General features: G+C 54.1%; 61 protein-coding genes (1 of these 61 running past the window's edge). 10 read left to right on the forward strand and 51 right to left on the reverse strand.

Annotated features, from left to right (window positions below):
• Positions 1–315: 315 nt before the first annotated feature.
• The 5 genes from DPV68_RS05780 to DPV68_RS05800 form a co-directional block, all read right to left on the reverse strand.
• Positions 316–498, reverse strand: a complete 183-nt coding sequence (locus DPV68_RS05780) for a hypothetical protein (protein ID WP_114165845.1) — start codon at positions 496–498, stop codon at positions 316–318.
• A gap of 208 nt (positions 499–706) precedes the next feature.
• Positions 707–1,060 (reverse strand): flagellar protein FliT, encoded by a 354-nt coding sequence (locus DPV68_RS05785; RefSeq protein ID WP_114165846.1) that lies wholly within the window; start codon positions 1,058–1,060, stop codon positions 707–709.
• A complete protein-coding gene (gene fliS / locus DPV68_RS05790; protein WP_114165847.1) occupies positions 1,057–1,431 on the reverse strand; it encodes a flagellar export chaperone FliS in 375 nt (124 codons plus the stop codon). The genes DPV68_RS05785 and fliS overlap by 4 nt, the downstream gene beginning before the upstream one ends.
• A 14-nt stretch (positions 1,432–1,445) precedes the next feature.
• On the reverse strand, positions 1,446–3,155 hold the full coding sequence (fliD, locus tag DPV68_RS05795; protein WP_114165848.1) for a flagellar filament capping protein FliD: 1,710 nt from the start codon (positions 3,153–3,155) through the stop codon (positions 1,446–1,448).
• A 12-nt stretch (positions 3,156–3,167) separates the two neighbouring features.
• On the reverse strand, positions 3,168–3,524 hold the full coding sequence (locus DPV68_RS05800) for a flagellar protein FlaG (protein ID WP_114165849.1): 357 nt from the start codon (positions 3,522–3,524) through the stop codon (positions 3,168–3,170).
• 421 nt (positions 3,525–3,945) lie between these two features.
• Here DPV68_RS05800 and DPV68_RS05810 point away from each other — a divergent pair, with 421 nt between their 5' ends.
• Positions 3,946–4,782 (forward strand): endonuclease, encoded by an 837-nt coding sequence (locus DPV68_RS05810; RefSeq protein WP_114165851.1) that lies wholly within the window; start codon positions 3,946–3,948, stop codon positions 4,780–4,782.
• Positions 4,783–5,222: 440 nt separating this feature from the next.
• Here DPV68_RS05810 and DPV68_RS05815 read toward each other — a convergent pair whose 3' ends face one another.
• The 13 genes from DPV68_RS05815 to DPV68_RS05875 all read right to left on the reverse strand — a co-directional run bounded on the left by DPV68_RS05815 (position 5,223) and on the right by DPV68_RS05875 (position 20,171).
• Positions 5,223–6,521: a flagellin N-terminal helical domain-containing protein gene (locus tag DPV68_RS05815; protein WP_114165852.1), complete on the reverse strand. Its 1,299-nt coding sequence runs from the start codon at positions 6,519–6,521 to the stop codon at positions 5,223–5,225.
• Between the two features lie 233 nt (positions 6,522–6,754).
• Positions 6,755–7,693 carry a carbamate kinase gene (arcC, locus tag DPV68_RS05820; protein WP_114165853.1) on the reverse strand — a complete coding sequence of 313 codons (939 nt, stop codon included), beginning with the start codon at positions 7,691–7,693 and terminating at the stop codon, positions 6,755–6,757.
• Positions 7,686–9,089 carry a YlbE family protein gene (locus DPV68_RS05825; protein WP_114165854.1) on the reverse strand — a complete coding sequence of 468 codons (1,404 nt, stop codon included), beginning with the start codon at positions 9,087–9,089 and terminating at the stop codon, positions 7,686–7,688. Before DPV68_RS05825 ends, arcC begins: the two co-directional genes overlap by 8 nt.
• A complete protein-coding gene (gene fdrA, locus DPV68_RS05830; protein WP_114165855.1) occupies positions 9,082–10,635 on the reverse strand; it encodes an acyl-CoA synthetase FdrA in 1,554 nt (517 codons plus the stop codon). Before fdrA ends, DPV68_RS05825 begins: the two co-directional genes overlap by 8 nt.
• Positions 10,595–11,440, reverse strand: coding sequence for an oxamate carbamoyltransferase subunit AllH family protein (locus DPV68_RS05835; RefSeq protein ID WP_114165856.1), 846 nt, complete (start codon positions 11,438–11,440; stop codon positions 10,595–10,597). The genes fdrA and DPV68_RS05835 overlap by 41 nt, the downstream gene beginning before the upstream one ends.
• Positions 11,440–12,984, reverse strand: coding sequence for a SulP family inorganic anion transporter (locus DPV68_RS05840; RefSeq protein ID WP_114165857.1), 1,545 nt, complete (start codon positions 12,982–12,984; stop codon positions 11,440–11,442). The genes DPV68_RS05835 and DPV68_RS05840 overlap by 1 nt, the downstream gene beginning before the upstream one ends.
• Entirely contained in the window at positions 12,977–13,672 is a 696-nt protein-coding gene (locus DPV68_RS05845) for a cysteine hydrolase family protein (protein ID WP_114165858.1), read from the reverse strand. The genes DPV68_RS05840 and DPV68_RS05845 overlap by 8 nt, the downstream gene beginning before the upstream one ends.
• Positions 13,638–15,200, reverse strand: a complete 1,563-nt coding sequence (locus DPV68_RS05850; protein WP_198662250.1) for a xanthine permease — start codon at positions 15,198–15,200, stop codon at positions 13,638–13,640. Before DPV68_RS05850 ends, DPV68_RS05845 begins: the two co-directional genes overlap by 35 nt.
• A gap of 253 nt (positions 15,201–15,453) precedes the next feature.
• Entirely contained in the window at positions 15,454–16,983 is a 1,530-nt protein-coding gene (locus DPV68_RS05855; protein ID WP_232819522.1) for a PucR family transcriptional regulator, read from the reverse strand.
• Between the two features lie 67 nt (positions 16,984–17,050).
• Positions 17,051–18,343 carry a methyl-accepting chemotaxis protein gene (locus tag DPV68_RS05860; RefSeq protein WP_114165860.1) on the reverse strand — a complete coding sequence of 431 codons (1,293 nt, stop codon included), beginning with the start codon at positions 18,341–18,343 and terminating at the stop codon, positions 17,051–17,053.
• A 123-nt stretch (positions 18,344–18,466) separates the two neighbouring features.
• Positions 18,467–18,790, reverse strand: a complete 324-nt coding sequence (locus tag DPV68_RS05865) for a hypothetical protein (protein ID WP_198662252.1) — start codon at positions 18,788–18,790, stop codon at positions 18,467–18,469.
• A 10-nt stretch (positions 18,791–18,800) separates the two neighbouring features.
• A complete protein-coding gene (locus DPV68_RS05870) occupies positions 18,801–19,628 on the reverse strand; it encodes a GNAT family N-acetyltransferase (RefSeq protein ID WP_114165862.1) in 828 nt (275 codons plus the stop codon).
• Between the two features lie 57 nt (positions 19,629–19,685).
• Complete coding sequence (locus DPV68_RS05875) at positions 19,686–20,171, reverse strand: hypothetical protein (protein ID WP_114165863.1); 486 nt, start codon at positions 20,169–20,171, stop codon at positions 19,686–19,688.
• Positions 20,172–20,327: 156 nt separating this feature from the next.
• Here DPV68_RS05875 and DPV68_RS05880 point away from each other — a divergent pair, with 156 nt between their 5' ends.
• Together DPV68_RS05880 and DPV68_RS05885 are read left to right on the forward strand one after the other, a co-directional pair.
• Positions 20,328–20,825 (forward strand): hypothetical protein, encoded by a 498-nt coding sequence (locus DPV68_RS05880; RefSeq protein WP_114165864.1) that lies wholly within the window; start codon positions 20,328–20,330, stop codon positions 20,823–20,825.
• Positions 20,826–21,085: 260 nt separating this feature from the next.
• Positions 21,086–22,000: a YitT family protein gene (locus tag DPV68_RS05885; protein ID WP_198662253.1), complete on the forward strand. Its 915-nt coding sequence runs from the start codon at positions 21,086–21,088 to the stop codon at positions 21,998–22,000.
• Between the two features lie 30 nt (positions 22,001–22,030).
• On the opposite strand, the gene DPV68_RS05890 is transcribed toward DPV68_RS05885, so the two are convergent.
• From DPV68_RS05890 to DPV68_RS05970, 17 genes are all read right to left on the reverse strand, one after another.
• Positions 22,031–23,089, reverse strand: a complete 1,059-nt coding sequence (locus tag DPV68_RS05890; protein WP_232819519.1) for a GGDEF domain-containing protein — start codon at positions 23,087–23,089, stop codon at positions 22,031–22,033.
• Between the two features lie 100 nt (positions 23,090–23,189).
• Positions 23,190–23,417, reverse strand: a complete 228-nt coding sequence (gene csrA, locus DPV68_RS05895) for a carbon storage regulator CsrA (protein WP_114165866.1) — start codon at positions 23,415–23,417, stop codon at positions 23,190–23,192.
• The gene (fliW, locus tag DPV68_RS05900; RefSeq protein WP_114165867.1) at positions 23,417–23,854 is read right to left on the reverse strand and encodes a flagellar assembly protein FliW; all 438 of its coding nucleotides are present in this window, start codon (positions 23,852–23,854) and stop codon (positions 23,417–23,419) included. The genes csrA and fliW overlap by 1 nt, the downstream gene beginning before the upstream one ends.
• Before the next feature lie 15 nt (positions 23,855–23,869).
• Positions 23,870–24,424, reverse strand: coding sequence for a DUF6470 family protein (locus DPV68_RS05905; protein ID WP_232819520.1), 555 nt, complete (start codon positions 24,422–24,424; stop codon positions 23,870–23,872).
• A gap of 27 nt (positions 24,425–24,451) precedes the next feature.
• A complete protein-coding gene (gene flgL, locus DPV68_RS05910) occupies positions 24,452–25,381 on the reverse strand; it encodes a flagellar hook-associated protein FlgL (RefSeq protein ID WP_114165869.1) in 930 nt (309 codons plus the stop codon).
• 6 nt (positions 25,382–25,387) lie between these two features.
• Positions 25,388–26,914: a flagellar hook-associated protein FlgK gene (gene flgK, locus DPV68_RS05915; RefSeq protein WP_198662254.1), complete on the reverse strand. Its 1,527-nt coding sequence runs from the start codon at positions 26,912–26,914 to the stop codon at positions 25,388–25,390.
• A gap of 12 nt (positions 26,915–26,926) precedes the next feature.
• Complete coding sequence (flgN, locus tag DPV68_RS05920; protein WP_114165870.1) at positions 26,927–27,283, reverse strand: flagellar export chaperone FlgN; 357 nt, start codon at positions 27,281–27,283, stop codon at positions 26,927–26,929.
• Positions 27,284–27,395: 112 nt separating this feature from the next.
• The gene (locus DPV68_RS05925) at positions 27,396–27,647 is read right to left on the reverse strand and encodes a flagellar biosynthesis anti-sigma factor FlgM (RefSeq protein WP_114165871.1); all 252 of its coding nucleotides are present in this window, start codon (positions 27,645–27,647) and stop codon (positions 27,396–27,398) included.
• Between the two features lie 24 nt (positions 27,648–27,671).
• Entirely contained in the window at positions 27,672–28,016 is a 345-nt protein-coding gene (locus DPV68_RS05930) for a flagellar protein (protein WP_114165872.1), read from the reverse strand.
• A 58-nt stretch (positions 28,017–28,074) separates the two neighbouring features.
• Positions 28,075–28,743 (reverse strand): ComFC family protein, encoded by a 669-nt coding sequence (locus DPV68_RS05935; RefSeq protein WP_114165873.1) that lies wholly within the window; start codon positions 28,741–28,743, stop codon positions 28,075–28,077.
• On the reverse strand, positions 28,740–29,891 hold the full coding sequence (locus DPV68_RS05940) for a DEAD/DEAH box helicase family protein (protein ID WP_114165874.1): 1,152 nt from the start codon (positions 29,889–29,891) through the stop codon (positions 28,740–28,742). The genes DPV68_RS05935 and DPV68_RS05940 overlap by 4 nt, the downstream gene beginning before the upstream one ends.
• A 141-nt stretch (positions 29,892–30,032) precedes the next feature.
• Positions 30,033–31,667, reverse strand: a complete 1,635-nt coding sequence (gene treC / locus DPV68_RS05945; RefSeq protein WP_114165875.1) for an alpha,alpha-phosphotrehalase — start codon at positions 31,665–31,667, stop codon at positions 30,033–30,035.
• Positions 31,668–31,750: 83 nt separating this feature from the next.
• Positions 31,751–33,199, reverse strand: coding sequence for a PTS system trehalose-specific EIIBC component (gene treP / locus DPV68_RS05950; RefSeq protein ID WP_114165876.1), 1,449 nt, complete (start codon positions 33,197–33,199; stop codon positions 31,751–31,753).
• Between the two features lie 202 nt (positions 33,200–33,401).
• The gene (gene treR / locus DPV68_RS05955) at positions 33,402–34,067 is read right to left on the reverse strand and encodes a trehalose operon repressor (RefSeq protein WP_232819523.1); all 666 of its coding nucleotides are present in this window, start codon (positions 34,065–34,067) and stop codon (positions 33,402–33,404) included.
• A 91-nt stretch (positions 34,068–34,158) separates the two neighbouring features.
• Positions 34,159–35,007, reverse strand: coding sequence for a DegV family protein (locus tag DPV68_RS05960; RefSeq protein WP_114165878.1), 849 nt, complete (start codon positions 35,005–35,007; stop codon positions 34,159–34,161).
• A gap of 94 nt (positions 35,008–35,101) precedes the next feature.
• Positions 35,102–35,794, reverse strand: a complete 693-nt coding sequence (locus DPV68_RS05965) for a response regulator transcription factor (RefSeq protein ID WP_114165879.1) — start codon at positions 35,792–35,794, stop codon at positions 35,102–35,104.
• 25 nt (positions 35,795–35,819) lie between these two features.
• Positions 35,820–36,944 (reverse strand): sensor histidine kinase, encoded by a 1,125-nt coding sequence (locus DPV68_RS05970; protein ID WP_198662255.1) that lies wholly within the window; start codon positions 36,942–36,944, stop codon positions 35,820–35,822.
• A 174-nt stretch (positions 36,945–37,118) separates the two neighbouring features.
• Between DPV68_RS05970 and DPV68_RS05975 the strand changes: the two genes are divergently transcribed.
• Positions 37,119–37,760 carry a YigZ family protein gene (locus tag DPV68_RS05975; RefSeq protein ID WP_114165881.1) on the forward strand — a complete coding sequence of 214 codons (642 nt, stop codon included), beginning with the start codon at positions 37,119–37,121 and terminating at the stop codon, positions 37,758–37,760.
• 41 nt (positions 37,761–37,801) lie between these two features.
• Positions 37,802–38,824 (forward strand): LCP family protein, encoded by a 1,023-nt coding sequence (locus tag DPV68_RS05980; protein WP_114165882.1) that lies wholly within the window; start codon positions 37,802–37,804, stop codon positions 38,822–38,824.
• Positions 38,825–38,877: 53 nt separating this feature from the next.
• Here the strand turns inward: DPV68_RS05980 and DPV68_RS05985 are convergent, their stop codons facing one another.
• From DPV68_RS05985 to DPV68_RS06010, 6 genes are all read right to left on the reverse strand, one after another.
• Positions 38,878–39,930: a glycosyltransferase family 4 protein gene (locus tag DPV68_RS05985; protein WP_114165883.1), complete on the reverse strand. Its 1,053-nt coding sequence runs from the start codon at positions 39,928–39,930 to the stop codon at positions 38,878–38,880.
• A gap of 123 nt (positions 39,931–40,053) precedes the next feature.
• Entirely contained in the window at positions 40,054–40,467 is a 414-nt protein-coding gene (locus DPV68_RS05990; RefSeq protein ID WP_114165884.1) for a Rok-like winged helix domain-containing protein, read from the reverse strand.
• Positions 40,468–40,682: 215 nt separating this feature from the next.
• Positions 40,683–41,348 (reverse strand): beta-phosphoglucomutase, encoded by a 666-nt coding sequence (gene pgmB, locus DPV68_RS05995; protein WP_114165885.1) that lies wholly within the window; start codon positions 41,346–41,348, stop codon positions 40,683–40,685.
• A 200-nt stretch (positions 41,349–41,548) separates the two neighbouring features.
• Positions 41,549–41,884, reverse strand: a complete 336-nt coding sequence (locus tag DPV68_RS06000; protein WP_114165886.1) for an Asp23/Gls24 family envelope stress response protein — start codon at positions 41,882–41,884, stop codon at positions 41,549–41,551.
• A 73-nt stretch (positions 41,885–41,957) separates the two neighbouring features.
• Entirely contained in the window at positions 41,958–43,013 is a 1,056-nt protein-coding gene (locus DPV68_RS06005; protein ID WP_114165887.1) for an acyltransferase family protein, read from the reverse strand.
• Between the two features lie 37 nt (positions 43,014–43,050).
• Complete coding sequence (locus DPV68_RS06010) at positions 43,051–43,602, reverse strand: hypothetical protein (protein ID WP_198662256.1); 552 nt, start codon at positions 43,600–43,602, stop codon at positions 43,051–43,053.
• 250 nt (positions 43,603–43,852) lie between these two features.
• Here DPV68_RS06010 and DPV68_RS06015 point away from each other — a divergent pair, with 250 nt between their 5' ends.
• Entirely contained in the window at positions 43,853–44,341 is a 489-nt protein-coding gene (locus DPV68_RS06015) for a hypothetical protein (RefSeq protein ID WP_114165889.1), read from the forward strand.
• Here DPV68_RS06015 and DPV68_RS06020 read toward each other — a convergent pair.
• Entirely contained in the window at positions 44,338–44,937 is a 600-nt protein-coding gene (locus tag DPV68_RS06020; protein ID WP_114165890.1) for an alpha/beta hydrolase, read from the reverse strand. The genes DPV68_RS06015 and DPV68_RS06020 overlap by 4 nt on opposite strands.
• The gene (locus tag DPV68_RS06025; RefSeq protein WP_114165891.1) at positions 44,934–45,878 is read right to left on the reverse strand and encodes a VOC family protein; all 945 of its coding nucleotides are present in this window, start codon (positions 45,876–45,878) and stop codon (positions 44,934–44,936) included. The genes DPV68_RS06020 and DPV68_RS06025 overlap by 4 nt, the downstream gene beginning before the upstream one ends.
• 115 nt (positions 45,879–45,993) lie before the next feature.
• Here DPV68_RS06025 and DPV68_RS06030 point away from each other — a divergent pair, with 115 nt between their 5' ends.
• The 3 genes from DPV68_RS06030 to DPV68_RS06040 all read left to right on the forward strand — a co-directional run bounded on the left by DPV68_RS06030 (position 45,994) and on the right by DPV68_RS06040 (position 48,556).
• A complete protein-coding gene (locus DPV68_RS06030; RefSeq protein ID WP_114165892.1) occupies positions 45,994–46,884 on the forward strand; it encodes an ABC transporter ATP-binding protein in 891 nt (296 codons plus the stop codon).
• Positions 46,874–48,067: an ABC transporter permease gene (locus tag DPV68_RS06035; RefSeq protein ID WP_114165893.1), complete on the forward strand. Its 1,194-nt coding sequence runs from the start codon at positions 46,874–46,876 to the stop codon at positions 48,065–48,067. Before DPV68_RS06030 ends, DPV68_RS06035 begins: the two co-directional genes overlap by 11 nt.
• A 63-nt stretch (positions 48,068–48,130) precedes the next feature.
• Positions 48,131–48,556, forward strand: a complete 426-nt coding sequence (locus DPV68_RS06040; protein ID WP_114165894.1) for a hypothetical protein — start codon at positions 48,131–48,133, stop codon at positions 48,554–48,556.
• A 39-nt stretch (positions 48,557–48,595) separates the two neighbouring features.
• Here the strand turns inward: DPV68_RS06040 and DPV68_RS06045 are convergent, their stop codons facing one another.
• The 3 genes from DPV68_RS06045 to DPV68_RS06055 all read right to left on the reverse strand — a co-directional run bounded on the left by DPV68_RS06045 (position 48,596) and on the right by DPV68_RS06055 (position 50,323).
• Entirely contained in the window at positions 48,596–49,087 is a 492-nt protein-coding gene (locus DPV68_RS06045; protein WP_114165895.1) for an SMI1/KNR4 family protein, read from the reverse strand.
• A gap of 49 nt (positions 49,088–49,136) precedes the next feature.
• Positions 49,137–49,736, reverse strand: coding sequence for a helix-turn-helix domain-containing protein (locus DPV68_RS06050; RefSeq protein ID WP_114165896.1), 600 nt, complete (start codon positions 49,734–49,736; stop codon positions 49,137–49,139).
• Positions 49,737–49,822: 86 nt separating this feature from the next.
• Positions 49,823–50,323 (reverse strand): PTS sugar transporter subunit IIA, encoded by a 501-nt coding sequence (locus DPV68_RS06055; RefSeq protein ID WP_029594982.1) that lies wholly within the window; start codon positions 50,321–50,323, stop codon positions 49,823–49,825.
• Between the two features lie 207 nt (positions 50,324–50,530).
• On the opposite strand from DPV68_RS06055, the gene DPV68_RS06060 reads away from it, so the two are divergent.
• Complete coding sequence (locus tag DPV68_RS06060; RefSeq protein WP_114165897.1) at positions 50,531–52,225, forward strand: M3 family oligoendopeptidase; 1,695 nt, start codon at positions 50,531–50,533, stop codon at positions 52,223–52,225.
• Between the two features lie 99 nt (positions 52,226–52,324).
• On the opposite strand, the gene DPV68_RS06065 is transcribed toward DPV68_RS06060, so the two are convergent.
• The 5 genes from DPV68_RS06065 to DPV68_RS06085 all read right to left on the reverse strand — a co-directional run.
• Positions 52,325–53,215, reverse strand: a complete 891-nt coding sequence (locus tag DPV68_RS06065) for an aldo/keto reductase (protein WP_304529350.1) — start codon at positions 53,213–53,215, stop codon at positions 52,325–52,327.
• The gene (locus DPV68_RS06070; RefSeq protein ID WP_114165899.1) at positions 53,212–53,715 is read right to left on the reverse strand and encodes a hypothetical protein; all 504 of its coding nucleotides are present in this window, start codon (positions 53,713–53,715) and stop codon (positions 53,212–53,214) included. The genes DPV68_RS06065 and DPV68_RS06070 overlap by 4 nt, the downstream gene beginning before the upstream one ends.
• A 147-nt stretch (positions 53,716–53,862) precedes the next feature.
• A complete protein-coding gene (locus DPV68_RS06075; protein WP_198662257.1) occupies positions 53,863–54,969 on the reverse strand; it encodes a hypothetical protein in 1,107 nt (368 codons plus the stop codon).
• A gap of 88 nt (positions 54,970–55,057) precedes the next feature.
• Positions 55,058–55,486 (reverse strand): CBS domain-containing protein, encoded by a 429-nt coding sequence (locus tag DPV68_RS06080; RefSeq protein ID WP_021066516.1) that lies wholly within the window; start codon positions 55,484–55,486, stop codon positions 55,058–55,060.
• A 368-nt stretch (positions 55,487–55,854) separates the two neighbouring features.
• Positions 55,855–56,687, reverse strand: the 3' portion of a protein-coding gene (locus DPV68_RS06085) for a M14 family metallopeptidase (protein ID WP_114165901.1). The gene runs 280 nt beyond the window's last position; only the last 833 of its 1,113 coding nucleotides appear in the window; its start codon lies beyond the right edge, outside the window — the gene reads right to left on this strand; the stop codon is at positions 55,855–55,857.

Raw genomic sequence — 56,687 nt, forward strand, 5'->3', positions numbered from 1 at the left:
TTATAAAAACTTATCTTCATAATTCTCTTAAGGTATTTTCAATTCACAACTTTTTTCTTTATTAATCGTTCGACCGTTACATAGTTTCCCCTTCACCACAAACTTCAACAACGAGTACTTAAAATCGCGAAATACATAAGAATCCGTATCGTTTCATGTTCATGGGTAGTCTCTCCTTTTTATGTGACGAGTGGTGGTTGATACGACGAGCATAACGGATTTACTCACCTTACCTTGGTAATAAAAAGTATCAGGTGCACACCCCAACAAAATAAAAAACAAGGCTCGCGATTGAGCCTTGTTCGGTCTTGACATTTATCCTCTGGCTTTCAAGTCTTCTTCTTCGTACGGGTCGGGATTGTCCTCGATTGGCGCTTCTTCCTCGACGTACGCCTCGAGTTTCGGGTCCCGTTCCACGTATTCATCATACGCCCCTTCTGGACCGTAGACGAAGTAACGACGATCTTTCGCGTTCAGTTTCACTTTTTTCTCACTCATCTCGTTTCCCTCCCCTTTTCAGAACAGAAGCAACGGTATAGTGGTATTTACCCGATTTTATACGAAAACAGGCGTCTTTGCATCCCTGCCAAAAAAGTGAAGCATCTGATTTTATTGAGAAAAGGAATGGCAACGCGGAGTCGTTCTCTTTACCTTGTTAAAACATTGTGAACGCAGAAACGCCCGAGAGCGCGTGCCCTCGAGCGTTTCATGTCTGTTGGTCAAATAACCCTGAGAAGTTCGAATCGACGTCTTCATACGGGTCGACGTACGACTTGACCGTCTTCCGTTCCTGACGAGTCGTCCCGAGCGTCATGCCGAGCCGTTGATGCTCGGCCTCGATTAAGCGGGCGATCTGTTGACTGTCGTCGACGAGCTGACGGATGACGGTCTGATCGGCCGCTGCTAAATCGGGACCATGTGCCGACAGCAATTGCTCACGGTCGTCGAGCAATTCGTGGATTTGGTCCATCCACGTATCGTATGTCGGCTCTTCCGGTACTTGCGCCAACAAATCCTTCAGCCGTTGTGTTTTGAGAATGATCTCATCGATCGATCTCATCCTTGTTTCGCGAGCTTCATCGCTTCCTTCCACGTGTCGCGGAGCTCCGTCGTGAAGTCGAGCACCTCATCGAGGATGGTCGTATCGTTCTTGACGTTCGCATCGACGAGACGGCGCCACAAGTACTCGTAGAGCGAGTCTAAGTTTGCCGAGATGGCGATGTCTTTATTGAGCGTCAGACGAAGCTCTTGGAAGATCGCTTGTGTCTTTTGGATGTTCGTGTTCTTTAAATCAGGATTTCCTTGCTCGAGCGCGAGTTTGGCGAGACGCGTGAACTTGAGCGCTCCGTCATACAACATGAGCGTGAGTTCCTGTGGATTCGCGGTCGTGACCGCGTTGTTTTGATATGCTGCATATGGATTTGCTACCATGTAAATTCCTCCTCTTACATCCCGCCGCCCATGAACTGTTGCAGTGAGGCGGCTTGTGAATTTGCCTGGTTCATCGCCGTCTCCATCGCCGCGAAGCGACGGTAGTAGGCGTTCTCTTTATCGACGAGTAAGTCGTTCAGTCGTTGGATCCGTGTATCGATTTGCGTCATCTCACGACCCATCGTGTACGTCGGTGCCCCGGCCCCATCAGCACCGGCAATCCGAGTGATGGATGTCCGTGAACTCGTCGCCGCGTCACGGATTTGTGGCAATAGCCCTGTCTTTTCATCAGTGAACAGTTTATATACTTGTTCCGGGTCTTTCTCGATGGCGGCCTTCAGCTTCTCTTCGTTCAGCTCGATTTTACCGCCGTTCGTGAAGTCAGAACCGGTCGAAAGACCGATTTGGAACAGCTGTTGCATCTCTTTATCGTTTGTCGAAGACGTCGCGCCTGACCATTTGCTGCGAAGCGTGTCCATCGTCCCGCGAAGGATCGTGTCGCCGCGGAGCATCCCGCTCATCGCTTTCTCTTCCCACTTCTTGATTTCGTCTTCAGATAATTCATCACGCTGAGCTTTCGTCAGCGGTGCAAACGTACGGAATTTCTCTTCCCGCACTTTCTTGTTCATCAAGTCGATCGTCTCATTATATTTATCGACAAAACCTTTGATGTTATCGAAGATTTTTTGTGTGTCGGTGGCAGCGGAGAGTGTGACTGCACCTTCAGTAGCTGTGAAATCTGACTTTAGGGTGATGGTCATATTGTCAAATGTGACTGTATTTGTTTGACGATTTACCTTGATTCCATTGACAGTAAAAGATGCATTGGTGGCTAATTTATGTTCACCAGTTGCGAAATTTAGTGCCGTCTTCAATTCATCGTCAAACTGAATGACTGAATCAGTTCCTGTATTTTTAGTCGAAATAGAAATTTGTCCAGTCGACGGCTCCAAAAATGCAGATAGCCCACTATCCTTACCATTCAATTGGCTCATCAAATCTTGAACGGTGGCATCAGCAGCAAGTTCAATTTTCTTATAGTTTCCTGATTCTGAAGATTTATACTGCATCTCATAACCAGTACCTTGTGAATACTGTGCAACGACCCCGGCAGGAATCTTTCCGTCTTTAAAATACAAATCGGTAGTAACCTCTTGTTTGACAGTTAGTTTTCCGGTAGCCGCATCATAATTAAAGTCATTGATTTCAATTGGGTCCCCGTTTTCAAATTCCAGTTTGATACTTAATGGGTCCAAGTTTTTCCCGACAATGATTTCAGTTGCTTCTTTTTCGACATGAACACGCTTTTGTCCAGCGACGAGTCCATTTAAATCCGATAGCTTTGTCGCAGCGGAAATTTGTTGGTTACTTACAGTCAGTGGTTTGACAACTGCAGATGCCGATGTCGCCAATTGTTCAACAGAATCGATGCGGATGGCTGTATTCCCGCTTGAAGGTCCAGCGACCACCGCTACGCGTGAAGTGTCCGACGAACTGGCTGTCTTCGCATAAAAGTTCCGGCTAAACGTCAAATCGACAGCGCTATTACGAAGCGTCATGAGCGAGCGGTTAATTTCACGATATGCATCACGTTTCCATTCGGTCGTCTGTTTTTTTTGCTCGAGCTTGTCGACCGGCGCACGCTCTGCCTGCATCAATTGCTTGATGATTGTATCAGTATCAATTCCACTGGCGAGTCCGCCGAATCGGATTGGTGTCGTCATAATATACCTCCTTTATACACGTTCATCGAAGAGCTGATTGAACTCCATGAACGCGGCGAAGAAGTCAAGTGACTTCTTGCTTGGAATTTCGCGGATGACTTCGTTGTTCGTATCCACGATTTGAATATAGTAGTCATTTAATTTCTCATGTTTCATAAACTTTAATCCAGTACGTTGTTGTTCGAGTACTTGATTCGCCTTCTCGACGGCCGCCTCTAACTTGGTGACGTGTTGAGGCGTCGGAAGAATGACGATGCCTTCGTCGGCGAGCTTCGCTTGATTCGCTTCGACGAACACGTTTTTCGTTTGTTCATACGGCAAAACGGAAGAAGGTAGGTGAAGCCGGACTTCTGAAATGGTCGGGTTCATATGTGTCTACTCCTCTAATGATTGTTCTCATGGACTATATCGGTAAAAGTTAGGCTAGTTTATAGTACTTTGATGAAATGGTTCTCGTTTCTCTGTTTCTAAATAGGTAAGTTGAGTCTGTAATTCGTGAAATTGTACAGCTAGCTGCACTCGCCTCTCGTCACTACATGTCGTCGCTTCGATTGCGACGGATCGCATCGTCTGCAATACATCCTCAACTTCAGCTAATCGTTTTTGTTCGGCATAAACCGTTTCTAATTCAGCAATCAGGTCCTCAATCATTATGACACCTTCTCTCATTCTATATATCGACTTGTCAATCAAAAACTTGATATGAGCTAATGAATTATTGAATCAGGTCGTTCAAATAAATCGGGAATACTTCATGTGAGGAAACTAATCTACAAAGGAGAGAATCAGAATGGATTGGGAAGGATTATTCGACGAACATGTAGCGATTCTAGTGGCTAGTATTTTAGGAGATGGAGAAATCACGAAGTGCTATCCATATGATCGACGGGTGAACAACAGTTACCGGGAGCATTTCGGGATGGGACAGTTAAGTTATCGCCAATGGAAACAACAAAAGCTATCTGATTTATTGTACTTACGAGGGAATAATCTCGTGTCGCGCTCCATTCCTCTGATGACGAAACTCTTCCCGCTTTTTTATCCGAATAATAAGAAACAGATTCCGTTTGATTTGCTTGAAGATATCCATCATCCTTCATTTCTGCTCACACTCTACTTGGATGACGGCTCCCTTCTCCTCAGTAAGCGTTTCAATCATAATAAGAAAGAAATTCAATTCACTCCTCATATCGCTTTCTACTTACAAGCCTTTTCAAGACAGCAGTTGGAACAGTTAGCTATTTGGATGAAAGCACGCTATGACATTAACGTTCGAACATCAGGCACGCCGAGCGGCACCGGCTACTATTTGAAAACGACAAAAGTGACTGACACGTTCGACATCTTAAATTTATTCGAGCCTTACATTGCCGAACTACCTGACTTCATATATAAACTGTCATGGGAAACACGTCTACAGACCGAAGTAGAGACGTATAAACAAACACATCCAGACTACAAAATTCGCGTCTCCGTCCCCGCTAGACCGTATAGTGACGAAGAGATCGCTTTACTCATCAATTGGAAACAACAAGGAGTCATGGACAAAGAGATTGCCCGTCGATTGAATCGAACATACTGGTCGGTCGTTTATAAATGGCAAGACTTAAAAAACCGTGAAGCATAAGCTCCACGGTTTTTTAATATAACGTTTAGATAGTCAATTGCTATATTAACGGAGCAATTGAAGCACAGCTTGCGGCTGCTGATTTGCTTGCAGATGCCCATATTTTTCAATATGGTCCAGACTATATCTTCACCCTTTTACAATACTAATATAGTATAAATTATTATTGTAAGATAGGGGCTGGGCACTTCCCTCGCCGTTTACGAGGTACGGATCTCATAACCATGGACGTTATGTCGGTAGGTCGTTCATCCTAGTCGTTGAACCTTCATCACAGTTTCCTGACAGATGCTTGGCTGCTGATTGTCCAATCCCTTCCTTTTTTCAAAACGTTCACGCTCACCGTTTCCAGTCACGTTGTCGTAAGGAGGGCTCTAAGGAGTCCCAGCAATTCACCCAGTTGTACTCTTATCCGTTACCAGATAAGACGCCCGTAAATCTTACCGAAGAAGTTGAAGAACCGCTTCTGGTTGAGATTTAGATTGAGCCAACATTGCTTGTGATGCTTGGTTGAGGATGTTGTTCTTCGTGAAGTTCATCATCTCTTTCGCCATATCTACGTCACGAATGCGTGATTCGGCAGCTTGAAGATTTTCTCCAGCGTTACCTAAGTTAGAAATCGTGTGCTCTAGACGGTTCTGAAAAGCACCTAATTGTGAACGTTCAGCAGAAACTCTTTCGATTGCTTGGTTAATTACTTCAACAGCTGCAGTAGCATTTTCGTGAGTAGACACGTCTAGTGCCGCCTCAGAATTCGCGTTAGTAGTACCATTTGTGACATTGACCGTTGCACCGAAAGTAGCATTAGCATTAGTTGCACCAACACCGTTAGCTGCAGCACTAGCAGTGCCTGAAAGGCCTAACGCTTGTGCACGCATATCCGCTACTGTAATAGTCATCGATTGACCTTGGTTCGCACCAATTTGGAAATTAGCAGTGAATTCATTACCCTCTCCACGAACTTCAGACACATCTGAGAAACCTAAAGCGTCAGTAACAGCTGCAGTAGATCCTGTCAAATCAACTTTTGCATCCACACCCGTATTAACTGAAGTAATAATAAGTTTTGTGTCTGCAGTATTTTTGGTTATTGTGAATTGTTGACCTCCGTGTGCAGAACCATCGAATACTGCATCTAAATCACTTTGTAAAGCAGTTGCTACTGCATCAATATCAGCTGTAGCATCTAATGCTGATAAATTATCTAGTCCTACCGCTTGACCGTTCAATACAATACCTGCGTTAGCGATTGAAGAGAAATCCGTAGCCGTGAAATTATCAGCTGCAGTTTTTTCAGCCGCTAAAGCTCCTGTACCACTTTGGCCGCCATTGAGGAGTTTTTGTGTGTTAAATTCAGTAGTATTACCGACGCGATTGATTTCAGATGTCAATGTATTCATTTCTTTTTGGATTTCATTACGGTCAACGCCGACATTCGTATCGTTAGCTGCCTGTGTAGCAAGTTCACGCATGCGTTGAAGAATCGAGTGAGTTTCGTTCAATGCACCCTCAGCGGTTTGAATCAATGAAATTCCATCTTGTGCGTTGCGTGACGCTTGATCCAAGCCACGAATTTGTCCACGCATTTTTTCAGAGATTGCAAGACCAGCTGCATCGTCGCCCGCACGGTTGATACGAAGACCTGAAGATAATTTCTCCATCGATTTACCTGTTTGAGTTGAATTAAACGTCATGTTCCGATGAGCGTTCATCGCATTTAAGTTGTTGTTAATAATCATTGTAATTTCCCTCCATAGGTTTAAGTTTTTTCCACTCTTCCAAATCCATTTGTCCGAGCATACAAGGTTTAGGCCGGCCCCTCACCTTGTATTAGTTGGAACGTTTTATCGTTTCCATACTCTATATCGGAGTCATACTCAATCTGTTTAGCGTTTTTCAAAAAAAGTTACACGTTTTGACTACTTGTATTCAATCCGCATAGAAAAACGACCCATCACTGGGCCGCTCCTCCTCACTTTACAGCTGTTCTCGCTTCATCCACAAACTTCGTTCCCGTCTTCCCTTCAATCGCCTCACCGGCTCGCTCAAGCGACGTGATGATTGCTTCACGCCCGAAACGAGATGTCACGAAAGCGAGTGCCGACTCGACTTTCGGCAACATACTGCCGGCTGGGAATTGTCCGTCCTCGATATACCTCTGGGCTTCTGCGACCGATATCCGTTCCAGACCTCTCTGCGTCGGTTTCCCAAAATCGACCGCAACTCGATCAACCGCCGTCAAGATGAACAACACGTCGACATCAAGTTCACGCGCGAGCAGTTCGCTCGCCCGATCCTTGTCGATGACCGCATCAACCCCAACCAGACGCCCAGCTTCATTGATGACCGGTATTCCTCCACCGCCACCGGCAATGACGACGTGACCTGCCGCTACAAGTGAACGAATCACGTCCACTTCAATGATCTCAATCGGTTCCGGCGACGGGATGACGCGACGATAGCCACGTCCACTGTCTTCCACAAACATCATGCCTTTCTTCTCGAACCGACCGGCCTCATCTTTCGTATAAAACTGTCCAATCGGTTTAGTCGGATGCCGGAACGCCGGGTCGTCTTTCGCGACAAGCGTCTGCGTCACGACCGAGGCTACCGCTCTCTCGATCCCACGCCGACCCAACTCTTCCCGGAGCGCTTGCTGCAAGTGATAGCCGATATAGCCTTGGCTCATCGCGACGGCCTCCGCCATCGGGACGTCCGGTTGCGCATCTGTCTCGTCGAACACTTGATGAATCATGCCGACTTGCGGCCCGTTCCCGTGCGATAAAATGACGGCGTGGCCGGCCTCGATCAAGTCAACGATCGAGCGCGACGCTTCCCGGACAAGTTCGAGCTGTTCTGTCGGACTGTTGCCGAGGGCATTCCCGCCGAGGGCGATGAGTAACTTAGACATGGCTGACCTCCTCTGAATACGCTTTTAACGCTTTCGTGAAACAGTCGAGCGGTGGATGGACGATCCCGGCCCCGACTTGACCGACACCGGCCTCGCGGTGCGCCATCCCGGTATTGATGACCGGCAGGATACCCGTCTCGATCACTTTACGGATATCGATGCCGAGCGGTGTACCGCGGAAGTCGAGCGTCGGGATCGAGTACGTGTTGTTCTCGTCTTCTGTGATTGTATACATCGATCGTGAATAGTCGAGCGCGTCCTCGACCGCTCCCCCGACGAATTGCACAATCGCCGGCGCTCCGCCCATGGCGAAGCCGCCGATACCGAGCGTCTCCGTGATGGCGCTGTCGCCGAGGTCCGGTGCCGCGTCTGTCGGCTCGAATCCTGGGAACAACAACCCCTCGACAAAATTCGCCGGTGCCGTGAACCATCCATCAAGACCGCTCACCCGGATCCCGAAGTCGACACCGTTCCGAGCCATCGTCGTGACGATCGTTGAACCGTTCACGCCGTGCCCGGCGTCGAGCGACGCCTTCGCCGCTGGCATCGACAAGTTGAGGAAGTAATGCTCGTTCTTTTGGATGAAGGCGAGCGCCTGCTTCCGGACGTCCTCGTCGAGATCCGCTTCTAGGAACGCCGGCATCATGTCCCGGAGGAACAGGCTCGTCGCCGCCTTGTTGCGGTTGTGACACTCGTCGCCCATATGGAGCGCCTGGGCGATCAATGTACGCAAGTCGACCGGGCCCGACACCTCGAGCGCTTTTTGAAGCGCCGGCATGTACACGTTCTCGATCCATCGTAAACGATCGAGCACTTCACTTGAGAACGCCCCGAAGCGGAGCACTTTCCCGAGCCCTTCGTTGACCGTGCAGTACGCCCGGTTCCCGTCCGTCACGTTCTCGATGATATGGACCGGCATCGACGGCGAGATGACGCCGGCCATCGGCCCGACGGCGTCGTGCTCGTGGCATGGGGCGAACTCGATGTCACCGGACGCCGCAAGTTCACGCGCCTCGGCCTCCGTCGTCGCGAGTCCTTCATAGAGAAGTGCCCCGATGACCGCGCCTTGCATCGGCCCGCACATGTCCGCCCATTCGACCGGAGGACCGGCGTGCAAGATGAGTTGCGCGTGCATCCCAGGAATCTCATAGCGGGCGTGATTGATGCCGATGAGCATCGGATGGGCAGCTTTGATCTTTGCCACCGCTTCCGCGTTCCGCTCGTCCGTCTCAGCCGTATTCAACCGGTCGAGCGCCTCGAGCAAGGCGATATCCCCGCCCGCCGGAGGCGACCAATCGTATTGGACGACGTCCGTGCCTTGTCGCTCGATATCTTTCGAGAACGTCGACGCCCCGATATTGATGGCGTGTAACGTTGAATTGAACCAGTTAGCCATGAATCTCCACTCCTTTTTTGACGATGGTGCAGGCGATTTCGACCGCCTCGGCATTACTGTGGGCAACGTACGCCCCGATCTGCTCGAGCCGACGTTTCTGGTCGGCATACCCTTGTTTGTCAGTCTCGGTGCCGCAGATGTACGTCACAATCGGTAAGATGCGTCCTTCCTGCTTGGCAATCGCTTGGGCTTGCTTCAACGTCTCGATCGTTTCCCCGACCGGGTCATCGTGCGAACCGTAACCGAGTTCGAAGTCGAGAAGGAGCACGCCGCACGTCGGGTCGGCCGCTTCTTTTAAAATTCGCTCGTTACGGAGCGCCGGCTCGATCATCGGATGGGGCTTGCCGACCGTGAACGCGTCATCGCCGAGGTCGACGAGCGTATGGCCTGTGCTCGTGAAGACGTCGGTCATTTTCTCATCTTTCCGTTTTGCGACGTTGCTCGTGAGCGGGCTGACCCGCCCTCGCAAAATCGACAGCGCCTCGGCCGTGAGGGTGCCCCCGCAGAACAAGCCGCGGATAAACCGCTCCGTCCCTTGCGTCCGGTGCACGACGTTGCTCCACGTTTTCGCCTCGTCCGAGACGAGCTCAACGCTCAAGTTCGGCTCGTACGTCCGGACCGCGGCGAGCGCCGCCTCGAACAATGTCGTCGTGAACGTCACGTGTGGTGGCAAGTCATCAGGCGCTTTCCCGTCAAGAAGACAGAGGACGATTGGTTTGTCGGCACGCATCACACGTTCTAGAATCATCTGTTCGACTTCTTTGGCCGGTGGTTTCGAGATGAGGACGAGCACGTCTGTCGTCTCGTCCGCGAGCAACGCGTCGATTCCTTGGCGCATCATGATGCCACCGATGTCACTCGACAAGTCGCGTCCCCCTGTCCCGATCGCTTGGGAGACACCATAGCCGAGCCGGTCGACTTGGACCATCACTTCTTGAAGGCCTGTCCCAGAAGCGGCGACCATGCCGATGCCGCCCCGTTTCACATCGTTGGCGAAACAAAGGCCGGTCCCGTTAATCATCGCCGTGCCGCAGTCCGGTCCCATGACGAACAGTCCGTTCTCGGCGGCGTATGTCTTCAAGTTACGCTCGTCCTCGACGGAGACGTTGTCACTGAACAGCATGACGTGGAGTCCGTTCTCAAGCGCCCGGCGCGCCTCACGCGCCGCGAACTCGCCCGGTACCGAGATGACGGCGAGGTTCGCTTCGGGGCTAATCTCGAGCGCGGCGTCGAACGTTTTCACACTCGTCTTCTCGCCTCGCTTCGCGCCCGCTTTCTTCGCACCGAGTGCAGCCTCGACTTCTTCCAAGATACGCGGAAGCACCGTCTCCTCAGCGCGGCAGGCGATCAATAGGTCGGCATCGGTCGCCTCGCGCGCCTCGTCCGTCATGAGCCCGACGTTCTCAAGCAACTCTTTGTTCATCGGGGTCGCCATCGAGACGATGACTTCCTCGACACCGTCTTGTTTTTTCAACTTCCCGGCGAGCGACATGAGCGTCACCGAGTCATGATACGTCTTCTTCTTCACGATCGTTTGATGAATCACGATTCCCACTCCTTTGTGCGATAATGCCGGCGTGGACGCCGACTAAAAAATCTGTCCCTGATGTCGAGCCGATGGCGAGCACACGTTTCAGCGCATCGATGTCGGTCAACGTATGAAACAAGTCGAGCACCGCCTCGTTCGTCCGTCCGTGGTACGCATGGCGGAGCATATGGTAACTGACGCGTGTCGTCTTGTCGCGGCTGAGCCGGATGACGTCGATCGGCACCTCGAGCGGACGCCCAAGCAGATGACAAGCGAGCAATCGGCCGGTCACATAATCATCACCAGCTGGCGTCAGCCCGGGTCCAAGGCCGATCAACCGGGCCAGCTCTCCTTCTTTCATCACTTGGTCGATAAACCGTTCCTCTGTGTTCCAACGGCCGCTACTCACCGCCTCGATTCGTTTCCGGTAAGGCCGAAGCATCCCGCCTTCTTTCCCGTGTACGACGAGAAACGTATACAGCGCCTCGATTGCGGCGGCGTCAAAGACGCGCGTCTTGACGCGAAGGTCGACCGGTGCCGCATCAAGCGACACCGTCAACCCGTTCTCGAACGTAAAATCTTCCCCGATGACGACGCGCGTCCCGATATCCGGGGCGACGGACCGAAAGTCGAGCGTCTCCTTCAGTCGAACCATGTCGGGCGCGAGCGGACGCCGGGGCGTGGAGACGGTGATTAAACGATCCTGTTCGATCAACTCGATGTTCAAGACGTTTTGAAAGACGCTGTGCACGTAACCGATCTGTCCGTTCAACAAGCCGACATCGAGCGTCGCATCCCGCCGTACTCCCTCGAGCCGAAACATTATGACACCTTCTCCCGTTCCGTCACGGCGTCTTCTTTCGCCCGGTACAAGCTGAGCGCGATCAAACCGGTCGCGGCGACAACGTAACCGATGGCGACGTCTAGGCCGACACCGATCCCAATCTCGGCGCTGTGGATGATGCCGAAGAAGGAGAGCAGTGCGGCGATCCCGGCATAAATGGCGGCGAGCCGGAACTTCTTATCGATGATATAGATGACGATCGTCGCGAGGAGCATCGACACCAAGATATCCGCCGATCCAAGCGTCCGCCAACCGAGATACGGGATCCCATTCGCCGCAAGCGTCGCATAGCCGACTTCTTGTGCCGACGTCCCGAGCGCACCGAGGGCGTTGTTGATTTGTGTGACGATATAACTCGCCACGAATGGCATGAGCGCGATGATGAGCGCCGGGATATGCCGTTTCTCCGTCTCCCCGAATGCCTGTGCTCCGATGACCATTGCGATATACACAAGAATCGGCAGCAAGGCGACGAGCGGAATGACCGACAAGACGAGCGGAAGTAACCCGAGGAAGGCGAGGAAGATGACCCCGACCCCTGTCGCGAGCGAGTAACCGACACGAGCTCCTGCCTTCTTCCAACCTGGGTGCCCGATGTAAATGATCATCGGGTAGACGCTACCGAGGAACGCACCGACAAGCGTGAGCAGACCTGGTACGAGCATCGTCACAGTCGTCGGATAGTGGTCCCCGTCCGCAGACGCACTCTCGATGTTGTCAAGACTTTCTAAGAAGTCATAAATCGCCAGCGGGATCGCGGCCGGCAAGAACGGTCCAAGCAACGCGAATCCTTCCGCGAGCAAGTCAAATCCGAAAATCGATGGGAACGCGACCGAGAAACCAGCTGCGGCCGTGCGTACTTCATTGAAGTCCATGTAGCCCGTCGCCCAAGCGAGCACCATCCCGACGGCGATCGCCATGAGGCCAGCAGGCATATTTCCCGGGAGGCGTTTATGGGCGAGCCAACCGGCAAGCACGATGACGAGCGTGAGCAGTCCGATGTAAGGTGTCGTATACACCTGTCCGAGCGGGTTCATCGCGATATACGTCAGCGCGATTCCTGCGAGTGAGGCGAGCATCGCCGAACGAGGGATATATTTTTGGATGAACGGTCCGATGAACGCACCGATCGTCATGATGAGACCTTGGACGATGTTCCAGGCGACACCGACCGCCCAGGCGATCATCCAGTCGTTCGTCTGGACGTACACCGGGAGCATGACGGCGAACGCGACGACGAAGTAGTGCGGGACACTGATCCCGTACGGCATCGCCGTGACGTTGTCGCGACCTTCACGCTGCGACAAGCGGCGGGCCTGGATGGCGAGAATGATCCCGCCGAGCCCGACCGCGACCGCCGTCGCCGGGACGATTTTCCCGTAGACGATGTCGCCCGGCATATTGATGGCGAAGACGAGCAGTCCGATCGCCGCCAACAAATTGGTGAGCACGTTACTGAATAAGCCGAAGAATCCGTTCAAATCCCCTTTGACGAACCATGGGGTGACGTGTCGGTCATTCATGGTCTTCTCCTCCAATCGCGTTCAAGAACTCGCTAGACGGTGCCGTCCAGCCGAAGATGCCTCCTTGTTGATGGATCATGCGAATCGAGTCCTCGTGGTCTTTCGGGTCGAACGCCGCTGAGCAGTCTTCGAGCAAGAGGCAGTCGTAGCCACGGTCGTTCGCTTCTCGGATCGTCGTCTGGACGCAGACGTGCGTCGTCACACCGCCGACGAGAAGATGCGTGATGCCATTTTGCTTCAACACTTCGTCAAGGTTCGTGTTGTAGAATGCCCCTTTCCCCGGCTTATCGATAATCGTCTCTCCTTCAAGCGGTTTCAACTCATCGACGATGTCATGGCCGTACTCACCGCGGACGAGGATGCGTCCCATCGGCCCTTCGTCACCGATCCCGGCGCCTTGCTTCTTGCCACGGTTCAACTTGCTCGGCGGGCAATCCGACAAATCCGGCAGATGTCCTTCTCGCGTGTGGATGACCGTCATCCCAGCGGCTCTTGCCGCTTCGAGGACACGTTGCGTCTGCGGGATGATCGAGCGGGTGAGTGTGATATCGTTCCCGAGCTTCTCACCAAATCCACCCGGTGCGCAGAAGTCGCGCTGCATATCGATCAAGACGAGCGCCGTCGATTCAGGGCGGAACGTGAATGCATATGGTTTAGCTTGCATGGTCATTTCGGTTGTCGTGTTCATGGTTAAGTCCTCCTAGTTGATGGGTTGATTTATGTTTTCCGACGAGATAAAACAAGATGCCGATGAGGAGATAGCTGAGGGCCATGCCGTTGTTGACGGCAAAGCCGACCGCCTCCTCATGGATGATACCGAAGAAAGCGAGTGCCCCTGCGATGAGGCTTGTGAACGAGGCTTTCGTAAAATCACGGTCGATGATGAAGACAAGAATACTCGCCCATAGGACGCTGACGAGGATCGCGCCCGTCCCTAGCGCGGACAGCCCTTCATAGTTGAGACCGGCCGCGAGGATCGAACCGTAGCCGACGCTCGCCGCATCCGTTTCGGCCGCGTTCAATGCCGTATTGACGATATTGTGCCCCCAGTTCGCGACCCACGGGATGATGGCCAAGATAATGGCGGGAGCATAGCGCGGGTTCGTTTCCTGGAACGCCTGGGCACCGATGACGAGACCGATATAAATCAAAATCGGCAAGATGGCGACGACCGGGATGATGGCGTATAACACGGAGATGATGCCGAACCAGGTCAAGACGAGGATCGTCACGCCAGTCATCCACGAGTAACCGATTCGAGCCCCCGCTTCTTTCCACCCGGCATGGCCGATATAGACCGCAATCGGGAACGGGCTGCCGAACGAGCTCGCCACGAGCGTCGACGTGGCGTCGAACACGAGCGCTTGTCGCGTCGGATACTTGTCGCCGGCGACTTCCGCACTCTCTAGATTGTCGATCGTCTCCATGAAGTTATAAATGCCGAGCGGCACGGCCGATGCGAGGAACGGTAAGGCGACTGCCCAACCGTCGATGAGCCGTGTGATCGAGAACGTCGGGGCCGATAAATCGACGGCAGCGAGCGAGGCGCTCACTTCGCGCACATCCATCACCCCGCTCACCCACCCGATCAACGTCCCGATGACGATCGCGACGAGGCCGACCGGGAGGCGGAACGGCATATTCACTTTCCCGAACCAGCCGAGAAGAATGATGCTAAGCGAGACGAGACCGATATACGGGACGTCCCATGTGTCCATCGCCGGTGCCATGGCGATAAAGGTGAGTGATACCCCCGTCAGTGTTCCGAGCATCGCCGGGCGTGGTAGCCATTCTCTGATTTTTGGACCGATGAGCGAACCGCTCATCGCGATCAACCCGTTGACGAAGCACCAGACGAGCCCGGTCGTCCAAGCGAGATACGGGTCTTGCGTCTTCCAATACACAGGACCCATGATCAAGAAGACGATGAGGAACATGTGCGGGACGCTGACCCCGGTCGGAAGCGCCGTGACATCCGTCCTTTGTTCCGCTTTCGACAAACGGATTGCCATGTACGTGTAGAACAGACTGCTGACGAAAATCGATAAACCGACGGCCGGCAAGATCTTGCCGTAGACGAGCGTCACCGGCAGACCGATGGCGAGATGTAATAGCCCCGCCATGACAAGTAAATTCGTTAAGTTGTTGGTGAAAAGTCCGAAATAACCGTCCACATCTCCCCTTGTCCAATACTTGATTCGAAATGGTGAGTCCATAGGCGTGACCTCATTTCTAAAGGATGACTGCAAATTCGCGAATATTTGGTACACCCATAAGATAACACCGACTCTTTTATCAATCATTGTCAATAGAATACGAATGAAGCGCTTTCAATTTAGCATTTGTTGATAAATACTCCACAAACGGCTCAACCACGCTCTTTTCAAGTCGAGTCGTCTATAAGTTGTCACATATTGTACACACAAAAAAGACGAATGGCGGCCAAAATATGGCCAATCATTCGCCTCATCAGCGGCTTTTCAATAAGTGATGGGCATGATAGGCCACATAGTATTCACTCATTTTTTCACCGTCATGCAGTTGTAACCCTAAATCTTTCAATCGCTCGATCCGGTAACGCAGCGTATTGTAATGAATAAACAGCCGTTCTGACGCTTTTTGGACGTTCATTTGACAACGGATCAGCATGAGCAACGTCCGCAACAATTCGTCTTCCCCGAGCACTTGACCGATTCGGCTCTCCACGAACTCATGCAAGGATGTCTCGTCTTGCAGCTCAAATAGAATCGAATAGACGCCGAGCGCGTCGTATGACTGCACTGGAGTGGTCTCGATTGAACGCATGATCCGTAGCGCCTGACGCAATCGTTCATACTCGGTCGCCACGTCCCGTAATTGTTCGACCCATCGAGAATAGGTGACGATCACGTCGTAACCGGCCCGTCCGGCCTGTTCATGGAGATAGTGCCCGATTTCATCCAGTGTTTGCTGTGTCGGCTTGTTCACGAAACAAATCAAGCTGTCCTCATAGTACATGACTTTATGTACAAGCTCATGGTCCGCAAACCGGCCCGACAGCCAGCGTTCGAACCGCTCGATCGTCTCGTTCTCCGTGAACACGAACGGGTCCTTCCGCTCGACGGCGATGATGCCGAGAGGTAGTGTCAACTCCCAATGGAACGTGTTGGCGCGCCGCACGACTTCTTCCTCGCTCCGGAACCTACCGTTCAAGATGTCACGTAAAAAAGCATCCAAATAATTGCGTTCTTGCTGCACGATGGCGCGCTCCCGTTGAAAATCGAGCGCGAGCAAAATCGAGGCCTGCTCCATCGCGACATGAATGTTCGTATTCCGTTTTCCGGCGACGTCTAGGGCAAGCAGCTCCCCGAGCTGTTCCTCACCGACCTGAATCGGTTGCCGGATGACTTCATCGAGACGAAACGTCCGCTCCCCGAGCGTCACTGCGGCCCCGTCCCGTTCAAACGGTTCGTCTGAGACCGATTGGGCGAGCAACTCCCCATGTCCTGAGAATAAAAAGACAGGCATTTGGATCATCCCGGATAGGACGGTGACAAACGTGTTGATGTGGGCACCGTTCAACAACAAGCGCATGAGCTGTTGGTGAATCTCATCCCGAAACTTTAATATCGAGTTTTGCTTTTCGAGCAAGACTTCAAGGACGGCATTGCTCAGTTCCGACAGATTCGCATCTTCGGTCAAGACGATGAGCGGAAAGTCGTTTCGGTCAGCCGCCTCAATCATCACGTCGGGAATCGTCGTGACGTATCGTCCGACTTTAACCGCAAGACCGGCCAGTCCTTTTTCAGCCAAACGCGGCACCAATTGCCGCATCGCCTCTTCGTTCCCAGCGATCGGATAAAACGTCGTCAACAATAGATTTCCTTTAGACACGTACGGTAAAATATCCGGCACTTCCATGAACGAGACGTTGTTCACGTCTCGGCCCATTCCGTTCCGACCGGCGATGACCGTTGCTCCAGCGTACGCCGGCAGTCCCAACACTGCTTCCACATCCATTTTCACGAGACATCCCTCCATCCACAGTGTAGCAAAAAAGCGCATGCTCTCGCATACGCTTTCATGATTACACTTCCACCTTCACTTGCTCCGTCTCATTCTGCAAACTCTCCGCGGCACGGACGAGCTCCGTCATCGCGCCGTTCACTTCACCGAGACTCGCCGCTTGTTGGCTCGCCGCTGACGTGACTTCTGTCGCGTAGCGAGACGCCTCTTCGACCATGCCGACGATGCCGGCCGAGTTCGTGACGACCGAATCGATCTGTCCACGCGATTCATCCAAGAGCGTATCAACCGAATGGACGTGGCTGTACACTTCGTTCGCCGAGTTGTGGATCGACGCGAACGCACCGCCCGCCTTCTCGACGAGACCGACGCCCGTCTCGACTTCCGCTTTCACGTTCGCCATCGATGACGATGTGTCACCGACCAAGCGTTTGACGTCGACAATCAAATCCGTGATCTCTTGCGTCGAGTTCGCCGTCTGTTCGGCGAGCTTCTTGACTTCCGCTGCGACGACTGCAAATCCGCGTCCGTGTTCCCCCGCACGGGCCGCTTCAATCGACGCGTTCAAGGCAAGCAAGTTCGTCTGCGCCGAGATGTCGCTGATGACGTCCGTGATGCGTGAAATCTCGCCCGTCATCTCTGTCAACTTGCTGTTGAGGGTCGATGACTGCTCGACCTTACCGGCGATCGCATGCATCGCATCGACCGACGACGAGGCGAGCCCTTTGCCGCTCTCCGCTTCTTGTTGCATCTCGTTCGCCGATTCGAGTGCCGAGCCCATCTCTTGACGAATGTTCTCCATCGTCCGGGCGACAGCACCGAGCAGGTCCATCGAACTGTACGTCGCATTGACGTTGTCTTCGAGCATTTTGTTCAAGGCGTTCATCGCCGAGCGAATGTTCTCGCCGGCCGTATTCCCTTCATGCACCGCTGCCGCGATCTCTTGCGCCGAACCGGTGAGCTGGTCCGCCGTGTAACGCATATTTGTCCCTTGTTCCCGCAGGTGTTCGACCATATTGTCCATCGACAGAAGCAGACGACCCATCTCTGAACGGTCTGTCGTCGTCTCGTCCGCGAACACGACCGTCAAATCACCGTTCCCGACTTCGACCGCCTTGTCTGACGCCAACTCGATCGCCTTCAGCGGTCGACGGGCGATCAAATAGATGACGACTCCGCCGAGCACCGAGATGAGCAAAGCCACTGCCGTCCCGACGAGCATGACCTGTCCCTTCGCCATCTCAAGCTCCGTGAGCAGCAAGAGCGTAATCAAGCCGACCGCTCCGCCCGTGATAAAGGATGTGACTAAAATCCAAGCGAGCAGTTGGGTCGTAAAGTCTTTAAATACTTTCACTATAAGTTCCTCCTTTGTGTAACTCATCACCTACTATATCGTCTACTTGGAACGATTTGTATAGCGTTTCCAGTTGAAGATTTGGTCAATGAAAAAACGCCCTCGTCATCGAGAGCGTGCAGATTAAAAACGGTCGTCTTCTTTTGTCATGTGCACCTGTTCGCGCGGGGTCATGAGCGCATCAATCGCGAGCGCAATCGCCGCCATCCAGTGCAACATCATACCGAGGAACGGGATGAACCCGAGCACCGACGCCATGATGCCGACAATCGGCCCGACCGAAATCCGTTTCAGCCGCGTCATTGACAAGACGAGCACCACGCTATGGAACACGAGCATGAACCCCAGCGGCGCATAGCCCATACTGATGATGAACAGCCCACCGAGTGCCGGGATCCCGAGCAGCGCCTCGAAGGCGGCACCCATCCATTTCAAATTCCGAACCATTTGTCTCACCTCACAGTTCTAGTAAGTAAAACTCATAGCCACCATTCTCCGCGAACCCGGCCCGCTTGTAAATCTCGAGCGCGGCCTTGTTTTCCGTCTCGACGTCGAGTTCGAGTTTTGTCCGGCCCATGCGGAACAGTTGCTGGACCATCTGCTTCAACATCTTCGTGCCGTAGCCTTGGCCTTGCTCACTCGCGCGCACGCCGAACGCGTGGATGCTGCCGGCATCGTCTCCCGAAAGGAGCGCACGGATGACCCCGACCGGACGGCCTTCGACTTCACCGATGTATGTCACGCGGTCCGGCGTGTCGATCTGTTCATAGATGTTCTCGGTCACGTCGAGCGGGTCCCCGAACGCCTCACTGAGCGTCTCGATGATGAGCGCACGGTCGGCGTCCGTCGCCTCGCGGAGCGACACCTCGTCTGGCTTCAAGAACAACTCGGCTTTTTTCAGCACCAAGTTGTACTCCGAGAACTGGTACGCCGCACCGAGATGGTCGATGACCGCCTTGCCCGACGTCGACTTGCGGTCGATGACGAACGTGAACGCCTCGCAACCGTTCTGTTTCGCGTCCTGCTTCGCCGCATCCAAAAGCGCCGTGAAGACGCCTTGCTTCCGGTAGTCCGGATGCACGAGCGCGTTCACCTCGTACTCGTTCGGAAGATACGGGAAAAGCACCATATAGCCGACGAGCGTATCATTGTCATAGACGGCGTAGTCGTTCTGACCGATTGATACGTGTCCGATTTTCACATCGATGTTGTCATGCGTATTGACCGCCGTCTCAAGCGTTTCTACCTGCTCTGCCTGTCTCACTTCTTCTACTGTCCAATTCATGTGATCACCTCAACTGTATTGTAGCATAATCGAAAAAGCCCGCCGTGGCGGGCGAACTTATAACGTGCGGAACTCGAGCTCCGGAAGCGTCTGAAGCAGTTCCGCGATCTCGTCCGTATGTGCCTCGGCACCCGGGACGGCCTCGGTCGGTTCGACCCAGAAGAACGTCTTATCGCTCGCACCGAGGTAATTGCCGTAGCCGACTTCTTCTGCGAACGCCTCTTCCGACAGTTCACGGTCAACCAAGTCCAAATGGAACAACAGCTGGTCGTCGCCCCCTTCTAGATTGTAATACAGGTCGAACGTGCCGTAGCTGTTCTTGTCGCCGACATCGACGACGTCCTCTGCCTTCTCGATATAGACGTCCCCGCGCTCAATCGCCTCGACGATCTTCGACGGGAGAATGATCTCGTAACCGAGGGCACGGTCCCGAATCGTCTGCGTCGTGTCCTCGGTCCGTCCACGTGACGAGACGACGCCGACCGTTGCGACGAGGGCACCGGTCACACCGAGCGCGACCGCCCATTTCACCGTTTTATTCATCTGAATCCTCTCCTCTTTCGTCTGACTATGAGACGATTATCGCACAAATCGACACCAAATCATTAAATATTCTGAAAAAATGTTTTCCGATGCGTTGACGCACGTTCCGCAATCCCATACGATAAAAGTATCGCATTAGAGAAAAGAGGAACCGACATGTCAAACGAATCCCAATTGACACGCGCACAGCTCGACGCGCTCTTAAAAAACGTCTTCGCCCTTCAAATCCCGGTCATCGAGAAGTTCATGACCGACCTGTTCAAAAAATATGTCTCGACGGCGTCCACGTTCAAACAGGACATGGACACGATGAAAGCGACAGACTGGCACAAACAGTTCTTCGGCCAGAAAGTGATGCCACACCTCTTCATCGAGAACCTCGGCTACGGCGCCTCGTTCCGTCATCAGGAGCAAGACAAAGTCGTCAAGATCCCCGACAACATGACGGTCGTGAAACCGGACTCAGACGACCAAATCGAAGAGATTCTGCAAAACCTCGACAAGACGCTCGCGTCGATGGAGGGCATCAAAAACAAAGGGCTCGTCAAAAAGTTTTACAAAGAAACGCTCGAACTCATCTGCCAGCTCGGTAGCCGTACCGGGATGATGGACGATTTTTATGAGAAAGTCAAAGGGAGCCTGACGAAAGCTTGACCCACGATCCACGTCCTCGGACGTGGATTTTTAGTTTTCACTTTTCGGCTCGAACACGGCCAAGCGCTCGATGTCGGCCAAAATCGGCCTTGCCCGACCAATCAACGTCTGCGTCGTCTCGAGCGACAACGACTGTTGATGTGCCTCCATACTTTCCCACACCTCGCATCTCGCGCCATAATTTGTGTCGGATTTCCTGACTCGACCGTAACATCCACTGTGAGGTTTGCTATACTAAAAAGAAAAAAGGAGTGACCCCGATGCAGCGTCCACCGATGCCTTCCCCGTCACCGGAGGAAGTACTCCGTTTGAAACGCGAACACAATCCGATCAAACCGACCGAACTTCTCTCCAAGGGGCTACTTCTCTTAATCGGTTCGTTCATCTTCGCCATCGGGCTCGAGGCGTTCCTCGTCCCGAACCAAATCATCGATGGCGGCATCGTCGGCGTCTCGATCATCACGTCCTATTTGACCGAGACGAAACTCGCCATCTGGCTCGTCTTGTTCAACTTGCCGTTCATCTTCTTCGGGTATCGTCAAATCGGGAAGACGTTCGCCGTCGTCACACTCGTCGCCATCATGCTCATGTCCGGCTTCACGGTCCTGCTCCACACGATCGAGCCGTTCACCGATGACCTGCTGTTGTCGACCGTCTTCGGCGGTTTCCTGCTCGGGGCCGGCATCGGCCTCGTCATCCGGGCCGGCGGGTCGCTCGACGGGACCGAGATTTTGGCCGTGTCGTTCACGGACCGCCTCCCGTTCTCCGTCGGGGAGATCGTCATGTTCTTCAACATCTTCATCCTCGGGACGGCGGGTTTCGTCTTCAGCTGGGACCGGGCCATGTATTCGCTCATCACGTACTTCGTCGCTTTCAAGACGATCGATATCGTGCTCGAGGGACTCGACCAGTCGAAGGCGGCGTGGATCATCACGACATCACCCGATGATATCGGCCAAGCCATCATGGACCGGCTCGGCCGCGGCGTGACCTACTTGCACGGGGAAGGGGCCTATACGGGCGACGGCAAGAAAGTCGTCTTCACCGTCATCAGCCGACTCGAAGAGACGAAATTGAAAGACATCCTCGACGATTATGACGAGAAGGCGTTCCTCGCCATCGGCAACATCCATGACGTCCGGGGCGGCCAGTTCAAAAAGAAAAACATCCACTAAAAAAGTCGGCCCCGGGGCCGACTTTTTGCGTTATCCGAATCGGGCTTGGTCGCGCCCGCTCGTCTTGGCGTGATACAGGGCGGCGTCAGCCCGCTCGAACACGACCGACCCGAGTTCGGCACTCGCGAGCGAGGCCCCGATCGAGACCGTCATCGAAATGGCTTCCCCTTCAAATAGGAACGGCGTCTCACGGACGACAGCGACGACCGCCTCGGCGAGTGCCACGACGTCATCGCCCACCTCTTCGATCACCATCAAGAACTCCTCGCCGCCGTACCGCCCGACGAAACCGTCGGCCGGGCAGTTGTCGCGCAACGTCTCCCCGATGTGACGCAACGCCTCGTCACCGGCCCGGTGGCCATATGTGTCATTCAATTGTTTGAAATGGTCGACGTCGATGACGAACAGCGCCCACGGTCGACCCGACAGTTCGACCTCGCTCAAGCGCTCGAGCGTCATGTAGCGGTTCGGAAGACCCGTCAACTCGTCGACCGTCGCCCGGTGGGTGTGCAGGCGGAACATCCAAAGATGTGACTCCAACTTCTTCGCCCCCCAATAGCACATCCAGGCCCCGATGGACGTCATCAAAAAATAAGGGATGAATACATGGATGAACGTATCGGGCGAGACGTGACCGACGACGCGGACGAGAACGAGCGTCATCCCGAGCGCGATATATCCCGCGTACAAATGGCCTCGCCGTATGTGTTGACGGCCGAGACCGATGGCGATCGTCCAAAAGATGCCGATCATGACGAGTGCGCTCATGATGATCGAGCTGAAGCCCTCGGTCATCAGTCTGGCCGCGACGGATATGATGATGGCGACGCTTACCCCGACCGGTCCGGCAAACGCCGCCGCGAGCGCGAACGGAATGATGCGCAGGTCGATCCGAGCCCCGTCCACCATGATGGCATTGGTCGTCAACAACATGGCGATCACACCGGTCGAGAGCCCGAACCCGATGCGGACCGAGACAGGGGACGACGCTTGAATCGGCAGCACGTCACGCAGCACGTAAAATGTCAGCGAGATCAGTAAATAGATGATGCTGATGTTGATGAAGAAAATATTCAATACTTGTCCCAATCCAACCCGTCCTTTCCCCCACTTCGCTCGGTCCATCCGATCTCCATTCGAACGAACCTGTCATCCATGTCACATGTCGTCGCATGGAAAAGCCGGAAGCTCACGCCTCCGACTTGTTTTGTATCATCTGTTTCATCAAATTGGCGCTGTCGCGGGCCGACTCGTTCTCGGTCTGCATCTGGACGTATACTTCATGACGATGGATGTCGATATGGCGCGGCGCGTCGATGCCGAGCTTCACTTGGTCGCCTTCGATGGCGAGCACGGTGAGCGTCACGTCGTCCCCGACATGGATCGCCTCGCCTTGCTTTCGTTTCAATACGAGCATCAGCGCACCTCTTCTTTCTGGCCGCCGAGCGGGAAGCGGGCCGGATAGGCGTCATCTAAGATGATTTGTTTGCCGCGGCGTTCTTTCGTCTCGATGACGATCGGTGCCTTCAAGTTGAGCGTCGAGGCGTCGAACGGATTGCGAAGCGTCACGATGGCATACACCGAGACGTGCTCCGCCTCATCGATGCCGAGCTGGTCTTTCGCCCCGTCCGTCAATTCGAACGCGTAATCGTCCTTATGCCAGAACGGGTTCGTGACGACGAAGGCGCAGGCCGGGTCCTCGATCGACTGGAGTGACCAGAACGGGAGCTCGTCGCCGTACGGGATCAGGGCGAACGTCTTTGACTCCGGGAATCCAGGAATCTCGCTCACGAACGAGATCGTCTCGTCTTCTTTCACTTCAATCTTGCCAAAATAGTCTGTCTCAATGAACATGGATTGTCCTCACTTTCAACGCGTCTCGTCATACATGCCCCCGACCGCCCACATCTCGAGTGACGCCTGTTGACGGAGCGAGATGTCCGTCGTCCATGGCGTGAACGAGATGTCGGCCGGGGTGAGTGATACATCAATCTGGGCCGGCGTCAGGTTCCACTCGATTTTGACATCCGCCGGCGTATACGTCAACTTCACGCGGTCAATCGACTTCGGCATATAGCCCATCTCGACGATCGGGTACGGGTCGTTCACTTTGCTCGCTGCGATGCTCGGGATCGGATTGCCGTTCTCGATGCGCATGAGTTGGTCGCCTTCTTGCGCCGCCTGGCTCGTCGCCTCGCGTACGCCTTGTTCGCCGAGCTGACCGAAATAGCGGCCGAGTTCGAGCGCGCCTTTCAAATTGCTTTCACTGCGCGCGACCGACGAGTCGACCTCGAGCGTCCCTGGTGTCGTCTGTTGTGTCATCACGGCTTTGCCTTGCGTCATCGATACGTCGGCCCGGCCTTGCCACATCTCGAGCACAGGCCGGTTCGATGTCATCTGGATGGCGGCGGTGGTCTGCCGCATCTCAAGTCTCGCGAGATTCATCCGCGCTTACCGCAGGAAGTCGAGGAGCGTCGGCTGGATGATACGGGCTCCGGCCGATAACGCGGCCCGATGCACCGTCTCGTGCGACTTGAGCTCCATGATGACTTTCTCGATGTCGATGTCTTCGTTATCAGACATGATCGTCTTCGCGATAATCTCATGGTCTTGCAGGCGGTTGTCGACGAGTTCGAGTCGGTTGGCACGGGCACCGAGTTCGGCCCGCTTCGTGATCAAGTTCTGGCCGAGCGTGTCGAGTGTCGCGAGCTCGGCGGATAGATCGGCCCCGGTCGTCGTCGGAGTGTTGAGCATGCTGCTCAACTTCTGGAGACCCTTGAATAGCTCTGCCCCGAACACTTTCTCCGGCTGCATGTTCACTTGGACCTTGATCCCTTTTGACACTTCAAACTCGATTTTCCCGCTCGTGGCAGGTGCCCCATTCGGGTAGATGCTGTTGACATCCCCGCTCGGGTCGGCAAGGAACGCCTTCAAAGCGTCCATATTGATGAGCGGCTCATCCGTCTTCGTCCCGTTGTAGATATATTTCTCGCCGGCTTTCGAGTTCGCGAGCGAACCGATATGTTCGACGAGCTGGTCGATCTCGCTCTTGATGATTTGGCGTTGCGACGACTCGTACGTGTCGTTCGCCGCTTGCGTCGTCAACTCGCGAATCCGTTTGACGGCTTCTGTCACTTCGTTCAGCGTCGAGTCGGTCAAGTCCATCCAGCTCGTCGCTTCGCTGACGTTGCGGCGAAACTGGTCGACTTCACGCACTTCGGTCCGGTAGCGCATCCCTTGCATCGCGACGACCGGGTCCTCGGACGCCTTTTGAATCCGCTTCCCGCTGATGAGTTGTTCTTGGACACGGGCGAGCGTATTATAGCTGCTGGATAAGTGTTTCAAGTTCGTCTGTGTGAGCATCGTCTGTGTGACACGCATTACTCATTACCTCCCTACGACACCCATGCCGTTAATGATTTTGTCGAGCATCTCGTCGACGGCCGTGATGTTTCGCGCCGCCGCGTTATAGGCATGTTGGTACTGAATCATCATCGTCATCTCTTCGTCGAGCGAGACCGCGCTCACCGATTGCCGGCGTTGATCCGAGCTCGCCATGAGGGCGAGCGTGCTCTTCGCGAGACTGCCGCTCTGGCTCGCTTTGACCGCCATGTTGCCGATGACGTTCTGATAATACTTGCCGATCGACGTCGTCGTCGTGACCGAACCGTCAAACGCGAGTCCGGTTTCTTTCATGTGCGCCAAAGCGAGCGCCCCGCTGCCGTCCCCGATGTTGCCGTCACTTGATGCGGCGATCAGGTTCAACTCTTGCATGAAGTCGTCATGCACTTTGATCGTGGCGGCACTGATGTTCGACGGATCCGACGCGTCCGTGAAGAAGTCGGTTCTTCCATTGTTCCCGTCCGCATCCTTGTTCTTGCCGTGGGCGATATTGAACGCCGTGGCGAACACGTTCGCCATCTCGTTTAAATCGTTCAGCATGCCCGTGAATTCTCCGTCGATGCCTTCGCTCGCGTTTTCTCCATACATCTCGACGAGCGCTTTCAGTTTTCCGTTCGGCATATCGGCATACGTCATCGGAAGCATCGGGTCCGCCTCAGGCGCCCCAGCCGCTTTATAACTCGACGCCCCAATCGAGCCAACCTTTCCGTTAGCCGCATCGACCAACGTCACTGGTGTTTTTGGCGATGTCTTACCTAAGTTGATGACGATATCGATTCGCCCCTCGGCCATCCGCTGCGAGTTGCCGCGCGTCTCGCCGTTCAAGTAATCGATCGGTTTACGCTCGAACTCGATATACTGAGCAAGTTCGTCCATGTAGCGGTCGCGCTCATCGTACAGCTCGTTCGGGAGTACGCCGAGCGGTTCCGCGTCTCCGATTTGACGGTTGACGTTGTTGATTTTCGTCAACAGGTCGTTCACTTTTTTGACGACGACGTCGGCCTCTGCCTTCAAGTCGCCTTGGACTTTCGTGAGCGAGGACGACATATAGTTGAACGTGTCCGTGAGCGTCATCGCCCGCTGCCGGACGACACTTCGGGCGCCGGTATCATCCGGGTTGACCGACAAGTCTTGGAGCGAGGCCCAAAACAAGTCGAGCGATTTGGCGAGCCCGTTCTCCGACGGCTCGTTGATGATATCTTCCATTCGTCCGAACGCCGCCTCTTTCGTGGCGTAGTAGGCGTTCTTCACCGACTCGTCGCGGTACTGTTGGTCGATCATCAAGTCGCGGATCCGAGCGAGCGTCTCGCCGCGAACACCTGTGCCGAACTGTCCGGCCTTCGTCCCGCCGAAATTGACGCTGAGCTGTTCGGTCATGCCGAGCGACAAGCGCTGGCGCGAGTAGCCCGGGTTCGAGGCGTTGGCGACGTTGTTCCCCGTCGCCTGGAGCGCCCATTGATGCGTGGAAAGACTCCGTCGCGCCGTCTCTAATCCCATAAATGTTGAGCCCATTACACTTCCTCCTTATACATCCCGGCTGAACGAGCGTGTCTCGAGCGCCTGTTGACCGTACGTGAAATCATCTGCTTCTGGCATGAGCATGTCCAAATGCCATTCGATATACCGGAGCGACTGTTCGAGCAGGACGGCGTTCAGTTCATTCTGCCGTTTCAGCTCATAGACGACCGGTCGTAACGCTTCCTTCTCTTCATCGTCCAAAACAAGCGTTCCTTGAAGTCGTTCCGTTTCTTTTTGTTTAATTTGTCTGAGAATCGTCGCCTCTTCCTTGACGAGCGCGCTGAACGCGGGCATGTCCCCATTGACGAGCAGTCGTTCCTTGTCATAAGCGAGTTCGAGCAAACGTGTATGGTATGTGAGCATAAGTCTCTCCTTTTTCCAAAAAAAGAGCCGACTAAAGAAAGGGTGTCCCTTGTTTAGTCAGCTTCCGTGCCATCATATGTGTGCGAAGGTCTCCCTCGGACCTCGCTTTCATTCATCCTTGTAGAAAGCGTTTGGCGATCTCGCGCGCGTCCCGTGTGTACGTCCCGGCGTTGATTTCCGCCTTCAAGGCGTTGATCTTCTCCAGGCGCTCCGGATGTTTCACCGGCTCTTCAAACCGGGCGCGGGCTTCGGCCGATATCGATAGTTGGTCCGTTTGGCGTTTCAGCTCGGGCTTCGTCTCAGGTTGCGTTTTCTTCTCATAAGTGTTCGGTAAGTGTACCCACTTTGCAGAATCGATGCGCATACGTGTCCCCCCTCTTCTTAGTTGTTAGTCCAAACGATAAGCGCGAACGCTTTGTTTCGTGACGGTGGCTTCGAGCCCTCTCAGTTCTTGCTGCATGTCGGTCTGACAGTCCGCGCATACCTTTCCTTGGTTCGTCGGATTGCCGCAACGCACGCAGGCGATGCTCAGTGACGGGTTGTCCTTGATGATCAGGCGTCCTTCATGGATGTATCGCGTGATATCAAGTTCGGAGACGCCTGTCGCTTCGACAAGGGCCCCGATCGTCGTCTGTTTGTTGGCCGGTTCGCGGATGAAGTCCCGGACTTTCAAAAAGTTTTGGAAATCGACTTCCGCGCAGGATGGGCAGTAAGGCGAGCGGCTTTGTTTCATGAAGAGCCGTCCGCATGTTTGACAAGTTGTTGCTTCCACAGTCATTCACCTCTGCCTTTTATATCGGACGCATTTTTGATTTGTTTAGCGTCCGGAACAGGCAAACGGCAGAAACTTCTTCATAGCCGGCTTTCTTGAGCGTGAACGCCGCCTGATGGAGCGTCGTCCCGGTCGTATAGACGTCATCGACGAGAACGATTTTCTCACACCGAGACGCTTTATGTATAGCGAACGGGTTTGGACGGTGCCGCCTTTCTTCTTTCCCAAGTTCACGCTGACTTGAAACCTCGGATTTCACGAGTACCCGTTCCGTCGGCCCGATCATCCGGGCGAGCAGGTCCGCCTGATTGAAACGCCGGGTCCGTAACCGCTCCTCACTGAGCGGGATCGGGACGTAGACGACGCCACGTTCCCGTAACGATCGAAGAATCGGCCGCATCTGATTCACGAGGACGACGTCGCCGCCGAACTTATAACGATGGAGCCAGTTGGTGCCCGCCTCGTCGTAGGCGTAAAGCGAGCGGACCGTCAAATCGAGGCCGAGCGCGAGCCAACGGACACAGTCGTCACACGTCACCCCGTCAGCACCCGGATGACCGCAGCGCGGACAGCCCGAGATGAGCGGCGTCAATAACCCCGCACAGTCCGGGCACACCCAGTCCCGTTTCAAGAGCGTCGCCGGGCTCCAGGGGATGGCGAACGGTTTTCGGCAGACGAGACAGTTCATCGTCGGTTCGCCTCCTCGATCTCCCGGATGGCCCGGTCTTGCCGGAACGTGCGCTCGTGATAGAAGAAGACGACGTCCCCGGTCGGCGCGGTCGGTTTACGCCCGGCCCGCCCTGCCATCTGGACGAGGGCGCGGGACGAAAACAAGGCGTGGCTGCTGTCGAGGACGGCGACGTCGACCCCGCGCACGGTCATGCCCCGCTCCCAAATCGACGTCGCGAGCACGATTCCGTTCGTCGCCTCGAGCCATTCGAGCGTATCTGTCCGCTCGTCCGTGTCGGCCGAGACGGCCCGATAGGTGAATCCGTTCGCGTGAAGCAATTCTCCGTAGCGGACGAGGTCGGCCTTCGTCGGCACGAACAAGAGCCGCGGTGTCTTGCGTCGGCAAAATGCGACGATCGCCTCGTCCGTCTGTTTCACAAGCGTCGGCACGGGCAAGTCGTGCCCGTGATAGCGGCGGGACAAGTGCGCCGTCGGGAATTGGCGCTGCCAGACGGTCGGCGTCGCCGTCACGAATAAAAAGATGCCTTTCCCCACGCGTCGGATCGTCCACCAGAGCGCCATATCGAAGGCGAACGGGAACGCGTCCGACTCATCGACGAGCACGTAGTCGAAAACATGTTTTAAGTTCAAGAGGAGCGGTGCCGTCGCGACGGTGATCATGCCGATCGTGTCTTTCTCCCCGCCACCGTAGCGCCGCGTGACCGGGACAGAGAAGGCGCACTCCAATCGTTCGGCCCATTCGATGGCGACGTCACGCCGCGGCGAGACGATGAGCACACGCTTCCCAACGTTTACGACACGTTCGATGACCGGGAACGCCATTTCCGTCTTGCCGGACCCGCAGACGGCGTGGACGAGCCCGGTCTTCTTTTGATCCCACCAGGTGAGCAACTGCTCGCTCACATGGCGTTGGCCGTCGCTCAGTTCGAACGGCATGACGAGCTCGGTCGGCTCGACAGGTGTCGTGATGTCTTCTTCCCCAAGACGGTCGCACCGACAGATGCGCCCGAGATGCAGACAGTTGCGGCAATAGCTGCACGCGCCATGATGACAAGTGAAGGCGCGGACATCGGTACTCAGACAGCGTTGACAGATGCCAAAGCGAATGGCCGGTCTCCCGGTCGGTCGGACGACGAGTTGTCCCATAGCGATTCCTCCGTTTTTCCTCTGACGCTATCATCGCGCACGTCCTCGCGCAAACCGGCTTGTTGTTCATAGGCGGGGGCGTTCCGACAAAAAAGGACGAAACAGTCTTCAAAGACCGTCCCGTCCGCTTCATCCTGCCCATCATTTACGCTTGTAGAACATGATCGCCTCATACGCCCGGAGCGACAACGTCGTCCCGTCGAGTTGCGGCACGTCATAGTTGTGGCTGACAACATCGGCGTGCGAGAAACCTGCCGGGATCTCATACGTCGTCTCCGGTCCGTAGAAGTTCGCGACGACGAGCACCTCCTCGTGTTCCGTCTTCCGCGTGTACGCCCAGACGTCGAGCGCGTCCGGCGTGAGGAGCGTGTAGTCCCCGTCCGTCAACACGTCGAGTTCTTTCCGGAGCGAGATCAAGTTCTTGTAGTGGTAGAACACCGAGTTCGGGTCGTCGAGTGCCGCCTCGACGTTCACGTCACGATAGTTCGGCGCCACGTTGATCCATGGCGTTCCGCTCGTGAATCCGGCGTGTTTCGACGCATCCCACTGCATCGGCGTCCGTGAGTTATCGCGCGACTTCTGTTTGATGGCGGCCATCATGTCCTCGTGCGACACGCCTTGTTCACGCTTCAATTTGTAGATGTTGAGCGTCTCGATATCGCGGTACTCGTCGAGCGAGTCGAAGCCCGGGTTCGTCATGCCGATTTCCTCGCCCTGATAGATGTATGGCGTCCCTTGGAGACCGTGGAGCACGGTCGCGAGCATCTTCGCACTCTCGACGCGGTGATCGGTGTCGTTCCCGAAGCGGCTGACGACGCGGGGCTGGTCGTGGTTGCACCAGAAGATGGCGTTCCACCCCTTGCCGTGCATCCCTTCCTGCCACGTCGACATGATGTCTTTCAGTTGCAGAAAATCGAACGGGGCGGCGACGAACTTCTCGCCGTTCGGATAGTCGACTTTCAAGTGATGGAAGCTGAACGTCATGCTGAGCTCGTGCTCGTCCGGGCTCGAGTAGCGGACACAGTGGTCGAGCGTCGTCGACGACATCTCACCGACCGTGATGACGTCGTGCCCGTCGAACACCTCGCGGTTCATCTCTTTCAAGTATTCGTGGATGCGCGGCCCGTCCGTGTAGAACTTGCGGCCGTCCGAGTCGTCTTCCGGGAAGTCCTGCCGTTTCGAGATCAAGTTGATGACGTCGAGACGGAACCCTTTGATGCCTTTGTCGCGCCAGAAGCGCATCATCTCATAGACGTCCTCGCGCATCTGCTCGTTCTCCCAATTCAAGTCGGCCTGGGTCACGTCGAACAAGTGGAGATAATATTGTCCGCTCTTCTCGTCGTACTCCCAGGCGTTACCGCCAAACTTCGACTCCCAGTTCGTCGGTTCGTCGCGCCAGATGTAGTAGTCGCGGTACCGCTCGTCGCCGGCGAGCGACTTCTGGAACCATTCATGCTCGGTCGACGAGTGGTTGACGACAATGTCCATCATGAGCCCGATGCCACGCTCCTCGGCCTCGCGGACGAGCTCATCGAGGTCGTCCATCGTCCCGTACGACGGGTCGATCGCGTAGTAATCGCTGACGTCATAGCCGTTATCGTGTTGTGGTGACTTGTACACCGGGGTCATCCAAATGTATTCGATGCCGAGCTCGGCCAAGTAGTCGAGCTTCGCGGTCACCCCTTTAATCGAGCCGGTGGCGTTGCCTTCCGGGCTATAGAAGCTTTTCGGATAGATTTGATAGACGACGGATTGGCGCCAGTTTGATGGTGTCATGTGTGTAGTCTCCTTTTGTAAGAGTTTTCATTTGTATAGGAAAAGGGGAAGAACCTCCGTCCCTCCCCTTGTTCTTTCCCGTATTATGCGACTTTGTTTTTCTCAATCTCGCCTTTTTTCATGTAACGTCGCGACATTGCGAGCGTCAACACGAATGGAATGATGAGGGCGATGACCATGCCGATGATGAAGATGAAGATCTTATCGGTGAAAATCGACAGGAATCCAGGAAGGCCCCCGACTCCGACAGCGAACGCTTGAACGTCGTTCAACGTGATGAACACCGCCGCGACGGCCGAACCGATCATGGCCGAGTAGAACGGGAACTTGTTCGGCAAGTTCACCCCGAACATAGCCGGCTCGGTAATTCCGAAGAAAGCCGAGATGGATGACGTCGACGCCATGCTCTTTTGTTTCGCGTCATGTTTGAACACGAGGAACATCGCGAGTGCGGCTGCACCTTGTGCGATATTTGACAAGGCAAGCATCGGCCAGAGGAACGTCCCGTTCGTCTCAGCGATGAGCTGTAAGTCGATCGCGAGGAACAAGTGGTGCATCCCTGTGACGACGAGCGGTGCGTAAAGTAAGCCGAACAGGAGTGCCCCGACGACCGGCACTGCTTCGAACACGTTGACGATTCCCGTCGCAATCAAGTTACCGAGGCCACGTGTGAGCGGTCCGACGATCGAGAGAGCGAGGAAACCGGTGATGACGATCGTCATGATTGGCACGACGAGCAGTTGAATCGCGTTCGGGACGTGTTTTTTCAAGAACATTTCAATATGGCTCAAGATGAAGGCCGCGGCCAAAATCGGAAGAATCTGACCTTGGTAGCCGACTTTTTCGATCTCGAACAAGCCGAGGATGTTGAACGTCGGGACGTCACCTTCAAGCGCTGCTTGCCCGTAACCCCATGCGTTCAAGAGATCCGGGTGGACGAGCAAGAGACCCATGACGATCCCGAGCACTTCGCTGCCGCCGAACCGCTTCGTCGCCGACCAACCGACGAGTGCCGGCAGGAAGACGAACGCCGTGTTCGCCATCATGTTGATGAGGTCCCATAAGCCTTGCAGGTTCGGGTACGCCTCGATGAGCGTGGCGTCGTCGACGAACAGCCCTTCTGAGGCGAGTAAGTTGTTGATCCCCATCAAGAGACCGGCGACGATGATGGCCGGGATGATCGGCATGAACACGTCCGAGAACACTTTGACGAGTTTTTGGAGCGGGTTCATCTTCTTGCCGCCGGCCGATTTGACCTCGGCGACGGTTGCTGATTCAAGTCCCGCGAGTTTGATGAACTCGGCGTAGACGCGTTCGACGTCACCGGCCCCGATGACGACTTGATACACACCCGAGTTTTCGAATGCGCCTTTGACGAGGTCCGCTTCTTTTACTTTCGCTTCATTGACGAGCGACTGGTCTTTCAACGAAAGACGGAGCCGCGTGACACAGTGTGCCGCTTTATCGACGTTATCCTTGCCGCCGATGGCTTCAAGGATATCCGCGGCGATTTGGCGATAATCTGCCTTCATACATGTTACCTCCTTTGTTTGAAAACGCTTGTTGAAAGCGGTTACTTATGAGTACAAACAAAGTGTAACTTATATAGACGAGTCCTGTCAATAACTTATCTATATAAGTTGCGTGTGACAAATTCGTGCCAGGCGTTCACTATTTTTGTTCCCTCTTGCCTTGATTCAAAACGAAAAAAAGACCCCTTTCGAAAAAGGAGTCCTACCGACGCGCCACGTCACTGAATTGAAACTTGTCGAGCCGGTGGCGGGATTCGGTATATTCGAACTGTCTGCCCTCATAAAGGAACGTGTCGTTCGTGATGACGATGACGTACTCGTAATCGTACAGGTCAAGCCGCGAACGGTCGAGCTCGGTCACGTCCTCCGCCGCAATTTTCCGTTTGGCGTAACTGATTTGGAGCCCGAGCTCATGCTCGATATAGGCGTAAATCGAGCGGGCGGCAATCTCTTGCGTCAGCCCCGGGACGAGGTCTTTGACGAAATAATTCACGTCTAAAATGACGTTCTCCCCGTCGAAGTTTCGGACACGTTCGATTCGATACATCCGCGTCCCTGGCTCGAGGTCCATCCGGTCGACGAGCCAGTGCGGCGCCTCGATGTCCTCAAACGAGACGACCGATGTTTGAATCGAGCGGCCGAGCAAGGACGCATACACTTCCGAGAAGCTGACGATCCCGTTGAACTGGAACTCGATTTGGTCGCGCCGGAGCACGAAGACGCCTTTCCCGTGATGCTTCCGGACGTACCCGTGCTCTTGAAGCAGGTCGAGCGCTTTCCGGACCGTCCCCCGGCTCGCCCCATACTCGTGCATGAGCTCGGTCTCAGACGGCAGTTTCGATTCCGCCGCATATTCACCGGTCTTCATCCGCTCGGCGAGACGCTCATAGATTTGACGATATTTGGTCACAGGCTCACTCCTCTCTATCGAAAAAGACGACCCGACGGCCGTCTTTCCTTTACCATTCGCGGCGATACCACGTGATGCCGATCGCACCAGGTCCAAGGTGTGTCCCGATGACCGGTCCAAAATAAGCACCCGTGACATGGGCCTGTGGGAACTTTTGTTTCATCGATGCGATCTCCTCGGCCTGGCGATCCGGGCAATTGGCGTGGATGATGCCGATGCAGTACCCTGCCCCATCGCCGTCGATTGACTGTTCCATCATCTCTTCGATGCGACGGACCGCTTTCTTGTACGTCCGGATTTTCTCGAACGGGACGATCAACCGGTCTTGGAAATGGAGCACCGGTTTGATTTGAAGAAATGAGCCGACGAGCGCCTGCGCCGCGCTGAGCCGCCCGCCCCGTTGGAGATGGTCGAGGTCATCGACGACGAAGTAGGCCTGAATCGACTCGCGCATCTTTTCAAGGTGAGCGATGATCTCCTGCGCCGACGCGCCCGCGTCACGCATATGGATCGCCTCTTCGACGAGAAAGGCTTGGGGCATACATGAGATTTCCGAGTCGAACGCATGGACGTTGACGTCGACCATGTCGTTCAAGGCGATCATCGACTGGTACGTGCCGCTGATCCCGCTCGAGAGCGTGATGGCGATGACGTCGGTCACCTCGTCCGGCAGGCGTTCAATCAGTTCGATCGTCTCCCCGATGCTCGGCTGGGATGTCGTCGGCAAGTTCCCTGCCTCGATCCGGTCATAAAATGCCTCGGTCGTGATGTCGACGGCTTCGCGGAACGACTCCCCGTCAAAGATCACGCTGAGCGGGGCGACGTGGACGTCGTGACGCTCACAAAATTCGGCCGGCAAATAGGCGGTACTGTCGGTCAAAATGGCTATGTTTCCCATGCTATATCCTCACTTTACATCGTTTCATTTTTCAGTTGAATGTGGATTCCATCCCATATTGTAGCATAAAAACGATGTATTGCATCGGTCGAGGTCAAATCTCGACCCATCCGCGGCGGATGGCATCGACGACGGCTTGCGTGCGGTCGTTCACATCCATTTTGCGAAGGACAGACGAGACGTGGTTCTTGACCGTCTTCTCGCTGATGAACAGCATATCGCTGATGTCGCGGTTCGAGCGGCCCTCGGCGAGCAGATGCAACACTTCGACCTCTCGGCGCGACAACAATTGGTAGACGGGATCGTCGGTCCGGTTCTCGACGTTACGGACCGCCTGCTCGCCTTTGAATTGAAGCAGACGCCGATATTCTTTCAGAACGTTCGTCGTCACTTTCGGGTGTAAGTACGCCCCGTCTTTTGCCATCGAACGTACCGCCGAGATGAGTTCGGTCGATGCGACTTCTTTCAATAAGAAGCCCGATGCGCCGGCCTCGAGCGCGTGCGTGATGTACGACTCGTCGTCGTGAATCGACAGGATGAGGACGCGTGTGTCTGGTGACAGCACCGACAACTGCTTCGTCGCCTCGATCCCGTTCAATTCAGGCATGTTGATGTCAAGAATCAAGATTTCCGGCTTATGGTCCGCGGCGATCTGAATCGCCTCGGTGCCGGTCCGCCCTTCGGCGACGACCGTGAATTCATCCTCTAAATCGAAAATCCGTTTCAAGCCTTCTCGAAACAGCTCATGGTCATCCACGATCGCGATGCGTGTATGTAATTGTTCCATCTAGATACTCCCCCTTGTTCTTCTGTTACGTGATCGGAATCGACATTCGGACGACCGTCCCTTTACCGACTTCCGAATCAATGGTCATGCTCCCGTTCACGAGCTCGATCCGCTCCCTCATCCCGACGATCCCGAACGAGCCTTCGCCAATCGAGGCTGGCACGAATCCGACGCCATGGTCTCTCACATAAATATGAATCGCATCATGCGCTTGTTCGACATTGACGACGATTTCTGCCGTCTTCGAATGTTTGATCGCATTTTGGACGGCCTCTTGAACGAGCCGGAACACGTTAATCTCTAATTTCTCAGGCAGTCTAACGCGTGACCCCCGGTAGTTAAGCCGGGTCTTGATGGCCGTGTACTCCTCGGTCTGATGCAGATACCGTTCGAGCGTCGGCAAGAAGCCGAGGTCGTCAAGCGACATCGGACGGAGGTCGTAAATGAGCCGTCGGACGTCGACGAGCGCACCGCGAATCAGCCGCTTCAACTCGTGTAGTTCGGCGAACGCCTCGTCTTTCCCACGCTTGTCGAACGTCTTCTCAATCAAATCAGCTCGAATCAAAATATGAGCAAGCGATTGCGCCGGTCCGTCGTGCATCTCACGGGCAAGGTGGCGCCGCTCACGTTCGGCCGCCTCGAAGACGCTGATGGCCATTTCTTGCTTCTTCATCATGTCGGAATACTCTTGCTGCAAATCGTCGCGCAGGAAGTTCAACACGACGGTGACACGGCTGACGAGCCTGTCCGCCCGCTCCATCGTGTCCTCGAGGACGAGCAGACGGCGTTCAAGGTCGTTGCGCCGCTGTTGGCCGGCCATCTCCTCTTTTTGGATGAGGAACCGCTCGAGTTGCATCTGGTTGGCACGTTCGTATGCCTCCCGAATTTCTTGCTCACTATGTATATGAAACTTTTTGCTCACTTGGACGAGCTTGTTCTTCGCCGCTTTCACGAGCACGTCGAGCCGCTCCGACTCCTCGATATAAAACTCGATCTTTTGCGTCAACTCTTTCAACTCGTTTTGAATCACTGAATATTCGTTGGCCGAACTCTCGGTAATCCGGACGATTTCCTCTTTACTTTCCGTCACCGTCTCAATCATATTTGTTATGATATGTTCTAAAGCTGTACGATCGGTAATATGATTCACGATGCCATCCCCTAATAATTCGGTAGTAAGTCCCCATCTATTCCTATTATCGTCTGTGGAACGTTCGCTTACAGTAAAACATGGAGGCTCTCCTTCCCATTCGTCGCACCAAGTGTTGACGCCTACTTGAATTCTAAAAAAAATAGTGAAAAATAGAAAGGAGAATTTTCAGAAATGTCTGCTGTACAAAATTATACTATAAAACAAGACGGAGAATACGAGGTCATCATCCAAAAGTCAAAATTTATCGCCCACTTCAAACGGGTCACCTCCGAGGAAGAGGCGCAGACGTTCATTCAAGCGATCAAGAAGGCGCATTGGAACGCCAATCATAACTGTTCGGCCTATATCATCGGCGAGCGCAGTGAGTTCCAAAAAGCGAATGACGACGGGGAACCGAGCGGCACGGCCGGCCTTCCGATGCTCGAGGTGCTCCGAAAACGTGCGTTGAAAGACACGGTCGTCGTCGTCACCCGCTACTTCGGTGGCATCAAGCTCGGCGGCGGCGGACTGATCCGCGCTTATGGCGGCACGGTGAGCGAAGGACTCGACGCCATCGGCATCGTCGAGCGCATCGTGATGCAACGGTTGACGCTCACGGTCGATTACGGCTGGATCGGCAAGGTCGAGAACGAGCTCCGTCAATCGTCGTATCTTCTCGATGACATCGTCTATGCCGACCGCGTCACGTTCCACGTCTCGGTACCGGTCGAAGCGACTGAGACTGCGATAGCCTGGCTCGTCGATTTGACGAACGGACAAGGGGAACTTGAGGCCCGGGGCGAGCACATCATCGAACGTGATTTTGTGCGGTAGGTCACGTATACTAAAAGAAATGAATGAAATGAGGAGACGACATGGAACAAGACTCCAGAAAAAAACGTCGTGTTTGGAAAATCGTCCTGCTCGTGCTCGGCCTCGTCTTACTGATTGGCGGGTCGGCCTTCGGCTACTTCGTCTTCAAGGCGAACGAGACGGCGGAGAACACGAACAGCGAGCTGAAACGCGGCGACAAGTCGGATCGTCGGGAAGACACCGTCGACTTGACGAAAGATCATTTCTCCGTCCTACTCGCTGGTGTCGATGGCGGCGAATCGCTCGAAGAAGGACGGACCGACTCGCTCATGGTGGCGACGTTCAACAAGGAATCGCGTCAAGTGACGCTCGTCAGCATCCCGCGTGACGCATACGTCGATATCGTGTCGAACGAGGGGGAGTTTAAAGACAAAATCAATCACGCTTACGCCTATGGCGGCATCGACACGACGATTGCGACGGTCGAGAAGCTGTTCGACATCCCGATCGACTACTATGCGACGATCAACTTTGACGGCATCGAGGACCTCGTCGATGCGGTCGGCGGCGTCGAGGTTGATGTGCTCATCCCCATCTCCGGACGGGCGACCGGCAACGTCGAGCTCGAACCCGGCGTCCAGATGTTGAACGGGAAAGAAGCGCTCGCCTATGCCCGCATGCGCAAGGACGACCCTGAGGGCGATATCGGACGGGCGAAACGTCAACAGCAAGTGCTCGAGGCCATCATCAACGAGGCGACGACGATCAACTCGTTCACAAAGCTCAACCGGATCATGAATGCGGTCGGCAATAACATCCGAACGAATATGTCTCTCTCCGAGGCGTCACAGCTCCAGCCGTACACGAAGTCGCTCCGCTCGTTCAACCAAGAGACGCTCGCAGGCGGCGATTTGACGCTCGGCGGTGTATACTATTATGAACTCGACCCGGCTGACTTGAGCGAGAAACGTACGCTCTTGAAGACCGAGCTCGGGCTACCGGTGACGGCGGAGGACTCCGAGACAGAGACGGATGACGGCTTGACCGGCACCGACGACGGGTTCAGCGAGACGACGACATACTGACGACCAAAAAACGACCGAGGACACGCGTCCCCGGTCGTTTTTATATGTTCTGATCATGTCTTGGGCCGGCCGAGCAGACGCCGTGACGTCTGGATGATCGGCTTATAATTCGGATGAATCAACTCGGTCGACTCGACGATCAGCTCGATGACGATGAGCACGATGACGAACGTAATGACCGCCCCGAGCATCGTCGTCTTCGCGAACAGGATCGAGGCGATGCCGAAGAAGAACGTCATCCCATACATGAGCAACACGGCTTGCCGCGTCGTGAAGCCCATGTCGATCAACTGGTGATGCATGTGCGACTTATCGGGCGACATCGGCGGCCTTCCTTGAACGAGCCGACGGACGATCGCAAAAATCGTGTCCGAGATCGGCAGACCGAGCAAGAGCACCGGCACGACGAGCGAGAACAACGTCACGTTCTTGAACCCGATGAGCGAGAACACGGCGAGCATATAGCCGAGGAAGAGCGCCCCGGTGTCGCCCATGAAGATTTTCGCCGGATAGAAGTTATGGACGAGAAACCCGAGCGTGCTCGCGAGAAGCAACAAAGCCATCATCGTCAAATAGACGTTTCCCTGGATGATGGCGAGCAGGGAGATCGTCCCGAGGGCGATGCTTGAGACGCCGGCGGCGAGACCGTCGAGACCGTCAATCAGATTGATCGCATTCGTGATTCCAATCAACCAGAGCACCGTCACCGGGATACTCCATGAACCGAGATAGAGCTGTTGGTCGAACGGGAGGTTAATCAATTCGATGCGCATACCGGAGTTCAAGACGACGACGGTCGCAATCATCTGCCCCATCAGCTTGACGCGGGCCGTCAACTGGAACCGGTCATCGATGAATCCGGTCAAAATGATGACGACGGCCCCGATCAAGATGGCGTCGTTATATCGACTCGTCGGCAATAGCAGGGCGTAGCCGATAAAAAAGGCGATGAAGATGGCGAGGCCGCCAATCCGTGGCATCGTCCGTAAATGTACTTTTCGGGCGTTCGGGTGATCGACCGCTCCGATCAGAAAAGCAAACCGGCGAACGAGCGGCGTGATCAAGATGGCCATCACAAAACTGACCAACATGGCAATCCATAGCATGGGCCAACGTTCCTCTCTCATAAAAATAGACTCTGGCGAATTATAGCATATTTCCTTTGAGGCGAGACGTATCAGAAATATTACAACAAAAAATCCCGACGAGGTCGTCTCGTCGGGGCATGGTCAGGCGTGGGCCGGATGCGTCGTCACTTCATCTGCAGCCTCGTATGTATACAAGCCGCGGCCAATCTTTTTGATGTCCGGATTGACCGACTCGATTTTCACCATCAACTGGTAAATGTTGCTAATGTTATGACGGTAGCGCAATTCGAGCTCCATCTGGATGTCCCGCACGCTCATCGTTCTCCGTTCCTTCAATAGGTCTGTTACCTGATGGACGTAGACCTCGAGTGGATAACGTTGATTGACGCGTCGTGGACGAAGCCGTTTCGCGGAATCGAGCAACGATTCCTCTTCATGTTTGCTTCGGTTCAGTTCAGAAATCAAATACTCGGCACGGCGTTGTAACTGCCGATACGATTCTTCGATTTCCATGAGCTCCCGATAAATGTGTTCATTGACATTCGCAGATTCCATACACAAATCTCCTTCTACACCCAATTGAAATTCTCGATTACCTATTTTGAATCAAGATTTTCTAATTATTACTTGCTATCTTCTAAAAGTGTAACGGATTTGTAATGTGTTTGTCATCTATTTTTGGGCATCTCTTCCTATTCAGGACTTTTGAACTACAAAAAGACGACGACTGTTCGGGGCAGTCGTCGTCTCACGGAAGATGATCGTAGTCTTTACGCGCCGACGCGTTCGAGGATGCGTGCGAGCGAGAGTTCATCGGTCGAAGAGACGATGAGGTCTGCATGACCAAGCATCGATTCTTCCCCGACGGCGACAGCAAACATGTTTGCCGCTTTGATTGCAGTCACGCCTGCGGCCGCGTCTTCAACGCCGATGGCATGTTCGGGTTTCACGCCAAGGGCAGAGGCGGCCTTCAAAAACACTTCGGGATGTGGCTTTGATTCGGCGACAGTTGCTGCATCGACAATGTGGTCGAAGTAATGACGGACACCAAGTGCGTCTACAACCGCAAATGCGTTTTTAGAAGCCGATGCCATTCCGATCTTGAGACCAGCCTCTTTGATTTCATCGAGGAATGAAACGATGCCTGGCAACAAATCTTTCGGAGAGATGTGTTGAATCAGTTCAACGTAATGCTCGTTCTTCTTCTGTGCGAGTTCCGCCTTCTCATCTGGTGTGAAGTCGTCTTGTCTCCCACCGAGTACGAGAATGCGCTCGAGCGAATCCGTCCGGCTCACGCCTTTCAGCGTCTCATTGAACTCACGGTCGAATGGGATAGCGAGCTCTTCTCCAAGCTGTTTCCAAGCGAGGTAATGGTACTCCGCGGTATCAGTGATGACACCGTCCAAATCAAAAATGACTGCTTCAATCGTAGACATACATGCTTTCCGCCTTTCCTTCTAATGCTTGTGTCGTCAGACTACATCAAGGGAACTTGACAAGTACCCGTTGCACGATTGGTCATTGATGCAAACGGTTGCACTTGTTCGATTTCTATTATAAATGAAAAAGCCATCTTCATGCAACCGCTTTCGCAAAAAAATAAAAAAGCAGGAGAAGTAAATCCTTCTCCCACTGCTTACAACTGAATACCGACGACTTTCACGTTGACCGCGAGCGGTGTCATCGCGAGCATCGTGTCCATGTCTTGCGTGATGCGTTCTTGTACGGCCGTCACCGTCTTGATGATGGACTGGCCGTAGGCGACGTAGAGCGACAGGTTGATGATGACGCCCTCTGGCGACTCGTCGACCTTGGCGTGCTTCATGAGCGCACGCTCCGACAACTTCGTGTCTTCTTGCGTGAACGACACGTACTTCGTCTCTTTGACCGCGACTGCGGCAATCATTTCGACAACGTGACGGGAGACGTTGACGTCTCCTTCTGAACTATACTTTCCATTTTCGTATGGCATGGTGTCACTTCCTTAACTCTAGTTTCGCTACCCTGTATAAAGTGTAGCGGAAAACGGCCGTTTAGAAAAGAGTTTACGGTTTTGCGTCCTTCACATCTTGGACGCGGCGAACGTCAATCTCGACGAGCGGTTTCAACAGCTTGACGACCGGCGGGCTGATGATGACCAGCACGATCAAGAATGCGACGCCGAACAAAACGAGCATTTGGAGCCATGATGTCGGCATGAAGCCGGCCGGCACGAACGCCTTCCAGGCGACGACGAGAAAGACGTGCACCAAATAAATATAGAGACTATACTTCCCGGCCCGGGTGAACACCGGCAGTTCGCGACCGGGGATGATGAGTGCGAAGCTGACCGCCATGAGCGCCGATATCGTATAGACGATCAGGAAAGCGAACGGCCCGCTCCAGATTGCCTCTGGCACCGCCGTCTCGTAGGCGAAGCGGAACTTGAACAAGTTACCGATGTGATAGAACGTCCCTTCGCTCTGAAAGCTCATCGAGGCGAGCAGCCCGAGCGTGAGCGTCGTGAAGACGGCAAAGCCGCCGATCCGGTACCGGTTACGCTGCTCGGCCCGCTTCGGCAGTTCGAAGAAGTTCATCGTGTTCCGCTCGCTCATCCAGTTCCCGATCAAGAAGAACGGATAGAACATGATGACTTTCCGAAGGGCGAAAAAGCCGGTCGACTCCGCTTGAAAGCCGAATAAGAGCGCGAAGAGGAGCGCGTATAGCACGTACCCTTTCAACTGGGTCACATACGGGGTGATGACGTACCAGATGATGATCGCCATCAAATACCAGAGCGCCCAATATGGCTTGAGCACGTTCAGTCCCGGATTTTCAATCGACAAGACCGGAATCCCTTCCGTGAAGGAGAACCAGGAGCCGAGGATGACTTGCCAGATGACGTAGACGACGAACAGCTGGATGACGCGCAAATAGCGGTTCTCCCGGAAGAAGTAACCGCTCAACATGATAAATAACGGCATATGGAACGTGTATAAGAATAAATAGACCCACTTCGGCAAGATGTCGTCATAAGCGCCGCGCACGTCGGTCAACAAGTGACCGAACACGACGAGCAGAACGAGCACGCCTTTAATATTGTCGTACCAATGATTTCGCATAATTCTTCCTCATATCTTACATATTTCTTCTCATCGATCACAGCTGATTGAGTGACCGTTTTTTCTGTTCCCACCATTTGAGCAAGCCAGCCTTATCTTCGGCCGGAACATGCTCCATCAAGAAATCGACTTCTTCTGTCAAGCCGAAGACGACAAGTTCTGGTTCGGTTTGAATCGTCTTGATCAGTCGTTCAAACTCCGTAAAGAACGCATTCAATTCGCCTGGTGCGACTGAATGGATGGCATCGGCTTGTTTTTCCACGTATTCAACAAAATAGTACAGGTAGAAGACACGGACGTAATTTCGCAAGACAGGGTCTGCGAACGCGTCCGCTCGTTTGACGAGTTTCGCCCCCTCGCGTAATTGATCAAATCGAAACATGTTCCTTGCGTTGGGAGAATCAAGCTTCTTGATGGATTCAATCAAGCGCTCCACTTCTTCCTGTTCGAATCCTTCCATGAAATAACGGTTCAACGTCGTCTTCACGTCCGCATGCTGTTTATACAACCCGACGATCAGTTCAATCAACTCGTTTTGGTCGAATTGCTTGAGCTCGGCCCGCAACTCGCCTACTTTCATCTTTTTCATATCATCCCTCACTTCAAATTTTGCTTCACTCATCATAGCCGATTTTTTCGTCTGATGAAATTACGTTTCTACAAAAAATAATGACGTCACTGTCATCATTCCCTGGATTTACGATTCGCAAGCCGAAACGTCAACAAATCTTCATCTGACAGCACGTTTCGTGCGTATTCAAATGGACGAGAGTGGGTAGAGTATAGTATAGTGGTGTTACTAAATAATCTGAATATTCTAATAAAAGGAGGTGTGGAGAATGGCTTCAGTCATTCGTAACCGTCACCATATGGTACATGACCCGAAACGTTCATTCTCTAACTTCGGATTTTGGTGGTTCACCGGCGCCTTTTCCGTCGGACTGCTCATCGTCGCCTTCGAACCGATCCGGGAACGATTCACCGCCATCCATCCGATTCTATCTGTCCTTTCATTCGTGTTCATCTCGTTCTTCATCGGCGTCGCCATGAAACTCGCCCGTGACGTCTGGTGGCTCAACTACTTGCTCGAACGCACATCGAACCGGTACATGTACATCGGGGCGGACACGCTCCGCGGTTGGCAGTATACGCTCGACTCCATCTGGTTATTGACCCGCACGTCACAAAAAAAGCTCGGCCGATTGTACATCCAAATCGACCGAACCGTCCGTTCTGAAGAGGCGAAGCGTCTGTTCGCCGCCTATTTGATTGATCGCGGGGTGCTCGTCGTCTACTCGAGACCCTCAAAACCGAAGAAGATGGCCTAACCGAGGAACGGGTTCAGCCAAACTTGCGCCGCCTCGACTTCTTCCATACGCAACTCGTGTCCGCCTTCGTGATAGAAGAGTTCAACGTCCGCTCCGGCACCACGAAGCGTCGACGTGAGCTCTTCTGTTTCTGTTTTCGGGCAAATCGGGTCACGCTCCCCAGCCGAGATGAACACGTTCGCACTAGCAAGGTCCGGCAACGTGAGTGAGCGGTCGGGCACCATCGGGTGGAACAAAAGTGATGCGTGGAACGCACGCTTCCGGTAAAGCGCCGAGCCGATCAAGTTGGCCCCGTTCGAATAGCCGAGCGGAATCATCTTGTCGCGGTCGATGCCATACTCCGCCGCCGCATCGTCCAAGAACGTCAAGAACCGTTCCGTCTGTAGCTTCAAGTCCTCGAGGTCGAGGACGCCTTCCGCGTGACGGCGGAAGAAGCGGGACATGCCGTTCTCGAGCACGTCCCCCCGGAGCGTCAAAATATTCGCCTCGGGAGCGAGTCTTCGTGCGAGCGGGATCAAGTCCTGCTCCGTCCCTCCCGTCCCGTGCAATAAAACGAGTGTCGTCTCGGTCGTGCCTTTGATGAATTGATGAATCATGTCATGTCTCCTCTCGGGATTATAATCGTCGGTAACGTGCGGGTGATCGCCTCACGGTCTTGTTCGAACCAGGCCGGGAGCTTAAGTGTCGAGCCTAGGCCTTCCAAGCTTTCATCGATCAAAAACCCAGGGGCGTCGGTCGCGAGTTCATGGAGAATTCGGCCGCCATCATGGAAGTAGACCGAGCGGAAGTAATGGCGCTCCTTCACTTCGGTCGGACGGAGCCCGAGCTCGAAGATGGCGTCTTGCCACGCCGCGTAGTCCTCCCCGTCATTGACACGCCATGCGATATGATGGACCGTCCCTGAACCGGGCACTCCGTTCGACAGGATGGTCTTTTTCACGTCGATGACGTTGCCGTAGTCGGCCGAGGCTCGTAGGCGAATCCATTCTGAATCTTCCCCTACCGTCTCAAAGCCAAACAGTCCCGTCAGCAAGCGGACCGTCGCCTCAGGGTCTTTCGACAACAACGTCGCTCCGGCAAAACCGGTGATTGCTTCAGCTGATGTCACGCCCGGCACGACCCAACTCGTCTGTTTCGAACTCGTTCGGGCGACGAGCTCGACGACGAGTCCGTCCGGGTCTTCAAACAAGAGCGACGGCTCGCCGAACCGTTCGGTCGCGACCGTGCCGACGCCGTGGTCGTTCAATCGTTTCTCCCAAAACAAGAGACTGCCTTCCGGGACGAGATAGGCCGTGACCCCGACTTGTCCGCTGCCGACGCTGCCTTTGCCGATCCCTGGAATCGGGAAGAACGTGATGACCGTCCCTGGTGACCCTTGCTCGTCCCCGAAATAGAAATGGTACGTGCCGGGGTCATCGAAGTTGACCGTCTGTTTGACGAACCGGAGCCCGAGGACATTCCCATAAAAATCTAAAGTACGCTGTGGGTCTTTCACCATCGCCGAAATGTGATGGATGCCCGCTGATTGCTTCGTCATGTCATGCCCTCCTTTTATTATCTTGATTTCAAGATAAATCATTTTTGAAAAAATGTGAAACTTTTCGCTCAATATGGCGTACGCTAAGAGTAGACACCTATAAGGAGGTACATATATGACGTTACAAATCGATCGTGTCTCAAAACAGTTCGGTGACTTTACAGCCGTCGACGACTTGAGCTTCCACGTCCCGAAAGGCGAGATGTTCGGCCTGCTCGGGGCGAACGGGGCCGGCAAGACGACGACGTTCCGTATGATTCTCGACATCTTGAAACCGAGTGACGGGACGATTACGTGGGACGGAAAACATGTCGACCATCGCATCGTCGGTTATCTGCCGGAAGAACGGGGTCTCTATCCGAAGTCGCCCGTGCGGGACCAGCTCGTCTTCTTGGCGAGTTTAAAAGGCATGCGCCAGGCCGAGGCGAAACGGGCCGTCAAGTCGTGGCTCGAACGGCTCGAGATCCCGCAGTATGAGACGATGCGCGTCGAGCAACTGTCCAAAGGGAACCAACAGAAGATTCAACTCGTGGCCGCCCTGCTCCACAACCCGGAGCTGCTCATCCTCGATGAGCCGTTCAGCGGACTCGACCCGGTCAACGTCGAGATCTTGAAGCGTGAAGTGCTCGCCCTCCGTGACACCGGGACGACGATCGTCTTCTCGAGCCACCGGATGGAGCACGTCGAGGAATTGTGCCAGCATATCGGCATCTTGAAAGGCGGCCGCGCGGTCGTCAGCGGCGACGTCCCGACGATCAAGGCGCGTTACGCTGAACCGGTGCTCTTTATCGAGACGGACCGGCCTGACGTGCTTCAAGCCCTCCCGGTCGTCCGGGCGGTCGAGCCGCATAAGGACGGCCATTTCGTCCGACTCGACTCGTTCACTGACAGCGATGCGGTGCTCGGGGCCCTCGTGACGAACGGCGCCGCCGTCAAGACGTTCATGCGTCAACCCGTCTCATTAAACGACATCTTCATCAAGGAGGTCGGCCAACATGTTTCATAATTTCGGACCGCTCTACTCATTCACGTTACGCTCGAAACTGCGCTCGAAGGCGTTTCTCATCTCGACGATGTTGACGATTTTGTTCATCTTCGGTTTCACGAACATCGACCGTCTGCTCGCCAACTTCGAGGATACGGACCAGGCGCAAGCCATCCTCGTCACTGACAACAATGAACTGACGACGCTCATGCAATCGCTCGGCTATGAAGACATCGAATCGGCATCCATCTCCGAGTCCGAGGCACGCGCTGGGCTCGACAGCGGGGATTATGAGATCGTCGCCTTCGTGGAAGGGAATTCGGCCCGCGTCTTATCGGAACGGCCGGAACCAGATTTCACGACGGTGCTCCAGACGGCGCTCCGCGAAATCCGGAACGCCGAACTGATCGAGACGTCGAACATCGACCCGGCCGTCCTCGCGGCGTTGAATGAGCCCGTAACGGTCGAGGAATCGTATCTCGGCCGCGGCGGGGAAAACTCGGACGAGCTGTTCTCGTCGTTCGCATTCGTCTACGTCATGCTCATGTTGCTCTACGTCTCGATTATCACGTATGGCTCGATGATCTCGACCGAGGTCACGACCGAGAAATCGTCGCGTGTCATGGAACTCATCATCTCGACGACGCACCCTGTGACGCATATGCTCGCCAAAATCTCGGCCATCGGGACGCTCGCTCTGCTCCAAATCGCGATTTTCCTTGGCTTCGGGTATTTCAGTGCCCGCAGCAACGAGATGGCCCAGTCGGTCATCGACAACGCCGGCAACGTCCGGGCCGTCGTCTACTTGTTGACGTTCTTCACGCTCGGATATCTGCTCTATGCGGCCATGTTCGCCGTGCTCGGCTCGCTCGTCAGCCGGGTCGAGGAGTCGCAACAGATGACGATGCCGGTCATCATGCTCCTCGTCGCCGGGTTCCTCGCCGCCATGTTCGGCTTGAACAACCCGGAAGCACCGATCGTCACGATTCTCTCGTACGTACCGTTCTTCACGCCCATGCTCATGTTCCTTCGCGTCATGCTCGTCGACGTGCCGGTGTGGGAAGTCGCGTTATCGATCGGCATCATGATTGCCACGATCGGTGTGATTTTATGGGTCGGCTCGAAATTTTATCGCGGCGGCGTCTTATTCTACGGCAACAACGCGATTAAACAATGGCGACAAATATTACAGAATCGACAATAACGTTTACAGCATTTTCGTTTTCGTATACTCTAAAGAATGTGCAAAATGAGGAGGAAACGAACTATGCGATCACGATTACTCGCAGCTTTAATCTTTACTTTCATGACGACGCTCACGACGTTCATCTGTTATACCGTCTTCTTGGACGCCGATGCGCTGTGGCAAATCTTGCTCGCATACGCGGGAAGCACGTTCCTCGGGACGCTCGCTTTTTGGTATCCGGTCAGCCGACGTCCGGAGACGTCGCGGTTCGGCGGCGCGTGGATCGGCATCTTGATCACGGCGGCGACGCTCATCGGATTCACTGCGATCCGCTTCACCGTGCGCGGTGACGCCGCGTCCTTACTCGACTGGCAGACGATGCTCGCGAGCCTCGCCTATACGTTCGGTTACGTCGGCTGGGTGCTCACGATTCTCAATATCGTGCTCGGCTTCCTGCTTGCCGGGACACAACCGAAAGTACGTTATGACGCGCGCATGGCGCGTTGAACGACAGAACGGCCACCCATTTGGGCGGCCGTTCTTTTTTTAGCCTCCTCGAAACCAGTCCCAGAACGCGGCCCCTTGTGCCACGATCACGTAATCCAACCATAGTGAAAAGGTGAACGGCAAGCGGTTCAACCTAGCGTCCTCTTCATCAAAGCTCAAAAACTCTCCAATCCACATCCGATTGTCCGTCTCACTTATGTATTCGCAAACAATCCATTCTCCGTCACGTCCCGCCCCGACCGGCAGAAAGGGAGCCGGACAATCCCAATGTTGCCGGTATTCAAGTATCTCCTCAATCGAGAACAATTCGATTGCCCCACCATACTCCGGGTCTTCGAACAGTTTGGCACCGTTATGTTCGCCTAACCACGCCCGGACCGCTGCGGGTGTTTCTTTCGGCAACCGCTCTAGTTCCGTCGCAGTAGCTGGACCGTTGAAGGAGAACATCAACTCGTTCACGTATCCCTCTTCTAACTGGACATCCAACCGGTTGTTCACCAATCGCCGCTTCAGCGCTTGAATCGCAATCATGACAACATTCCTTTCGTTCATAGCGAAAAACCGTGGTCCCCCACGGCTTTTACTGCAATTTATACGATTTACCGACGACCCCGAACTCCGTGTATTGGAACGAGTTGTCGACGAACTGGTCTGGTACGAGCTGATCAATGTAACGAGCGAACGGCACGATTCGATGCGTCGTTTCGTGCGAGCGACCAAGACCGAGCACCGCGTCGACGAGCGCCTCGAGCGCATGATGTGTGGTCGGTTCCTCGTCCTCGGCGAAGATGCGACGGAGTTCTTCCTCATGCATCAGGTCGAAGATGCGCATGCGCGCCTCGAGTTGCCGCTGCATGTCCTCGGTCGACTTGCCGTGCATCGCTTCTTCGTAGGCGAGTTTCATCTGTTCGAGCTCGGGGACTGTCCCTTTCATGAGCACTTTGAGCGACTCACCCGTCCAAATATGCCGGGCCAAATAGTTCGCGTCAATCTTCAGCGCCTCGGCGAGCGCCTCTATGTAAGGCATCGTCGGGTACACTTCACTCAGTTCGGTCCTGCGAATAAAGTACGGGGCGACACCGATGCGGTCAGCGAGTGCCTCGACCGAGATGCCGGCCCGCTCCCGTAATATTCGAATTCGGTCGCCATAACCCCGGTACGGTGCGTTTTTCCCATCCATATCTTTCTCCCCCTCTCTTTGTAGTATAGTTCCCAAATCCACAAAAAAATACTCGGAAGCATACGCCTCCGAGTAAATCGTTCCACTTATTTTTTCGTCAATTCGACGACTTCTGAAGAACCGGCTGTGACCGTGTCACCTTCTGCAACGAGTTTGTTCACGCCGAAGCTGTCGTGGTTCGTGATGATCACCGGTGTGATCGTCGACGGCGCGTTCGCTTTGATGAAGTCGAGGTCGAACGTGACGAGCGTGTCGCCCGCTTTGACGGCTTGGCCTTCTGTCACGTGTGTCTCGAAGCCTTCTCCTTTAAGATTGACCGTGTCGAGACCGATGTGAATCAAGTACTCCGCCCCGTTGTCTGCGTTGATCCCGATCGCGTGTTTTGTCGGGAAGACAGTGGCGATTGTCCCATTTACCGGCGAGACGACTTTACCGTCTGTCGGTTCGACGGCGATGCCGTCACCCATCATTTTTTGCGAGAACACTTGGTCAGGAACGTTCGTGATGTCAATGACCTTCCCTGTAAGCGGTGAAACCGCGTTAAGTTGTTCTTCTTTACCACCGAAAAGTTTTTTAAAGAATCCCATAGCTTAATCCCTCCAACATGTTCTGTTAATCAAAGTCTTAGCTTTTATACCCGAAAAGCTTCCACTTCAATCCCTACCCTAGAAACGGTATAGTTGTAATAAGGTAGTGCGAATTCGTTTTACACATCGTAAGGATACGAGTGTGCAATCGCTTTTGCAAGCCCTTTTTACACTTTATAAAAATTTCACGTGATGGAGGCGCTTACAATGACGACTTTCACAAAATTGTCATATGAACGGCCCGACTTGGACGCTTTGAACAGCCGATTGTCGGACTATTCAGTCGAATTACAACAAGCGAGCACACTTGAAGAGGCGAACGAGTTGATTCGCCAAATCAACCAGGAACGGAACGAGTTCGAGACGCAAAGCCAGCTCGTCGCGATCCGCCACTCAATCGATACGCGTGATGCGTTCTACGAGGCCGAGCAGACGTTTTTTGACGACGCCTTGCCGGTTTACGAGAAAGAGGTCCAGGCGTATTATCGCGTCTTGACCGAGCACGACTTGCGCCGTGAACTCGAACAGGAATGGGGCAGCCAGTTGTTCGAACTCGCCGAGCGCGCGCTCAAGACGTTCGACGAGTCGCTCATCCCGAAACTGCAGGAAGAGAACCGCTTAGCGACCGCCTATCAAAAAGTCATGTCGGCGGCCCAAATCGAATTCGACGGCAAGACGCTCAACTTGTCCCAGTTCGGCCCGTATTTGCAGTCCCCTGACCGTTCGGTACGAAAAGCGGCGTCCGAGGCCCGGTATACATACCTCGCCGACAACGGGGACGAACTCGACCGTATCTACGGCGAACTCGTTCGCGTCCGGACCGACATCGCGCATGCGCTCGGCTTCCCGTCGTTCGTCGAGCTCGGTTACGCCCGGATGCAGCGCGTCGGCTATGACGAGTCGAACGTCGACAACTTCCGCAAACAAGTGCGCGACGTCATCGTCCCGCTCGCGACGACGTTAAAAGAGAAGCAGGCGAAGCGGATCGGCGTCGACGCGCTCACGTACTACGACGAGTCGTTCGTTTTCCCGGACGGCAACGCGACACCTCAAGGCGACGAGGCGTTCATCATCGAAGGCGGGAACACGATGTATCGTGAACTCTCGAACGAGACGGACGCGTTCTTCCAATTCATGCAACAGCGCGGCGCCCTCGATTTGACAGCGAAACCGGGCAAGGCCGGCGGCGGCTACTGCACGTACCTCCCGTCAGAAGGTCTCCCGTTCATCTTCTCGAACTTCAACGGGACGGCCGGCGATATCGACGTGCTTACGCACGAGGTCGGTCACGCCTTCCAGGTGTATGAGAGCCGTCATTTGACGACGCCGGAATACGCGTTCCCAACGTACGAGGCGTGTGAGATCCACTCGATGTCGATGGAGTTCTTCTGCTGGCCGTGGATGGAGCTGTTCTTCGGCGACCAAGTCGACAAGTACAAGTTCAATCACTTGGCCGGAAGCATCACGTTCCTCCCGTACGGCGTCCTCGTCGACGAGTTCCAACACGTCGTCTACCGCAACCCAGGAATGACGGCCGCTGAACGTCGCCAGGCATGGCGTGACCTTGAGAAAGTATACCTCCCGCACCGTGACTATGAGACGAACGACTATCTCGAGTCAGGCGCGTGGTGGCATCAACAAGGGCACATCTTCCAAAGCCCGTTCTACTATATCGACTACACGCTCGCACAAGTGTGTGCCTTCCAGTTCTGGGTGCGCATGCATGAGGACCGCGAGGCGGCGTGGAGCGATTACCTCACGCTCTGCCAAGCTGGCGGCAGCCGCTCGTTCCTCGAGCTCGTCGAACTCGCCGGACTCCAGTCGCCGTTCGAGGACGGCGTGTTGAAACAGACGGTCGGACAGATCGAAGACTATCTATTGAAGCATCCGCTCGCGAACTAACACGGTCCCACTCACGTCAGCGTGAGTGGGTTTTTTCGTGCTAGACGCGCGATGATGTCAACCAGAAAAAGGTGAACCCGTGAGCTCACCTTTTGTGCCTTAAATCACGTCCAATGGTTCTTTTTGGCTCGGGGGCGGGAACGCCTCGTCAAGCGCTTGGAAATCGTCCTCGCTCAAGTTGAGGAGCATCGCCGCTCCGTTCTCTTCCACGTGTGCTTTTTGCCCCGCTTTCGGGATGGCGATGACGTTTCCGCTCCGCACCGTCCAAGTCAGGAGGATTTGCGCGGGCGACGCATTGTACGCCTCAGCGATCCGGTTCAGCGTCTCGTCGTTGAAGACTTTCTCTTTCACATCGCTCCCTTCGGCGAGCGGTGCGTAAGCCATCATTGCTATTCCTTGTTCTTTTAGGAATGGCAACAAGTCGTATTCGACGCCACGGCTGCCGAGATGGTACAGCACTTGGTTGACGGCGCAGTGTTTGCCGTTCGGCAAGGCGAGCAGTTCTTTCATGTCGTCGACATCAAAGTTCGAGACACCCCATGCCCGAATCTTCCCGTCCGCTTTCAATTGTTCGAGCCCATCGACCGTCTCCTCGAGCGGGATGTCCCCGCGCCAATGTAAGAGATACAGGTCGAGGTAATCGGTGCCGAGCCGCTCGAGCGTGGCGTCACACGCCTTGACAAGTTTGTCGCCCCCAGCGTTGTGTGGATACACTTTCGAGACGAGGAACACCTCTTCCCGTCGATCTTGAATCGCCTCGCCGACGAGCGACTCTGATTTGCCATCTCCGTACATCTCTGCCGTATCGATGACGTGTAGCCCACAGTCAAGTCCCGTCCGGAGCGCCTCGATTTCGGCGTCCCGTTTTGAATCATCTTCCCCCATGCGCCATGTGCCTTGTCCGAGGGCTCGCATCTCACGGCCGTCCGGCAACTCCACCACGTTCTGTTTCAATGCCGCCAAAATCAATGTATGTGGAATTCTACTCATGCCATCTCCTCCTTCGTCCATGTTTCATGTAACGGCCCAGTCGTCCCGAAGACGGGATCGGTCGCCGGCTTGTCGACTCGCTCGATCCGCAACACATTGTCCGGCCGTTCTTCCGGTCTCCCTGTCAACGTATCATAGTCGCGTCCTTCCGGATAGGCACCGACGATGGCGAAGTCTTGACTTGCCTCGAGACGGCGATGTCCGGTCCCGGCTGGCAAAATCAAGACGTCCCCTGCTTCAATCGAGACGATGTCCCCGGTCGCGCCGCCGAGTTGAACCGTCGCCCGGCCTGTCTTCACGCCTAGCGCTTCATGTGTGTTACTGTGGTAATGGTGATAGTCGAACACGCCGTTGACCCAACTGTTGCTCCAACCGTTACGTTCGAACGTCACCTGGATCCCGTCCGTCTCGTCGAACACGCCGCGATATAAGAGCACCGGAAAAAATGGGTTGTTCGGAATCGAGCCGTCGTCTTCAAATCGATATGTCGACACATCCATGTTGTCCCCTCCTTTGTCTCTTGTGACTGTACCCGACATGGGGCAACAAAAAACGGCTGCTTGGTATAAGCAACCGAAGATGACGCACAAGTATGGTCCAGATTAAACGTTCCAATGGTTGAACTTCCCCAATTCCTTGAATTCCGTCTATTGATTCATCAATTCTAAAGCGAGTTGACGAACCGCCTTGTATGAATCCTTTACGTTCACCCAGCGCTCTAACAAGTGATCAAAATATAATCCGTCCTGTAGTTCCGCGATGACTCCGGCTGCATCGAAATCGTGTGTCAATAGAAACTGTTCATCTGGTGATTGACTTTCATCATATTTATCCTTCCCGAATCGTGCTTCAACGGCTTCACGTGACTTCCCACCGACCATGTCCCAATCCTCTGTTGTGAACGAAGTAATGGCGTAGTCATAATAAGAGCTGTAACAGAGAAACGGTTCATTCGTCCAAAAATCTCGTTTTTGATCATATTCATACATCACTTGCCAGTAATGCAGAAAACAACCGACAAACGTCGCGTTCCGATCATCAAAACCGTCGTTCTTATCACTCGTTATAGTTTGCTCGCTTCCATCGTCGTAGTTGATATGAAAGTGGATCATTCCTTCTACCGACGTATCTTCGTAAAAATATACGGAAGCGCGATATGTAGACAAATATTCGGTTAATGGTGCGTGCAGACCAGTCCTTGCATCTTCAAATGTGACATCAATTTGTTGAATGATACGACTATTTGCTTTCAATCCTTCGACATAAACGAGATTTAGAATGAGTGGGGTAAGCGCTTGCCGTGAAGCCTCGACATCAATCCACCGCTCCAAAAGATCGTCAACATAATAACCATCCTCAATCAACTCCAACGTATTCTCTAAATCATCTTCCAAAAAACTTTCCATAACAACCTCCATATCGTGAAGTCGTCCGTATGCAGAGCGGTCTCCGACAGAATTGCGTTCGATGAGTCGTTTCGTCCGAAAATCTTGTCCGCTTCGCCATTCCATAATGTCCTTATAACGTTCAGCAAAGGCTAATAGGGTAGGCCGATAGTAGTGACGGTCTTCCACTTCTTTTATGTCGTGCTCGACGACTTGAACGGTGCCGTCCGTATATGTAACACGATATTCAAACGTTCCCTGAATGGCCTCGTCTTCAATCAAATACTGAACAGGTCGATTGGTCCGTAATGAAAAATCAGCCAATCTTTCCGTTTCCTTCGTAATGGCATCCCGAAACCAAATCTCCAACGTCTGAATCGTATATGTATTCATCCTAACCCTCCTCACAGTGCGCATATAAAAACCAACCTGCTTTCACACAGGTTGGTCCGTTCGCTCAGTTCACTTTATTCTCGAGCTGTTGCAACTTCGTCGAGTAATATTCGATGATGTCGCGGCGCCGGATGATGCCGATGAAATACTTCCCGTCATCGACGACCGGTACGAAGTTTTGATCGGTGATCGCATCGACGAGCTCCTCGATTTGCGCCGTGATGGCGACCGGTTTATACCGTACGCGTTGCTTGATGTCCTTCAGACGTGTCCGGAGCACTTTCTCGTAATCCTCTTCCCCGCGAAGCTGTTCGGCGAGTGCCCAGAGTAAATCCCCTTCCGTCATCGTCCCGGCGTAAAAGCCGTTCTCTGATACGAGCGGCACCGAGGTGAAGCGATGATGCTTCATCTTCTCGAGCGCTTGACGCACCGTCGATTCCGGGTCCAGATATTTGACGTCTTCTTTCGGATATAAAAAGAAAGCGATATTCATGACAATCTCTCCTCAATCTAAAAATCCACTTTTTCATTGTATCACGTATCAAGGTCTAGTCATCACAAATTGACCTTTCAACCGTCATCCATCCCAACAAAAAAGTGTCTTCCCTTTTCCTTGTCCTTGTTTCCACATAAGCTGTTCAAATTTTGGGAGCGCACAAAACAAGCACGGTCCCGAGCGGCTTTTCCATAGCCATCCTTGACCGTGTGACTTCGTTCAAACCCAACATAAACTAGATACTTCATTTTAGCTATACCCGAGAAAGAACCAATCTAGCCGTAACAAACCAATTTCACTCAATATGAATGTCACTAAAAAACAAACCTAGGAATAACCTTAGGTTTGTTTCAAGAAAAAATTGATCAACGGTCGCGCCAGAGCGATTCCGCTTTCATGACATGCTCAATCGCCGCCGCTCCTTCGCGTAATACGGACGTCCGCCACGACTCGTCTTCCGGATAAAACATGGCCATGAATTCTTTACGGATACCGTTGCGGGCTTCCGGGTCTTTCGTCCCTTCAAAGTAGAGCCGGTTCTCGAGGATGATCGTCAAGAACTCGCGAATCATCGCTTTCGTCGACGTTCCGAACGTCCCGAATTCGAACAAGGCGGAGACGAGTCGTTTCTCCGGGTAATGCGTGTCCCGCACGTAATAGAAATGGTTTGTCGAATCCCCGAGGACGTCGGTCGGGTCAAACGTCTGGATGTTCTTCAACCCGTACGTCCGTTTTAATTCGTCCACGTCACGTCCGTCGCGTTCGCTGAGGACCATCGTCACTTCGTTTGTCGGACCAAGTGCCGTATGCCAATCCATGTGGACGACATGGTCATAACGTTCCAGCAAATCGTGTTGAATTGCCTTCATGAAGACAGCGGACGGCTCATCTGACTCGCCGCCGTAGTAGACGCCTTTCGGGAACTGATATTGCCCCATCCCTTTCGCCTCGGTCATCGCGTCGAACCCGTCGAGTTTGATGCCCGATCCGAGGAACGAATAGATTTGTTCGCGCGCCTCGTGATAGTTGTCGATGACGCCGTCCGGGACGAACAAGTGCCGCATGACCTCATACTCTTTGTTAACGTTACGCGGAAGCGACTCCCGGTCGATGACATAGTTCCGGTTCAAGTCGACGTTATGTTCATTGACGCGACGGAAATGCTTCATCCCCCACGGATTGACGGCATGGATGAGAC

It is taken from the genome of Exiguobacterium sp. TNDT2 (genome assembly GCF_003331145.1).
Lineage (GTDB): Bacteria > Bacillota > Bacilli > Exiguobacteriales > Exiguobacteriaceae > Exiguobacterium.

Excerpts from the sequence above, each read along its gene's own strand:
- DPV68_RS05780 (WP_114165845.1), bottom strand. The coding sequence starts at position 498 with ATGAGTGAGAAAAAAGTGAAACTGAACGCGAAAGATCGTCGTTACTTC.
- DPV68_RS05785 (WP_114165846.1), bottom strand. The coding sequence starts at position 1,060 with ATGAGATCGATCGATGAGATCATTCTCAAAACACAACGGCTGAAGGAT.
- fliS (WP_114165847.1), bottom strand. The coding sequence starts at position 1,431 with ATGGTAGCAAATCCATATGCAGCATATCAAAACAACGCGGTCACGACC.
- fliD (WP_114165848.1), bottom strand. The coding sequence starts at position 3,155 with ATGACGACACCAATCCGATTCGGCGGACTCGCCAGTGGAATTGATACT.
- DPV68_RS05800 (WP_114165849.1), bottom strand. The coding sequence starts at position 3,524 with ATGAACCCGACCATTTCAGAAGTCCGGCTTCACCTACCTTCTTCCGTT.
- DPV68_RS05810 (WP_114165851.1), top strand. The coding sequence starts at position 3,946 with ATGGATTGGGAAGGATTATTCGACGAACATGTAGCGATTCTAGTGGCT.
- DPV68_RS05815 (WP_114165852.1), bottom strand. The coding sequence starts at position 6,521 with ATGATTATTAACAACAACTTAAATGCGATGAACGCTCATCGGAACATG.
- arcC (WP_114165853.1), bottom strand. The coding sequence starts at position 7,693 with ATGTCTAAGTTACTCATCGCCCTCGGCGGGAATGCCCTCGGCAACAGT.
- DPV68_RS05825 (WP_114165854.1), bottom strand. The coding sequence starts at position 9,089 with ATGGCTAACTGGTTCAATTCAACGTTACACGCCATCAATATCGGGGCG.
- DPV68_RS05835 (WP_114165856.1), bottom strand. The coding sequence starts at position 11,440 with ATGTTTCGGCTCGAGGGAGTACGGCGGGATGCGACGCTCGATGTCGGC.
- DPV68_RS05840 (WP_114165857.1), bottom strand. The coding sequence starts at position 12,984 with ATGAATGACCGACACGTCACCCCATGGTTCGTCAAAGGGGATTTGAAC.
- DPV68_RS05845 (WP_114165858.1), bottom strand. The coding sequence starts at position 13,672 with ATGAACACGACAACCGAAATGACCATGCAAGCTAAACCATATGCATTC.
- DPV68_RS05850 (WP_198662250.1), bottom strand. The coding sequence starts at position 15,200 with ATGGACTCACCATTTCGAATCAAGTATTGGACAAGGGGAGATGTGGAC.
- DPV68_RS05855 (WP_232819522.1), bottom strand. The coding sequence starts at position 16,983 with ATGGATGTGGAAGCAGTGTTGGGACTGCCGGCGTACGCTGGAGCAACG.
- DPV68_RS05865 (WP_198662252.1), bottom strand. The coding sequence starts at position 18,790 with ATGGTTCGGAATTTGAAATGGATGGGTGCCGCCTTCGAGGCGCTGCTC.
- DPV68_RS05870 (WP_114165862.1), bottom strand. The coding sequence starts at position 19,628 with ATGAATTGGACAGTAGAAGAAGTGAGACAGGCAGAGCAGGTAGAAACG.
- DPV68_RS05875 (WP_114165863.1), bottom strand. The coding sequence starts at position 20,171 with ATGAATAAAACGGTGAAATGGGCGGTCGCGCTCGGTGTGACCGGTGCC.
- DPV68_RS05880 (WP_114165864.1), top strand. The coding sequence starts at position 20,328 with ATGTCAAACGAATCCCAATTGACACGCGCACAGCTCGACGCGCTCTTA.
- DPV68_RS05885 (WP_198662253.1), top strand. The coding sequence starts at position 21,086 with ATGCAGCGTCCACCGATGCCTTCCCCGTCACCGGAGGAAGTACTCCGT.
- csrA (WP_114165866.1), bottom strand. The coding sequence starts at position 23,417 with ATGCTCGTATTGAAACGAAAGCAAGGCGAGGCGATCCATGTCGGGGAC.
- fliW (WP_114165867.1), bottom strand. The coding sequence starts at position 23,854 with ATGTTCATTGAGACAGACTATTTTGGCAAGATTGAAGTGAAAGAAGAC.
- DPV68_RS05905 (WP_232819520.1), bottom strand. The coding sequence starts at position 24,424 with ATGCGGCAGACCACCGCCGCCATCCAGATGACATCGAACCGGCCTGTG.
- flgL (WP_114165869.1), bottom strand. The coding sequence starts at position 25,381 with ATGCGTGTCACACAGACGATGCTCACACAGACGAACTTGAAACACTTA.
- flgK (WP_198662254.1), bottom strand. The coding sequence starts at position 26,914 with ATGGGCTCAACATTTATGGGATTAGAGACGGCGCGACGGAGTCTTTCC.
- flgN (WP_114165870.1), bottom strand. The coding sequence starts at position 27,283 with ATGCTCACATACCATACACGTTTGCTCGAACTCGCTTATGACAAGGAA.
- DPV68_RS05925 (WP_114165871.1), bottom strand. The coding sequence starts at position 27,647 with ATGCGCATCGATTCTGCAAAGTGGGTACACTTACCGAACACTTATGAG.
- DPV68_RS05930 (WP_114165872.1), bottom strand. The coding sequence starts at position 28,016 with ATGAAACAAAGCCGCTCGCCTTACTGCCCATCCTGCGCGGAAGTCGAT.
- DPV68_RS05935 (WP_114165873.1), bottom strand. The coding sequence starts at position 28,743 with ATGAACTGTCTCGTCTGCCGAAAACCGTTCGCCATCCCCTGGAGCCCG.
- DPV68_RS05940 (WP_114165874.1), bottom strand. The coding sequence starts at position 29,891 with ATGGGACAACTCGTCGTCCGACCGACCGGGAGACCGGCCATTCGCTTT.
- treC (WP_114165875.1), bottom strand. The coding sequence starts at position 31,667 with ATGACACCATCAAACTGGCGCCAATCCGTCGTCTATCAAATCTATCCG.
- treP (WP_114165876.1), bottom strand. The coding sequence starts at position 33,199 with ATGAAGGCAGATTATCGCCAAATCGCCGCGGATATCCTTGAAGCCATC.
- treR (WP_232819523.1), bottom strand. The coding sequence starts at position 34,067 with ATGAAGACCGGTGAATATGCGGCGGAATCGAAACTGCCGTCTGAGACC.
- DPV68_RS05960 (WP_114165878.1), bottom strand. The coding sequence starts at position 35,007 with ATGGGAAACATAGCCATTTTGACCGACAGTACCGCCTATTTGCCGGCC.
- DPV68_RS05965 (WP_114165879.1), bottom strand. The coding sequence starts at position 35,794 with ATGGAACAATTACATACACGCATCGCGATCGTGGATGACCATGAGCTG.
- DPV68_RS05975 (WP_114165881.1), top strand. The coding sequence starts at position 37,119 with ATGTCTGCTGTACAAAATTATACTATAAAACAAGACGGAGAATACGAG.
- DPV68_RS05980 (WP_114165882.1), top strand. The coding sequence starts at position 37,802 with ATGGAACAAGACTCCAGAAAAAAACGTCGTGTTTGGAAAATCGTCCTG.
- DPV68_RS05985 (WP_114165883.1), bottom strand. The coding sequence starts at position 39,930 with ATGCTATGGATTGCCATGTTGGTCAGTTTTGTGATGGCCATCTTGATC.
- DPV68_RS05990 (WP_114165884.1), bottom strand. The coding sequence starts at position 40,467 with ATGGAATCTGCGAATGTCAATGAACACATTTATCGGGAGCTCATGGAA.
- pgmB (WP_114165885.1), bottom strand. The coding sequence starts at position 41,348 with ATGTCTACGATTGAAGCAGTCATTTTTGATTTGGACGGTGTCATCACT.
- DPV68_RS06000 (WP_114165886.1), bottom strand. The coding sequence starts at position 41,884 with ATGCCATACGAAAATGGAAAGTATAGTTCAGAAGGAGACGTCAACGTC.
- DPV68_RS06005 (WP_114165887.1), bottom strand. The coding sequence starts at position 43,013 with ATGCGAAATCATTGGTACGACAATATTAAAGGCGTGCTCGTTCTGCTC.
- DPV68_RS06010 (WP_198662256.1), bottom strand. The coding sequence starts at position 43,602 with ATGAAAAAGATGAAAGTAGGCGAGTTGCGGGCCGAGCTCAAGCAATTC.
- DPV68_RS06015 (WP_114165889.1), top strand. The coding sequence starts at position 43,853 with ATGGCTTCAGTCATTCGTAACCGTCACCATATGGTACATGACCCGAAA.
- DPV68_RS06020 (WP_114165890.1), bottom strand. The coding sequence starts at position 44,937 with ATGATTCATCAATTCATCAAAGGCACGACCGAGACGACACTCGTTTTA.
- DPV68_RS06025 (WP_114165891.1), bottom strand. The coding sequence starts at position 45,878 with ATGACGAAGCAATCAGCGGGCATCCATCACATTTCGGCGATGGTGAAA.
- DPV68_RS06030 (WP_114165892.1), top strand. The coding sequence starts at position 45,994 with ATGACGTTACAAATCGATCGTGTCTCAAAACAGTTCGGTGACTTTACA.
- DPV68_RS06035 (WP_114165893.1), top strand. The coding sequence starts at position 46,874 with ATGTTTCATAATTTCGGACCGCTCTACTCATTCACGTTACGCTCGAAA.
- DPV68_RS06040 (WP_114165894.1), top strand. The coding sequence starts at position 48,131 with ATGCGATCACGATTACTCGCAGCTTTAATCTTTACTTTCATGACGACG.
- DPV68_RS06045 (WP_114165895.1), bottom strand. The coding sequence starts at position 49,087 with ATGATTGCGATTCAAGCGCTGAAGCGGCGATTGGTGAACAACCGGTTG.
- DPV68_RS06050 (WP_114165896.1), bottom strand. The coding sequence starts at position 49,736 with ATGGATGGGAAAAACGCACCGTACCGGGGTTATGGCGACCGAATTCGA.
- DPV68_RS06055 (WP_029594982.1), bottom strand. The coding sequence starts at position 50,323 with ATGGGATTCTTTAAAAAACTTTTCGGTGGTAAAGAAGAACAACTTAAC.
- DPV68_RS06060 (WP_114165897.1), top strand. The coding sequence starts at position 50,531 with ATGACGACTTTCACAAAATTGTCATATGAACGGCCCGACTTGGACGCT.
- DPV68_RS06065 (WP_304529350.1), bottom strand. The coding sequence starts at position 53,215 with ATGAGTAGAATTCCACATACATTGATTTTGGCGGCATTGAAACAGAAC.
- DPV68_RS06070 (WP_114165899.1), bottom strand. The coding sequence starts at position 53,715 with ATGGATGTGTCGACATATCGATTTGAAGACGACGGCTCGATTCCGAAC.
- DPV68_RS06080 (WP_021066516.1), bottom strand. The coding sequence starts at position 55,486 with ATGAATATCGCTTTCTTTTTATATCCGAAAGAAGACGTCAAATATCTG.